Below are 54,323 nucleotides of genomic sequence, written 5' to 3'. Positions count from 1 at the left end.
GGCAACCTCCCGGCCGGCTGGGCCGTGGGGCGCATCGGCGAGCGCTTCACGATGGTGATCGCGGGCGTCATCGCCATCCTCGCCGCCGTCGGCATGGTGTTCGCGCCGTCGCTCGGGGTCCTCGCGGCGTCCGTGTTCCTCCTGGGCCTGTGCGCCGCGGCGTTCGGGCTCGCCCGGCACGCGTTCATGACCACGCGGGTGCCGCTGGCGTTCCGCGCCCGCTCGCTCTCCCTGCTCGGCGGCAGCTTCCGTCTGGGTATCTTCATCGGCCCGTTCGTCTCCGCGGGTCTGCTGCAGCTCTTCGGCACCGAGGCCGCGGCGATCTGGTTCTTCCTCGCCTGCCTCGTGGTCATGGTCGTGCTCGTGCTCTTCGGACCGGACCCCGAGAAGACCGTCGCCCCGCTGCGGACGACCGATCGATTCGTGGAGGACAGCGGAGAGGCGGTGACCGGGTCGATCCCCACCGTCGAGCGGGCCGGGATCTTCCAGACCATGTGGCAGCAGCGCGGAGTGCTCGGTCGGCTCGGACTCGCTGCGGCCTCGCTCTCGGCGGTGCGGTCGGCACGGCAGGTCGTCCTCCCGCTGTGGGGGCTCTCCCTGGGCCTCGACGCGTCGACCATCGCTCTCGTCGTCGGGGTGTCCGGCGCCATCGACTTCGCCCTGTTCTACGCCAGTGGCCAGGTGATGGATCGCTTCGGCCGGCTCTGGGCGGCGATGCCCGCGATGGTGCTGATGGGCGCCGGGTTCCTCGCCCTGTCGGTCACGCACGACCTCGACTCCGCGGTGCTCTGGTTCGGCATGTTCGCCGCGGTCCTCGGCGTCGGCAACGGACTGTCGAGCGGCATCCTCCTCACCCTCGGCGCGGACGTCGCCCCGAAGCACGACCCCGCCGCGTTCCTCGGGTCGTGGCGCACGCTGACCGATGCCGGCGGCGCGGTCGCTCCGCTCCTCGTCTCGGGCATCACCGCGGTCGCCTCCCTGTCGTTCGCGGCGGGAGCCATGGGCCTGATCGGACTCGTCGGCGCCGCCGGTTTCCTCCGCTGGATCCCCCGGTTCGTCCCCCGGACGCCCCCGCGCACGCCGGACCCCGCCGACGACTGAGCGCCCGATCCCTCAGCGCAGCGCTGTGCGGCTCGTCGCCGTCGCCTGCAGCGGCACCCCGTCCGGCACGAACGGGGAGAGCAGGGGCGGGTGCCAGACGGCCGCGACGGTGACGCGCGCGCTCACGCCGTCGGGGGTGCCCGCATCGACCACGGTCGCCTCCCACCCCGCGTCACGGATGAGCGGCACCACCTGCTCGGCCACCCCGGCATCGGTGAGCGTCGCCCGGGGCGTCTCCCCCTCCACCTCCAGCGTGAACCCGTCCGCTCCGGCGAGCGCCGCCGCATCCGCGAGCCCGTCCAGCCGCTTCTGGGTGATGTAGAGGTCGGTGGCGCAGACGCACACGAACAGCACGGCGAGCGCGAGGATCAGGTAGCCGAGCACGAGCAGCAGCACGCTCCCGTCGTCGTCGCCCTCACCGTGCTGCTTCGGCGCCGGCACGCGCCCCCTCATCCCCCGCCCCATCGCCGAGACACCTTCTGCACCGATACGGCTTCGACGGGGACGGAGGTCGCCTGGTCGAGTCCGAGCACGCCTGGCACGAGCGGCAGCGGTACCCGCGTCGAGACCGTGACGACCACCGTCGCTCCCGCCGCTGGACAGCCTGAGGTCCGGGAACGGCACGACACCGCAACGTCGACCGCTCCGCGATCGATGCCGTACTCCGCGACGACCCCGTCCAGCACCTCCTCCCCCCGGTCGGCCGCCGCTGCGATGTCGGGCGCCGAGGCGATGGCACGGGCGGCCTGCCGCGCCGCGGCCTCCACGCCCAGCGACTGCTCCTGCACCGAGCCCACGGCGATCACGAGGTACAGCAGCGGCACGAGCATGATCACGCCGACGGCGATGAACTCCAGCGAGCTCGACCCCGTGTCATCGCGCATCGAACGACTCCCCCGGTGCGTGGGCCTCCACCTGCAAGGCCGCAGGGACACCGACGAGCCCGAACACCGGGAGCATCGTCCGGATGCGGACCTCGACGGTCTCCTGTCCGCCCCGCCGTGCCGAGGCCACCGTGATGTCGTCTGCATAGGAGGGGCCGACCGCACGACGGATGACCTCGCGCGCCCGCTCTTCCCCCTCCGCGGCCGTCGTGTCGGCGAGAGCCGCGTAGTACGCCCCCTCCACGGCGGCGTCATGGACGACGTTGCGCACGTAGATCGCGAACGCCAGTTGCAGCACCGCGAGGGTGAGCGCGGTGAGCAGGGTGCCGACGAGGAGGAACTCCACCGGGTTCGACCCGCGGTCGTCGGTCACCCCCGCAGGCGCACGCATGTCAGAGCCCCGACACCCGCTGGATGGCCTGCTCGAAGAGGGAGGTGAGCGCGGGTCCGGCGACCGCCCAGATGAGCACGACAAGGCCCGCGGTCATCAGGGTCACGAGCACCCAGCCGGGCACGTCTCCCCGTTCGTCGTCGTGGAGGGCACGGAGCATCGAGCGCGCACGAGAGATCATGCCGCCAGTGTGCATCGGAGACCCGTCGCGGCGCGGACGTTATCCACAGGGGCGGCCTTCATGGTCGTCTACCGGTGCTGATCGCGATCGTCGTCGGCGTGGTGATCCTCGTCGCCGTCATCATCGTCGTCGGTGCGCGAAGGGCGAAGCGGCGCGGTTCTGTACTCCCGTCGCGTGAATCGCACAACCCCGGGTCCGGACACCACGACGAGGGATAGCCTGTCACGCATGCGCCCCGGACCTGACGATGAGATGCGGGCGCGGGTCGAGATCGACGGGCTCACCTATCTCCTGCCTCGCGGCACGGATGTCGTCGCCCTCCGCGAGCGGATCGAAGCCGCCGCGCGCGTCGAACCCACTTTCGTCTCGTTCGCCACGTCGGACGGCCTCGCCAGCGTCCTCGTCCACCCGACTTCGCGGGTGTTCCTCTTCCAGGTCAGGGCGTCCGACGACGGAACCCTCGCCTCAGACCTCGGCGGATTGCCGGACTGGGACGTCTGAGCACCTCGGAGAGCCGCCGCAGCGTCAGGAGGTGAACTCGTCGATGAGGAGTTCGCCGCGCGCGTTCAAGCGCTCCATCATGTGGCTGACCCGGGCCGGGTCTATCGCCGGGACCGGGTCGGCGTCGAACTCGAGCACCAGCGGGATGGCCGGGTGCATCCACGCGGAGAGCCGGCCGGGGCTCTTCCTTCCCGAGGGCCACGTCATCATGAAGCTCTCCTGGCGACGGAGCTTGGTGGAGATCACGATCTTCAGATGCGCCAGCAGGGTGTCCTCGACGTCGATCGGCGGACGAGAGCTGTTGTACTCGAGGCTTCCCATAGAGCAAACGTAAGCCCTCGCGCCCTTTCCCGCCGACCACTCACCCGATGCCGAGGCGCAAGATGAACAGGCCCGGGTAGATCGCGAACACGACGGACAGCGGCAGGATCAGGAAGACCAGCGGCAGCAGCATGAAGATCTCCTTCCGTCCGGCCTGCTCGATGAGCGTGCGCTTGGCCTCCTCCCGCGTGTCGTCAGCCTGAGCGCGCAGGACGGCGGCGAGCGGCGCGCCATGTTCGAGCGCCGCGACGATCTGGTCCACCGCCCGCGTCAACCCGGGAAGCTCCAGGCGAGCCGCCATCGCCGTCAGCGCATCCGCCAGCGGCGACCCCGTCCCGACTTCCACTACCACGTGACGCAGCTCGACCGTGAGCTCGCCCGACCCCACACCGGCCACGCGCTTCACGGCATCGAGGAACCCCTCGCCCGCCGAGAGACAGAGGGCCAGGAACTCCAGCGTCGTCGGCAGCTCCTCGGTCAGACGCACCTTCCGCCCACGCACCCGCGCCGACAGTCGCAGGTCGTACCCGACACCGGCCGCCGCTCCCGCGAGGAGCGGGATCGACCCGACCGGAAGCGACCACCGACCGATCACGACGAGAACGATGACGGCGAGCGCTCCGGCAGCGATTCCGCCCACGATCACCGCGAGCTGACGACCGCGGAAGGCGACGGGATCGAGTGTCGACCCCGCTTGCGCGAGCCGCCGTCGGAGAGCTTCCGTCCCGCCGAGCAGACGGTCGAGCGCCCGCGCCCCGCGCGCACCGAGGCGGAACCCTCCTGCGGGCAGGGTGCCTGGTCTGGGGAAGGCGTCCCGCGGCAACACCTCGTCATCGACGGCGTCCCGCACGTACGGCGCGATCCGCGACGCGAGCGACGCCGCCCGCCACCGCGGGAGGCCCGCCAGAAGCGAGAGGACACCCGCGGCGAATCCCCCGCCGAGCAGCACGGCCACGGCGAGCGCGGAGAGCCCGCTCACCCGAACCACCGACGGGGCTCGGGCAGCCGACCGATCCGGATCATGAGGCGGAATGCGACGACCGACACGACCGCGCCGACGACGATCACGGCGATCCCTTCCGGCGTGCCATAGGCCTTGGCCCCCTCCGGGCGCAGGATCAGGAGGGTGAGGATGACCCACGGCGCCACGGCTCCGAGGACGGCCGCCCCGCGGATCCACGACTGCCGCGCCTCGACCTCGCCGCGGAGCGCCGCGTCGGCACGCACGGACGACGAGAGCGCCCGCAGCACGCCGATGAGCTCGGTGCCACCGACCTGCCGCGCCATTCGCAGGGTCTCGATGATCCGGTCGCCGAGAGGATCGGCGAGGACGGCTTTCAGCCGGTCGAGACTGGCGTCGAACCGTCCGCTGCTCCGCAGGTCTCGGGCGAACACGCCGAACGCGGGGCGGAGCGGCGGTGGAGCCGACTCCGCGAGGGTGGCCACCGCATCGGGGAGCGACAGACCGACGCGGATCGCGGCGATCAGCAGGTCGCAGACGTCGGGCCAGAGCTGGCGTCGCAGACGCCGCAGCCGCAGGCGGCGGCCACGCAGGTAGGCGATCGGCGCCGTGCCTCCGGCCAGCCCGGCGAGGATCGCGAGCGCGGCGCTTCCCGTGACGAGCCAGGCGAGGGAGGCGGCGCCGAGCGCGGCACCGGCGATGCCGATCACGAGGGAGCGGGTCTGCACCGCCGGGAATCCCGCCTCGCCCGCGAGACGAGCCAGACGACCGCGATGCGGGGAGGACGCGGAGCGTTCCCCTGCCGGCCACAGCCACGGTGACAGGATCAGGAGCACGCCGGCCGCGAGCGTCGCACCGAGCAGGAAGGTCATGCGAGAACCTCCGAGCCGGCCGGGGCCGACCGGCCGCGGGGGCGCCCGGCTCCGAAGACCGGCCTGCTGAGCACCCGCCCCTCGATCACCTCACCCGTCGGGGCGATGATCTCCTCGACGTATCGGCGCCCCGCCGCATCGCGCGTGCAGTGGACGACGAGGTCGACGGACGACGCGATCGCCGGGGCGACGAAGCCGCGGTCGATGTTCCGGCCGGCGAGCAGGGGCAGCAGGCACAGCTTGTCGAGTGCCTCCGCGGCGGAGTTGGCGTGGACCGTGCAGGCCCCGGGCACTCCGGTGTTGAGCGCGAGCACGATGTCGAGCGCTTCCGCATCGCGCACCTCCCCCACCACGAGCCGGTCCGGTCGCATCCGCAGGGCCTCCTTCACCAACCGCCGCAGCGTGATCTCGCCGGTCCCCTCGAGGCTCGGCTGACGCCCCTGCAGCGCGACCACATCGGGGCCCTCCACCGCGAGCTCGAACGTCTCCTCCACCGTGATGATGCGCTGGTCCGCCGCGCAGGCGGCGAGCAGCGCCCCGAGCATCGTCGTCTTGCCCGCGTGAGTCGCCCCCGACACGATCACGGATGCGCCCGTCCGCATCGCCTTCCCGAGGGCCCGCGCGGCCTCGGGGGTGAGCGCCCCCTGCATCACGAGCGCATCGAGCGAGCGGTGCCCGGGAAGGAACTTGCGGATGTTCACCGCCCACGACCCACGCACGACAAACCCTCGCATGTTGCAGTGAATGCAACTGTCCGTGCTTGCAATCGATACCTATTCGGCTCCTTCGGTGTCGAAGTGTTCCGACCATAACAGCGTGATCTCGCGGATGCGGAGATCTGGGTTGACACAGTGATGCACTGTCCCATACTTTGTTGCATCTAATGCAAGATTTTGAGGCTTCTCCAGCGGCGCTTCGGCTGATCACGTCAGCATCGAACGTCGCACTGGCGAACCCGGAAGCGCAGGTTTTCAGTGCGATGATCGATGGTTGGCGGAACCAGCAGCTGTCGCGCGGGCTCCGTGAGCAGACGATCCGGAACCGGACGGCGACGGTGACACGGTTCCGTGATTTCGTGGACAAACCGCCTTGGAGGTGGACTGTCGCGGATGTGGATGAGTTCACTGCTCAGTCTGGCGGTCGCACTCGGACGTTGTCGACGATGCGCGCCAACCATGGGTCTATCCGTGGGTTCTGTGACTACCTCACGAACCCGTTGTACGACTGGATGGAGATCTGCGATCGCGAGTTTGGGGAGGTCCCTTCGCAGGTGTGCCTGCCGTGGAACACGGTGGCGCACCGGTTCGAGTTCGAAGGCGATGGGAAGCGTCGCCCGTTCACGTACGACGAGATCGAGCGCCTGTTCGATACGGCCGACGCCCGCGTCGAGCTGCTCGTGAGTTCCGGGCGAAAGGGTGCGCTCGGCGCGTTGCGGGATGCCCAGTTGCTGAAGACGGTCTACGCGTTCGGTCTGCGCCGCACTGAGGCGGTGATGCTCGATACCGTCGATTTGCACCACAACGCGAAGATGCGCCAGTGGGGCCGCTACGGCGCGGTCCACGTGCGATGGGCGAAGGCGGCGGGCGGTGGCGCGCCACGACGTCGCACGGTGCTGCTGGTGCCGGAATTCGACTGGTGGGTCCCCGGCATGCAGCAATGGCTCGAGCAGGCCCGGGCCCGTTTCGCGCCCGGAGACGACCTCGACGCGCTCTGGGTGACCGAGCGCCGCACGCGTCTGTCTGCTGGGTATCTCGATCGGAGGTTCGCAGAGTTGCGTGATGAAGCCGGCCTGTCGAAGGACCTGACGTTGCACAGCCTCCGGCACTCCTATGTCACGCACCTTCTGGAGTTCGGGTACGCCGATCGATTCGTCCAAGAGCAGGTCGGGCATATGCATGCCTCGACGACCTCGATCTACGCCTCCGTCAGCTCGGACTACAAGAACCGTGTGCTCGCCGAAGCGCTGAAGGCCCTCATCCAAGGAGAAGCTGATGACCGTTGAGCTCGACACCGGCTGGAATCTGCGCAGCGTGATGGCGTCGCGCGGGATCTTCCAGACCTCCAAACTGAAACCCCTACTCGAAGAGCGCGGCATCGACCTGTCCCGGGAGCAGGTGTATCGGCTGGTGACTCAGCCGCCCCAGCGGGTGCGTCTCGACGTGTTGGCGGCGTTGTGCGATGCGCTGGAGTGCTCGCTCGACGATCTCGTGACGATCACTCGCCGGGAGGCCTCGACCCCGGTGGCGGTGGGTGAGGAGGCGACACGGGGGGCGATCGGTGATCTCCGTCCTGTTCGCGCGGCGATCCGTCGGCCGCGTACGAAGTAGCCGCGGTGGCCAAGCCTCCGCAGCTGCCGCGAGTCGCTGAAGTCGTCGCTCTCGTCCGCCCTCTCGTTCCCGAGATCTCTCCCGAGCGACTCACTGAGATCGTGCATACGGTCGCGCCAGTACCCCTCACGCAGCGGCTTCTTGAGCTCGCGCTGATCAAGCAGCCCGGAGTCCTGGAGGGGCAGCATGCGAACGTGCCAGCGACCGTTCAGAATCTGGCCCATGCGCTGGTCAAAGAAGGGGCGAGCCGGGTGGTGTTGCCGACGTGTGAGTCCTGCGGACGCGCGGTGAGAATGCCCCACAAGACGCCGGGCGGTGGTCGGCACTGCTCCCGATGCGAGCGGAAGGCCCGGTCCGTCTCCTGCGCGTCCTGTGGCCGGGTCCGGCCCGTGCAGCGCACCATCGACGGACAGCGTTTCTGCCGTGACTGTTGGCGAGCCGACCCTCGATCGTTCGGCGACTGCTCGCGGTGCGGTCAGCACGCGACCATCATCGTCCGTCGCCCGGAACTCGTCTGCCTGGCCTGCTACACCGCACCGATCAAGACCTGTGGTCTTTGCGGAGAACCTGGCCGCGTCGCCTCGCACCTCGACGGACGACGAGTATGCGCGCGCTGCTACTACGCGATGCGCAGACCCCAACCTTGTCCCGAGTGCGCGCGCAGAGTGTTCCTCACCGGGTTCATGAATGGCCAGAAGGTCTGCGCCGACTGCGCGGGCACTCCGATCACGATGGCCTGCCCTGGATGCGGCTCGATCGAGGAAATCCGCAAACATCACCTCTGCGTCGAGTGCCGCCGGCCCGTCGCGATCCAACAGCTGCTCGCCGACGATGCGGGAGAGATCCGTGAGGATCTCCACCCGCTTGCTGACTATCTGCTCACGCACCATGGCAAAGCGGCGTCGCTCGAACGCTGGCTGCACAAGAGCAAGTGCGCGATGGTGCTCCGCGAGCTCGCGGACGGGACCCTGCCGCTCACCGCCGAGGCGATCATCACCCGAGCCCGGTCGGGACAGTCGGTCGCGTTCCTCCTCTCACTGCTGGTCCGTTCCGGCGTGCTGCCGGAGCTCGACGTCGAGGGCACGCGCTTCGACCACTGGCTCAACGACTGGCTCGGTGGCATCGACCATCCCGAGGACCGGCTGATCCTGCGCCGCTACTGCACCTGGGAGCTCCTCCGATCCACTCGGACACTGCGCAGCGCGTCCAGCCCTGCTTCCGGCTTCCAGAGGCAGAGGGCTGCACTGAAGTACTGCGCCGCGTTCCTCGGGGAGATCCGGGCGCAGCAGGAGACACTGGCGACGTTCCCGCAGCGCCTACTCGACGCGTATCTGACCGATTCGCCTAGCCAACGCGACGCGCTGGCACCGTTCACTCGCTGGCTGCGAAAACACCGGCTGAGCACCCTTCGGGTCGAGTTTCGAGCCCATCGCCTCGAGGGGCGAGACTACGCCTCTGATCACCGATGGCAGATGGCCCGCAGGTTCCTGTCCGATGCCGACATGGACCCGAAGACCCGGGCCGCGGGTCTCCTCGTGCTGCTCTACGGGATCCAGCTGACCCGCATCGTCACGATCACCCGGGCACAGGTCGACACGAGCTCGCGGCCCGTGACGCTCACCGTCGGGGCCGAGCCGATCGAGGTCCCCGCGATCCTCGGCGACGCCATCGTCGAGCTCGTCGATGCCACAAAGGGCCATCCTGAAGGGTGGTTGTTCCCCGGCCGGAACCCGGGCCGTCACCTCACCCCGGGGCCGCTCAGCCGTCGCCTTCGCGCCGAAGGCCTGCTTGCCGGGAGCGCCCGCACGACAGCGCTCATCGAGCTCACCCGGCAACTGCATCCCCGGATCGTCTCGGATCTCCTCGGCATCACGACGGCATCCGCTGCCTCATGGTCGCGTCTCGCCGGTGGCGAGTGGTCCGATTACCCGGCTCTCCGCTCCACCCACCCCTGATCAAGCATCACCCGTCAGAGCCGGGCCGGAAATCGCTTCGCGCAGTTGCTCGACGGTCGGAGAGCCTCCCAGCCCGGCAGGGGTACGGAACACCCGGCAGGCGAGCCCGACCGGCGTGTGCTCGTCGGCGAAGGGATCGACGCCGTCGACGAGGACGGTCGGTGACCCGTGGAATCCGAGGCGCTCGGCGTCCTCGGCGGTCTCGACCAACTGTCGTGTGACGCGGATATCTGATCGACCGTCGAGCAGCTCAGCAAGCCGGCGGTCGAGTACTTCCCAGTTCGGGCAGCCGTCGAAGTACTGCAGGGTGATCTCCATGGTTGGCCCTCTCAGTTCTCGGTGCCGCGGAGCATCAGGAGCGCTCCGGCAATCGTAGCGGTGACGATCACGATGTCGGCGAGGTTCCCGATGAACCAGTTGCCGTAGGCGAGGAAGTCGACGACGTGCCCCCGGGCGAATCCTGGTTGGCGGAAAAGCCGGTCGCCGGCGTGCGAAGCAGCGGCCCCGCCGAGCGCACCGATCACGATCGCCCACCCGGGGCGTCGGACCCGGAACGCGAACACGATCGCGGTGGCCGTGGCCGCGACGGCGATGAGAGCGAACACCCAGGTGAAGCTCTCCCCGAAGGAGAACGCCGCGCCGGGGTTGTACGCGAGCTGCAGGCCCAACAGGTCGCCGATCAGCGGGATGCGCTCGTGCTCCGACAGGGTGGCCTCGGCCCACACTTTCGTTCCCTGATCGATCACGACGACGACCACGGCGATCAGAAGCGCCCAGGCAGTGAGCCGCCAGCGTCCTCTCTGCGGACGCTCTCCCGACGCCGATGCCGACTCAACGTCGGTATTCGTGTCCGGGGTCATGCGAGGGCCTCGAAGAGACGGACGATAACGCCGGATTCAATGAGGATGAACAGGCCCAGGCCGATGAACACGACGGGGACGAGCCAGTGCTCGACACGTTCGAGCGTTTCGGTGACGGCCTTGTGGGTGCCGATCAGTCGCCCGGCAGCGCACCAGACGGCGACGAGGATCAGGAACACGACGATCATGACCGCGACGTCGCCGGACGAGCTGGTGCGGAAGATCGGCGTGTAGAGGGAGATGTTGTCGGCCCCGTTGGCGATCGTGATCCCGGCGACCCCCCATAGTCCGACCGCGGTGATCTTGGAGTCGTCATCATCGTCGTCGCCGTTACGGCGCAGGCCGCGAATGAGCGTCCAGATGCCGATGCCGAGCGGGATCAGACCCAGGAAGCCGACCCATTCGTCCGGGACGATCGTGAGACCGAGCGCGGCGATCACGCTGATCACGACGAGTGTGATGAACCCGAGGTACTGGCCTGCGACGATCTGCCACGGTCGCGGCTTTCCCCGGCTGGAGGCGAGGAACAGCACGGTGAGCACGACGATGTCGTCGATGTTGGTCGCCGCGAACAGGCCGATCGCCGACCCGATGGTTGCGAGCATCAGCTTTCCATTCGTGGTGTGCGGGTGCGTGCGGCGCGCAGGCCGTTGAGGATCACGATGACCTCCGCGACCTCGTGGACCAGGACGACAGCCGCGAGCCCCAGGACCCCGAAGAGCGCGAGCGGGAGCAGTGCGGTGATGATCAGCAGGGACAGGATGATGTTCTGGTTGATGATCCGCCGGCCCCGCCGCGCGTGATCGAACGCCCGCGGGATGAGCCGCAGATCATGACCCGTGAAGGCCACGTCCGCAGACTCGATCGCCGCATCGGAGCCGGTCGCTCCCATCGCGATGCCGATGTCCGCGGACGCCAGGGCCGGGGCGTCGTTGATGCCGTCACCGATCATCGCGACCGATCCCGCCTTCGACAACTCGCCGATCGCGGTCGCCTTGTCCTCAGGGCGCAGCTCCGCGCGCACATCAGCGATCCCGGCCTGCGCAGCCAGCGCACGAGCGGTGCGGGCGTTGTCCCCGGTGAGCATCGTCATGCCGACGCCCTGATCCGCAAGCGTGCGGACCACCTCGGGGACTTCCGGACGCAGCTCGTCGCGGACGCCGATCGCCGCGACCGGTGCCTCGTCGCGGTGCACGATCACGACAGTCATGCCCTGCTCCTCAAGCCCTGCAACCCGGTCGCCGAGCTCGCCGGCGTCGAGCCAGCGGGGGCTGCCGACCGTGATACGAGCGCCATCGACGGTGCCGTCGATGCCGTGCCCGGCCTGCTCGGTCACATCCGCGGCCACGGGAACACCCGGGGCTGCAGCGGTGATCGCCGCCGCAAGGGGATGCGTGCTGTGCTGCTCCAGAGCCGCCGCCCAAGCCAGCGCCTGCTCCTCGGCAATGCCGTTCGCAGTGAGGACCGCGGTGACCGCGGGCTCGTTACGGGTCAGGGTGCCGGTCTTGTCGACCGCGACGTGCCGGACCGTGCCGAAGCGCTCGAAGACCGCGCCGGACTTGATGATCACGCCGAACTTGCTCGCCGCGCCGATCGCGGCAACGACCGTCAACGGCACCGAGATCGCCAGCGCGCACGGAGAGGCCGCTACCAGCACGACGAGCGCACGAGTGATCCATACCTCCGGGTCGCCCAGCAGTGACCCAATGATCGCGACGAGCGCTGCGAGAATCAGCACACCGGGTACGAGCGGGCGGGCGATCCGGTCCGCGAGACGCGCACGCTCGCCCTTCTCCGTCTGCGCTTTCTCGACCAACTCCACGATCGTCGTAAGCGAGTTATCGGTACCGGCCGCGGTCGCCTCGACCTCCAGCACGCCGGAGCTGTTAATCGCGCCGGCCGACACCGCGTCCCCGGGCTCGACCTCGACGGGGATCGACTCCCCGGTGATCGCCGAGGTGTCCAGGCTTGAGCGGCCAGAGCGGACGATCCCGTCGGTTGCGATCCGTTCGCCCGGGCGGACCACCATGACCTGGCCGACCGTCAACTCCCTCGCCGGCACCTGCGCAGAGACGCCGCTCTGCAGCACGGTCGCCGTCTCCGGCACGAGCTTCAGCAGCGCCCGCAGGCCGCCACGGGCACGGTCCATCGCCTTGTCCTCAAGCGCCTCAGCAATCGAGTACAAGAACGCCAGAGCAGCGGCCTCCTCCACATAGCCGAGGATGACCGCGCCGATCGCGCTGATCGTCATCAGCAGCCCGATCCCGAGCTTGCCCTTGAACAGCTTCCGAATCGCGCCAGGAGTGAACGTCGACGCGCCCAGCAGCAGGCCGATCCAGAACAGTACGAGCGCCGGGATCTCGAGCCCGGACCATTCAAGGATCAGACCAGCCAGGAACGCGACACCGGAGAAGACCGGCACCATGATCCCACGGTCCCTCCACCAGGGCCGCTCCACCTCTTCGGTCTCATCCTCCGCCGCAGTGGCAGGCTCGTGCTCGCAGCTACACGCCGCGCTCACGCGTCCGCCCCTGTACCGCAGCAGCCCGGCACCGTGCACGACGAGTCCACACACGGCGCGTGCTCATCGACCGCCAGCGTCACATCCACGAGCGCGACGAGCGCAGCCGCAAGATGCGGGTCAGCGATCTCGTAGCGCGTCTGGCGACCCTCAGGCTCGGCGACCACGATCCCGCAGTCACGCAGGCACGTCAGGTGGTTCGAGACGTTCGAGCGGGTCAGCTCCAGCTCGCGCGAGAGCACGGCCGGATAGCTCGGGGCGTTCAGCAGAGTCATCAAGATCCGGGAGCGCGTCGGGTCCGCCATGGCCCGGCCGAGCCGGTTCATGACGTCGAGGCGCGAAGCAATAGTCAGCATGTACTGAACTATACAGCAAGCGCTGATCAATCATTGGTGATCAGTGCCCCACCATTCATTGGGAGAAGAGTCGGAAGCCGCTGAATACGCAACTCAGCAACAATCGGCGCTACCAGTATCGGCGATCGCCACATGCAGCCGCGATCCGTCCGGCAGCGACGCGTCGACGAACGGCTGCCCGATGTCCACCCGCCGCCCCGTCGCCTGCAGCATCCTCTCCACCAGATCCCGAACCGTCGCCTCGTCCCACCGCAGCGCCGTCCGCTCCGCCACCCCACCCCGCGCCGTATGCACGACCCCGTCGCCGTTGACCCACACCTCCTCGATGCCCGGGTCGTCGAGCAGCGGCTGCAGAGCACCGAAGCCGCTCACCGCCGCCAGCACGTCCCGCACGCACGCCGCCTCGTCCTCAACCAGCACGCCGCCCCGCGCGAGCGCCCGATCATCGTGACGCCGCACCTCCGCCCGGGTGACCTCCCGGGCCCGTTCCGGGTCGGTCGCCGGATCCACCCCCTCGGTCCGCAGCCGACGCCGAACGAGGTCGGCGATGATCGACGCGGGCTGCTCCATCCCTGCATCCTCGCAACGATCCGCTCCCGGCCCGCGGAGTTATCCACACCCCGTGCGCGGCCTCCAAGGCGGAGACCGTCCGGTACCAGGTACCGTGCAGGCATGAAGCGGTTCACTGTCTCGTGCGGGCTCCTCGGCGTTCTCGTCCTGTCCGGCTGCACCGGGGGTGCCGATCTCCTGCAGTGCCAGAGCGTGGCCGCCGTCGACACGGAGCTCGAGGCCTTCTTCGCCCAGGACACGGTCGGCGGCACGCCGAGCCCGGAGCAGACCGAGCGCCTGAAGGAGCTCGCGGACGAGTACGCCGATCTCGACGTCGACGGCGAGGTGCAGAAGGCTGCGACCGCAGTGAGCGACGATCTGCGCGCGCTCCACGACTACCGCGTCGGCGTCCAGAACGGCGACGACGCGGACCCCGACCACGAACAGGAACTCCGCCGGACCGCGATCGATACGTTCGTCGAGGGGCAGGCCGTCTGCATCCAAGGCTCCTCCTGACGCCTCCGTATCGACCCGCCCGCCCCAGTGTCAACCGGTACGTCCCCCGTCGTCGCGCTCCCTAGGCTGAGGAGCAGACCTGCGAGGAGACGACGTGCACCGCGCCACACCAGCCGCCCCCGAACCGACCCTGAGCGTGGTCATTCCGGTCAAGGACGACGCGACGGAGCTGCGGCGGTGTCTCCGCGCCCTCGCCCGGCAGACGCTCCCGCCCGGGGAGATCATCGTCGTGGACAACGCCTCGACCGATGATTCGGCCGCCGTGGCTGCCCAGCACGGTGCACGGGTCGTGCGGTGCGACACCCCGGGCATCCCCGCGGCGAGCGCGACCGGGTACGACGCGGCGACGGGCGACGTGATCCTGCGACTCGACGCGGACGGCGTCCCGGGGCCCCGATGGATCGAGACGATGGCGACTGCGTGCACACGCGATCCGCGGGTCGGCGCCTGGACAGGCGGCGCGCATTTCGTCGACGGCCCCCGGTTCCTGCGCCGGCCCCTCGCGGCGGCATACCTGCTGTCCTACGTCGTCGTGTGCGGCTCGGCCCTCGGCCACGCACCGCTGTTCGGGTCGAACCTCGCGCTCCGCCGCTCGGCCTGGCTCGCCGTCCGCGACCGCGTGCACGGCGACGCCGCGCTCCACGACGACCTCGATCTCGCCTTCCACGTCGGCGAGCGCCATCGCATCCGCTGGCTCCTGCACACCGACATGGGCATCTCCATGCGCCCGTTCGGCAGCGGCCGCTCTTTCGCCCGCCGGGCCTGGGTCGGTGCCAGAACCGTCCTCGTGCACTGGCCGGAGGACTTCCCTCCCGTGCGCTGGGTGCGGCTCGTGCTGCGCCGGGTACTGCACCGCCTCGGCGTCCCCGCGCCCGGAGCCCGCCGATGACCGCCCCGCTCCTCGGAACACCATCCGCCACCGAGCTGCACGTCATGACCCTCAACATCCGCCGCGATCTCGGTGCCCTCGCCTGGCCGCGCGCCGACCGCTGGGAGATCCGACGCCCCCGGCTCACCGCGCTCCTGCGCACCGAGCGGCCGGACGTCTTCGGTGTGCAGGAGGCCCTCCCCGCGCAGGCTGCCGCCGTCTCCGCCGCGCTCGGCCCGTCGTTCCGCCGCGTCGGCCACGGCCGCCTCCCCGGACCCCGCGGCGAGGGCTGTCCGCTCTTCTACAACGCCGACCGGCTGGAGCTGCGCACCTGGCGACAGATCGCGCTCTCCCGCACCCCCGATCGCCCCGGTTCCCGCTCCTGGCTGAGCGTCGCGCCGCGGGTGGCGGTGGAGGCATCCTTCCGCGACCGCCGCACGGACGCCCCCGTCACCGTGCTCAACACCCACCTCGACGCCTTCTCGCCGTGGGCGCGGGTCCGTCAGGCCCAGGCGGTGCACGACCTCGCCGCCGCCTCTGCGACACCCGTCATCCTCCTCGGGGATTTCAACGCCCCCGCAGGCACCGCACCGTGGCGCGCCCTCGAAGCCGACGACCTCCTTCGCGATTCGTGGACGGCCGCGCTCTCCCGGCGCACACCCGCCTGGAGCACGTTCGCCGGCTACCGGGCGCCCCGCCGAGGGCGCCGCATCGACGGCATCCTCGTCTCCCCCGCGCTTTCCGTGCGCCGGGTGGGCATCGACGCCCGCCAGTATGGAGGGGGCTGGCCGTCCGATCACCTCCCCGTGCACGCCCTGATCGATCTCGCCCCGCCCGCCGCTGCCGCACCCGAGGAGCCCGCATGAAGGAGGACTTCCTCCGCCCGCCGCAGTCCGTGGCGGAGTACGGCGCCGACGCCGTCCGGGTGATCGGCATCCTCAGCGTCCTCGTCGCGGCGATCTGGTCCACCCCGACCGACGCCGGCATCCTCGCGCTCGCCCTTCCCGCCCTCATGCTCCCCCGCGTCCTCGGGATGCGTGGCGGCATCGACCTCGCGATCGGCCTGATCGTGCTCATCGCGGCGGCGAGCAACGTGTTCGACCTGTACCGCACGCTCACCGGGTGGGACCTCGTCGTGCACTTCGTCTGCACCGGCGCCCTCGCCGCCACCGGTTACCTCGTGCTCTCGCGCCTCGGCATCGTCACCGCGCAGGAGTCACCCGCGTTCCGCCCCCGCATCCCGATCGTCCTCTGCACCGTGATCGGGCTCGCGGCCAGCGCCGTGTGGGAGATGATCGAGTGGGCCGGGCGCACCTTCGTCACTGACGAGATCTTCGTCACCTACGAGGACACGATCGGCGACATGGCGATGGGCGGCCTCGGTGCGCTCGCGGCGGGAGTCCTCGTCGCCGTCGTCCGACTGGAGCGTCATCGCCCTGCGTGACGGCGCGGAACTGCGGGACGATCCCCAGGGTCGAACAGCGCGCGGGTCAGTAGACTGAAGCCACCGCGCGGGAGTGGTGGAATTGGCAGACACGCAGGATTTAGGTTCCTGTGCCCCAGGGCGTGTGGGTTCAAGTCCCACCTTCCGCACGACGGGTGCTTCGGCGCCCGCATCGCTCCACCGCCGACACCTCACGACCGACGGGAATCCCGCCAGTGCTCGAAAGCATGCTGCACGCCCCCACCGCGCTCATCCCGTGGCTCGATCCGCAGACGATCATCGGGGCGGCGGGTCCGTGGGCGCTCCTCGTGGTCTGCTTCATCATCTTCGCCGAGACCGGTCTGCTGGTCGGCTTCCTCCTGCCCGGTGACACGCTGCTCATCATCGCGGGCCTGCTGACCCACACGAGCAACGTCTTCGGCGTGAACATCTGGGTCGTCTCCCTGCTCATCGCCCTCTCGGCGTTCATCGGGGGCGAGGTCGGCTACGTCATCGGGCACAAGGGCGGCCCCGCGGTGTTCGAACGCAAGGAATCGGGCCTGTTCAGCAAGAAGAACGTCGAGCGCACCAACGCGTTCTTCGAGCGCTTCGGCGGCCTCACCGTGATCCTCGCGCGCTTCGTGCCGATCGTGCGCACGTTCGCTCCGGTCGCGGCCGGCGTGGGCCACATGCCGTGGCGGCGCTACTCGCTCTACAACTTCATCGGAGCGATGATCTGGGGCTTCGGGCTCACGATGGTCGGCTACCTCATCGCCTACATCCCGTGGATCCGGCACCTCGTCGTCGAGTACATCGACATCATCCTGCTCATCGCGGTCGGCGGTACGGCGATCGTCACCTTGTGGCACTACCTCACCGAGCGCCACAAGGCGAAGAAAGCCGCCGCCGCGGGCGAAGACGTCGTGACCGACCACGAGGAGGCGGAGGAGCTCGTCCTCGACGCCGACGTGTTCGACCGGGCCCCCGACCTCGACGGCGACGGAAAGCACTGACCCCGTCGCGGGTCAGCCCGCGTTCTTCGAGCGCTTCTCCTTGGAGCGGGCCACGCTCGCGCGCAGCGCCTCCATCAGGTCGATGACCTCGCCGCCGTCGGCCGCCTTCTCGGCGTCGCCACCGAACGTCTCAGCCACATCGAACGTCTCCCCGGCCTCGATCTTCGCGTCGATGAGGGTGCGCAGCTCCTTCTGGTACTCGTCGATGAATTCCTCGGGGTCGAAGTCGGCCGAGTAGCTGTCCACGAGCGAAGACGACAGCTCCAGCTCCTTCTTCGAGATCCGCACGTCCTCGTCGAGGGACGGGAACTCCGCCTCCCGGACCTCGTCCGACCACAGGAGCGTCTGGAGCACGAGCACCTTGCCCCGCACGCGCAGGGCGGCGAGGCGCGTCTTCTGGCGCAGCGTGAACCGCACGATCGCGGTGCGGTCGGTCTGCTCCAGAGTCTTGCGCAGCAGCACGTACGCCTTGGGCGACTTCGAGTCGGGCTCCAGGTAGTACGGCTTGTCGAGGGTGAGCGGATCGACCTGTTCCGAGGGCACGAACTCCACCACGTCGATCTCGCGGGTCTTCTCCGCCGGCAGCGCGGCGAGGTCGTCCTTGGTGAGCACGACCGTCTGCCCGTCGTCGACGTACGCGCGGTCGATGTCGGAGTAGGCGACCGTCTCGCCGCACACCTCGCACGTCCGCTGGTAGCGGATGCGGCCACCGTCCTTGTCGTGCACCTGATGCAGCGGCACGTCGTGGTCCTCGGTCGCGGAGTACACCTTGACCGGCACGTTCACCAGCCCGAACGTCAGGGCGCCCTTCCAGATCGTCCTCATCACACCAGTAGACACCAGCCCCACCCGTCACGACCACCCCTTGACTACGCTGGCTCCATGGTGGGAGAGGCACAGGTCGTACAGGTCGACGGCCGACGACTGCGCGTGACCAACCTCGACAAGGTCGTCTATCCGGAGACGGGCACGACCAAGGGCGAGGTCATCGCCTACTACACCGCCATCGCGCCCCTGCTCCTGCCGCTCCTCGACGGCCGCCCGGTCACCCGCAAGCGCTGGGTCGAGGGCGTCGGCACCGCCGCGGCTCCCGAAGACTCCTTCTTCACGAAGCAGCTCGAGCCCGGGGCTCCGGACTGGATCCCGCGGCAGGACATCCAGCACTCCGACGGCCCCAAGGCGTATCCGCTGGTGGAGGACGTGCCCACATTGGTCTGGCTCGCACAGGTCGCGGCGATCGAGCTGCACGTGCCGCAATGGCGGTTCACCCCGGAGGGCCTACCCGGTCGCCCGGACCGTCTCGTGCTCGACCTGGACCCCGGACCCGGCGCCGACCTCGCGCAGTGCGCCGAGGTCGCCCGGATCGCCAGGACCCTCCTCACCGGCATGGGCCTCGACCCCCTGCCCGTGACGAGCGGCAGCAAGGGCATCCATCTCTACGCGTCCCTGCCCGGCGAGCAGACCAGCGCCGAGGTCTCCGCCGTGGTCAAAGAACTGGCCCGCATCATCGAGAACGACCACCCGGACCTCGCGACGAGCGTCATGTCCAAGGCCGTGCGCGGGGGCAAGGTGTTCCTCGACTGGAGCCAGAACAACGGCAAGAAGACGACGATCTCCCCGTACTCTCTGCGCGGGCGCGCGCGCCCCGGCGTCGCGGCGCCGCGCACGTGGGAGGAGCTCGACGACCCTGGACTCGCCCACCTCGAACTGGACGACGTGCTCGCACGCGCGGCTGCGGGATTCGACCCCCTCTCGTCGCTCCGCCCCGACGCTCCGGCACTGCCCTCGAACGCGCCCGCCTCGACCCCGGCTCCCGCGATCCGGGCGGCGGCCCCCGCCCCCACCCGCCGCGGACGGCCCCTCGCCGCGCCCGCGCCGTCACCCGCCGGGGCCACCCTCCCCTCCCTGGCCCCGATGCTCGCCGAGAACGGCACCCCCGCGATCGCTCGAAACCTCAGCACCCCGTCCTGGGTGGAGGTGAAGTGGGACGGCATCCGTGCGATCGGCACCTGGCGCGACGGGCACATGTCGCTGCACGCCCGTCGCGGCACCGACATCACCGCCCGCTACCCCGAGCTGACGGCCGACGGCGCCCCGTTCCTCCCGGTCGACGAGGCGATCGTCGACGGGGAGATCGTCGCCTTCGACAGCGCCGCCCGGCCGAGCTTCTCCCTGCTGCAGAACCGCATGCACCTCACCCGGCCCCGGGAGATCGAGCGCGAGGTGGTGCGCACACCCGTCGTGTACATGCTGTTCGACCTGCTCCGTCTCGACGGGCACGACCTCACCGGGATGCCGCTCCGCGAGCGCCGCACGCTCCTGGGCGACATCGTGGCGGGGATCGACGCGCCCATCCAGGTCCCACCCGTCTTCGACGACGTGGACGCGGCGCTGGCCGCGAGCGAGGAGTTCGGTCTGGAGGGCGTCGTCGTGAAGGATCCGGCGTCGCGGTACCGCGCCGGCCAGCGCTCGCCCTCCTGGCTCAAGCTCAAGAACACCCGCATGCAGGAGGCGGTGATCGTCGGCATCCGCCCGGGGAAGGGCGAGCGGGAGGGCACTCTCGGCTCTCTCCTCCTCGCGGTCCCGGAGGGCGGCGACCTCCGCTACATCGGCCGCGTCGGCACCGGATTCACCGACCGGATCCTCCGCGACCTCCTCGCCCGCCTGGAACCGCTGCGCGTGCCGCGCGCACCGCTCGACGGCGTCCCCCGACCCGATGCCTCCGACGCCCTGTGGGTGCGACCCGAGCTCGTGGGCGAGGTGGAGTTCGCGAACTGGACGCCGGACGGCATCCTCCGGCACGCGCGTTGGCGGGGCCTGCGTCCCGACAAGACCGTCGACGAGATCACCGTCGAGGCGTGAGGGGCACGCCGCTCAGGCGTGGTGCGGTTCGCAGTCGCTCTGCTCGGCCGGCTCGATCTGGAACGTGGAGTGCGCGACGTCGAAGTGATCCGCGAGGCACGCCTGCATCTCCGACAACAGGGCCGCCGAGCGGCCGTCCGCCAGCAGGTCCGGTCGCACGCTGACGTGCGCGGTGAAGACGGGCGCACCGCGGGTGAGCTGCCACACGTGCACGTCGTGGACCCCGACGACGCCGTCGTAGCCGAGCAGGTGGGTGCGGATCTCGCCGACGGCCATGCCCTTCGGCGCCGACTCGGCGAGCACGGAGAACACCTCCTTGAGCAGCACGAACGCCCGCGGGATGATCATCGCCGCGATGAACAGCGAGGCGAGCGCGTCGGCCGGCATCCAGCCCGTCACGAGGATCACGCCCGCCGCGATGATGACCATGAGCGAGCCGAGCAGGTCGCCCATCACCTCGAGGTAGGCGCCCCGCACGTTCAGATTCGTGCGCTGGGCCCGGCTGAGCAGCCACATCGACACCGCGTTCGCGACGAGGCCGACGACCGCGACGACGAGCATGAGCCCGCCGGCGACCTCGACCTCGGCCGGGTTCAGCAGCCGCTGCACCCCCTGCACGGCGACGACGGTGGCGAGGGCGATGAGGATGACCGCGTTGATGAGCGCGCCGAACACCTCGGCCCGCTGGTAGCCGAACGTCCGGCGGTCGTCCGCAGGACGCGCCGCCACGGTCGCGGCGATGAGGGCGATCACGAGCGCCGAGGCGTCCGTGAACATGTGCGCGGCGTCCGCGAGCAGCGCGAGCGAGCCCGTGAGGAGGGCTCCGACGACCTGCACGATCATCACGGTCGCCGTGAGGGTCAGCGAGATCGCGAGCAGGCGACGGCTGCTCGCCGAACGGAGACCGCCGGGCGCGGGCGCGTGATCGTGCATGCCCCCAGGCTAGCCCGGCATCGGGTGCGGAGAGGCCGTTTCCGCCTAGTCGGGAACAGTAACGATTCTCACCGTCAGCAGGGGTTCTTCTGCGGGATTCTCAGAGCGCGGCGAGCAGCGGCACGAGCGCCGTGAAGGCGCGGGCGCGATGCGACTGCGACTGCTTCTCCTCCGCCGTGAACTCTCCCACGGTGCGCTCCGCGCCGTCGGGCTGGCCGTCCGGGATGAAGATCGGGTCGTAGCCGAAACCGCCGCCCCCGGAGGCGTCGTGGGCGAGGCGTCCGGGCCAGATCCCTTCGACGACGTGCTCGCGACCGTCCGGGAGGACGAGGGCGATGGTCGAGGTGAAGTGCGCCGAGCGATGCGGGTCGGCGACGTCGCGCAGCTGGTCGAGCAGCAGCTCCAGGTTCGCCGTGGCGTCCTTCTTCTGTCCTGCCCAGTACGCCGAGAACACCCCCGGCGACCCGCCGAGCACGTCCACGCAGATGCCGGAGTCGTCGGCGAGCGCCGCGAGGCCGGTGTGCGCGGCGGCCGCTCGCGCCTTGAGGAGGGCGTTCTCCGCGAACGTCACCCCGTCCTCGACCGGCTCGGGACCGTCGTAGCCGACGACCTCCAGGTCGGGCCGCGTCTGCTGCACGATCTGCTGGAACTCCGCCACCTTGTGCGGGTTGTGGGTCGCGAGGACGACGCGCATGCTCAGGCTCCCGCCAGAGCGGCGAGCTGCCGGTCCTTCAGCTCCGCGCAGCCGGCGACCCCGAGGTCGAGGAGCGCGTCGAGCTCGCGCTTGTCGAACGGCGCCCCCTCGGCGGTTCCCTGCACCTCGACGAACAGGCCGCGGCCGGTCACGACGACGTTCATGTCGGTCTCGGCACGCACGTCCTCGACGTAGGCGAGGTCGAGCATCGGCTCCCCGTCGACGATGCCGACCGACACCGCGGAGACCGAGTCGAGCAGCGGCGTCGAGTTCTTGCCGATGAACTTCTTGTCCCGGCCCCATTCGATCGCGTCCGCCAGGGCGACGTAGGCGCCGGTGATCGCCGCCGTGCGAGTGCCGCCGTCGGCCTGGAGCACGTCGCAGTCGATGACGATGGTGTTCTCGCCCAGCGCCTTGGTGTCGACGACGGCGCGGAGAGCGCGACCGATGAGGCGGGAGATCTCGTGCGTGCGGCCGCCGATGCGCCCCTTCACGCTCTCCCGGTCGTTGCGGCTGTTCGTCGCGCGCGGGAGCATCGCGTACTCGGCCGTGACCCAGCCCTTGCCCTTGCCGGTGAGCCACCGAGGCACACCGTTCGTGAACGAGGCGGTGCACAGCACCTTCGTCCCGCCGAAGCTGATGAGAGCCGAGCCCTCGGCCTGCGCGCTCCAGCCGCGCTCGATGGTGATCTCGCGGAGCTGCGAGGTGGAACGGCCGTCGGCGCGGACGATGTCGGTCATGTGCTTCTCTCGGTCGGGGATGGAGGGACGGGCTCAGCGCGCGTCGAGGGCGGAATCGGGAAGCGTGATGACGCCGGTCTGGACGAGCTGCACGTCGCGCACCTCACGGCCCATGAGCCGGTTCGCGAGCGCCGTGAAGTCGTCGGCGGAGTCGCCCGTGGCCTCGTAGACGTACGTCGCGGCGGCGTCGGGCGGTGCCAGCAGATCGCCGCGCACGAGCTGGCGGTACACGTCACCCGCGGTCTCGTCGTCGCTGGAGACCAGGGTCACGCCCTCCCCCATGACGTAGCTGATGGCGCCACGGAGGAACGGGTAGTGCGTGCAGCCGAGGACGAGCGTGTCCACGTCGGCCTCCCGCAGCGGCGCGAGGTACTCCTCGGCCACGGCGAGCACCTCGGGGGTCCCGGTCACCCCGGCCTCGACGAACTCGACGAAACGGGGGCAGGCCGCCGTGAACACCTGCAGGCGCTCGTTCACCTCGAGCATGTCCTGGTAGGCCCGCGAGCCGATGGTGCCGACGGTGCCGATCACGCCGACACGACCGTTCCGCGTCGTCGAGACCGCACGCCGGACGGCCGGACCGATCACCTCGACCACCGGGACGTCGTAGCGCTCGCGCGCATCGCGCAGCATGGCCGCGGAGGCGGTGTTGCAGGCGATCACGAGCATCTTCACGCCCTGGTCGACCAGCGTGTCCAGCACCTCGAGCGCGTAGCGGCGCACGTCGGCGATGGGCTTGGGGCCATACGGCGAGTGGGCGGTGTCGCCGATGTAGACGAACGATTCGCGGGGCAGCTGGGCCCGGATGGCCCTGGCCACCGTGAGCCCGCCGACACCGGAGTCGAAGATCCCGATGGGCGCGTCGTTCATGACTCCCCAGCCTACCCGCGTGCGCGGCGCCGCGTGCATCCTGGCCTCACTAAGCTGAGCGCATGACCACGTCGACGGCGCTGCTCACCGACCGTTACGAGCTCACGATGCTCGCCGCCTCGCTCCGGGACGGCACCGCGTCCCGACCGAGCGTCTTCGAGCTCTTCTCCCGGCGTCTCTCCGGCGGACGCCGTTTCGGCGTCGTGGCCGGCACCGGGCGGCTGCTCGGGTTGCTCCGCAACTTCCGCTTCGGGGACGACGAGCTGCGCTTCCTCCGCGACGAGCACGTCGTCGACGCCGAGACCCTCGCCTCCCTGGAGCGCTACCGCTTCACCGGCACGGTCCGCGGCTACCGCGAGGGTGAGCTCTACTTCCCCGGATCCCCCATCCTCACGGTCGAGGGCTCCTTCGCGGACGCCGTCGTCCTGGAGACCCTGGCGCTGAGCGTGCTCAACCACGACTCTGCCGTCGCCACGGCCGCCGCGCGCATGAGCATCGCCGCCGGGGAGCGACCGCTCGCCGAGATGGGCTCGCGCCGCGCGGCGGAGCGCTCCGCCGTGGCCGCGGCGCGGGCGGCCTACATCGCCGGCTTCGGCGCCACGAGCAACCTCGAGGCCGGTCGCTCCTGGGGCATCCCGACCATGGGCACCGCCGCCCACTCGTGGACCCTGCTGCACGACAGCGAGGAGGACGCCTTCCGCGCGCAGGTCGAGAGCATGGGCGTGGACACCACCCTCCTCGTGGACACCTATGACATCCGCACCGGCGTCGAGACCGCGATCCGGGTGGCCGGGACCGGGCTGGGGGGCGTCCGTATCGACTCCGGCGACCTCCCGATCGTCGCCGCGGAGGTGCGCGCACAGCTCGACGAGCTCGGCGCCACCGAGACCCGCATCACGGTCACGAGCGATCTCGACGAGTACGCGATCGCCGCTCTCGCCGCGTCGCCCGTGGACGCGTACGGCGTGGGCACGTCCGTCGTGACGGGTTCCGGCTATCCCACCGCGAGCATGGTCTACAAGCTCGTGGCCCGGCAGGATGCCGACGGCTCGTGGATCGGGGTCGCCAAGGCGTCCGCCGACAAGGCCTCGTTCGGCGGCCGCAAGGCGGCGTTCCGCACGCTCAGCGACGGAGTCGCCGCGGCGGAGACGGTCGTCGTCTCCGACGGGTTCGAAGCGCTGGACACTCCTGCCGAGCACCCGGACGGGCGCCCGCTCCAGGTGACCCTCGTCGACGGCGGGGAGATCGACAGCGCCTTCGAGGGTGCTGCGGGGACCGCCGCCGCCCGCGCGCACCACCTGCGCGTCCGCGAAGAGCTGCCGGTGCGCGCGCTCGCGCTCAGCAAGTCCGACCCCGCGATCCCGACGGTCTACGTCGAGGCCGACTGACCGGGGTCAGCGGACCATCGACTCGTAGATCTCCTTGCACGTCGGGCAGATCGGGAACTTCTCGGGGTCGCGGCCCGGCGTCCACTTCTTGCCGCAGAGGGCGCGGACGGGCTTGCCCGTGATCGCCGACTCGAGGATCTTGTCCTTCTTCACGTAGTGCGAAAAGCGCTCGTGGTCGCCCGGTTCGATGTTCTCCTCGCGGAGGAGTTCTTCCAGTTCGCGATCAAGCGTTGCCACGCCGCCCTGATCGGGGCTGTCCAGCGGAGTACTCATCCCGCGATTCTAGCCGCGTCTCCCCCTCGGCGGGGCGGTCTCACGCGGTCTCGACGAACTCCATCAGACGTTCGCCACTGCGCTCGAAGATGCGACCACCGAGCACGGCTCCCCCGAGGAACACCGCGATGCCGGTGAGGATGCCGACCCAGAAGGCGGCGGGCGCGTAGCCGGAATCGGCGACGATGCTCGCCGCGAACAGCCACATCGTCGGCACACTCAGCACGATCGCGCCGAGGAACGCCGCCGCGGGGCCGTACACGCCGCGGGACGTCGGCCGCTGCGGCTGCTGGAACGGGCTGTCCCCCGGGCGGGAGACCGCATAGGGCGCGACCACGGACACCACGCTGGAGATCCCGAGGGCGCTGAACAGCAGGCTCGCTCCGAGACCGACGAGCGGTAGGAGCAGGCTCCACCGACCGGCGAGGAGCAGCGAGAGCGGCACCGCGATCGCCAGCACGGGGACGGCGACGAGCAGCACCGGCACGAGGCGCCCGAGACGGTCGGGAAGACCGCGGACGCCGCTCGCGACGTGGGTCCACAGGGCCGTGGAATCGTAGGCGACGTCGTTGTGGGGCAGCCAGCCGAAGAACAGGGCCATGACGGGCACGGGCACGAGGGCGGCGATCTCGACCGGCACACCCGCGACGATGAGGGGGAACACGGTGAGCACGCCCGCCACCGGCACCACGATGATGTTCATGATGTACCGGCGGTCGCGCAGCCAGTACACGAGGCTCCGCGCCGCGATGGCGCCGAAGGCGTTCGAGGGCAGGAGACCGAACCAGCCGAGTCCGCTCCGTTCCCGTGCCGCCACCGGACGCTCGGTCGTGGTGAGCAGTCGACGCACGAACCAGGTCCAGGCGAGCCACAGCAGCGCCAGGGTGACGACGGCCACCAGGCCGCTGACCCAGGCCGCGGCCGTCTCCCCTTCTGCCGCCGCGAACATCGCCGCCGGCGAGGCGGCGAGCGGGGTGAAGCCGATCACGGAGGTCAGGGTCGCCAGCGATGCCGGCACCTCGCCGTCCCAGCGGAGGGAGCCGAGGAACACGGCGACGGGGAACGCGATGACGATCAGGGCGAGGGCGAACAACGCGGTCAGCTCCCGGGAGCGGCGCTCCGGAAGCAGGAGCGCGTTGAGCGCCATCCCGACCCGCGAGAGGAGGATGGTCGACAGCAGCCCCATCAGCGCCAGGAGGATGGCCGGGAACCACGGCGCACCGGCCCCGATCGCGACGACGGTCACGCTGATGTAGACCGCGAGGAGCGCGAGGCTCGGGACGCTGACGAGCGACGCGACCGCGAGCACCCAGGGCATCTTCCGCTCGTCGACGCCGAACACCGCGAAGCGCCGCGGATCGAGCTGGTCGACGGCCCCCACGAGCAGCGGCCCCACGAGGAAGCCGAGAAGGACGGCCGCCCCGCCGAGCACGGTCACCGCCTTGGATACCGGGACCGGGGCGCCGCCGAGGCTGAACACCGCCACGCACACCACCACGGTGACCGCGATCACCGCGCCGAAGGAGAGCAGGGTGCGCACCCGGTGTTCCCCGCGCAGGGCGCCCAGGAGGAGCGCGAACCTCAGTCGGAGAACGTGTGCAGCCACTCGAGCCCCTCCACCTCGCCGCTGGAGCCCGCGAGCTCCACGAATCGGGACTCGAGCGTCTGGCCTGCGCGCACCTCGTCGATCGTGCCCTCGGCGAGCACCTCGCCGTTCACGATGATCGCCACCCGGGAGCACACGCGCTCCACGAGGTCCATGCCGTGGCTCGACAGGATCACCGTGCCACCGTGCGACACGTACGCCCGCAGGATGTCGAGGATCACGGCGGACGACACGGGGTCGACGGACTCGAACGGCTCGTCGAGGACGAGCACGCCGGGCGAGTGGATCATCGCGCCCGCGAGCATGATCTTCTTCGTCATGCCGGCCGAGTAGTCGGACACCACCCGGTTCAGGGCGTCGCCGAGGTCGAAGGCCCTGGCGAGGTCGCCGGTGCGCTTCTCGATGACGTCGGCGGCGAGCCCACGGAGCAGTCCGTAGTAGTAGAGCAGTTGACGCCCGGTGAGGCGGTCGAACGTGCGCAGCCGGTCGGGCAGCACGCCCATCACGCGCTTCGCGGCGAGCGGGTCGGTCGCCTGGTCGATGCCGCAGATGAGGACGCTGCCCTCGTCGGCGCGCAGGAGGCCGGCGACGATCGACAGGGTCGTCGTCTTGCCGGCGCCGTTCGGCCCCACGATGCCGTAGAAGGAGGCCGCGGGCACGGTGAGGTCGATGCCGTCGACCGCGCGGTTCTCGCCGAACTGCTTCACGAGGCCGCGGATGCGGATGGCCTCGGTGCCGGGCTCCGCCGCCGCGTCGTCAGCGGTCTCTGCCGGTGGCTCCTCGGCGATCACCGGGTCGACCACCTCGACGATCTCGACCTCCGCGACGCGGCCGTCTTCCGGTGCAGGCTCCGTCGTCACCGGCAGAGCGGTGTCGGACACCTCGACGGCGGGCTCCGTGGCACGGTCCTCGATGACCGCGGGGTCCTCGACGAGCGTCGCAGGTTCGGCGGTTCCGTCGTCCGACGCCGCCGCCTCGGTGGAGGCGGTTTCGGTGTCGATGGCCTCTGCGGACGCGGTCGGCGACGACACGGCGCTGGAGTCCTCCGGCTGCGTCTCCGCAGCGGCCTCGGCTTCCGCGACCTGTGCTTCCGCGGCCTGTGCTTCCGCCGCCTGTGCTTCCGCGGCCTGTGCTTCCGCCGCCTCTGCTTCCGCGGCTTTCGCGGCAGCCGCCTTGGCCGCGGCCGCCTTCGCCGCAGCGGTCTTGGCGGCGGTGGTCTTGGCCGTCGTCTTGGCCGCCGATGCCTTCGCGGCGGCCGTCTTCGCCGCCGCGGCCTTGGCCGCAGCCGTCTTGGCGGCCGTCGTCCTGGCGGTAGCCGTACTCGGCTTCGTGGTCCTCGCGGACGGACGCTTCGAGCCGGTGGTGCGCGCCGCGGTGTTCTTCATCGCGGCCGTTCGGGCTGCGGAGGCCGTGCGCGCAGCGGCGGGATCCACGCTCGCTGCGGGCGTGGGCTCCACCACGACCTCGGACGAGGGGGCCGCCTTCTCGGCCGCAGCCTTGGTCGGCGCGGGCCGCGTGGCGGCCGTCTTCTTCGCCGCGGAAGCCTTCGCCGCGGGTGCCTTCGACGCCGCGGAGGACTTCGCCGCGGACGACTTCGTCGTGGAGGACTTCGTCGTGGTGGTCTTCGCCGAAGCGGGCTTCGCACCCGCGGTCTTGCCCGCGGTCGACGTCGCACCGGTGGTCTTCGTCGCAGGCGACTTCGCGCTCGTGGTCTTCGCCGCCGGGGACTTCGCAGCCGGGGACTTCGCCGCCGCGGCCTTCGCAGCGGTGGACGTCGAGGCCGCGGTCTTCGAGGTCGTCGTCTTCGCGCTCGTGGTCTTCGCCGCCGTGGACTTCGCCGTGGAGGTCTTCGCTGCGGTCTTCTTCTTCGTCGGCGACGCGTCCGCGGCGGACGTGCCCGCGGTCGAGGTCGCGGCCGCCTTCTTCGCGGCGGCAGAGGACGAGGCAGGCCTCTTGGCGGCCGGCTTCCGAACGGGCGCGGAGGCCTCGGCCGGAGTCTCGGCTCCCTCTGCCTGGGGGGTGGGGTCATCAGGGGAGGAAGTCACCGTCCTACGGTATCAACGGGCGGCTGAGAGCCAAGGCCCCACGCCCGATTCGGCCGCCCGAACCCCTTCTCCGCGGGTTTCGCAAGGGGGTTGTCGTCCCTGTGCGTTGCGTGTGTACTCGGTCACGAAATGGCAACGGGACCCCCCTGGCCCCGGGCTTTCCAGGGGGAATCGCTACCATGATTCCCGGCACGACGAAGTGTCTGGTCGGTGAACCGGCCGTGAACACAACTTCCTTTAGGAGTATTCGTGACTCTTCAGACCGTCATCCTCGCCGCGGGCATGGGCTCCCGCCTCGGCCGCGCGCTGCCCAAGCCGCTCACCGAGCTCAGCGACGGCCGCACGATCATGCGCCAGCAGCACGACAACATCCGCGCCGCCTTCGGCTCCGACGCCCGCATCACCACGGTGGTGGGCTACCGCGCGGAGACGATCATCGAGGCCTTCCCCTCCGTGAACTACGTCCACAACGACCGCTACGACGAGACGAACACCTCGAAGAGCCTCCTGCGCGCCCTGGGCGCCACCGGCAGGAGCGGTGTGCTGTGGATGAACGGCGATGTCGTCTTCGACCCGATGATCCTCGGCCGCGCGGCCGCGTACATCGAGCGCGACCAGTCGTTCGTCACCGTCAACACCGCCAAGGTCAGTGACGAAGAGGTGAAGTACACCGTCACGGCGGAGGGCTTCATCAAGGAGCTGTCGAAGTCCGTCAAGGGCGGCCTCGGCGAGGCGGTCGGCATCAACTACATCTCCTCCGGCTTCAAGAAGGCGTTCATGCGCCAGCTGCAGCGGGTCGAGGACCAGGACTACTTCGAGCGGGGTCTCGAACTGGCGATCGCCGAGGACGGCCTGCTGCTCGAGCCGATGGACGTCTCCGACCTGTACGCGGTCGAGGTCGACTTCGCGGAAGACCTGGAGCGCGCGAACCTCTTCGTGTGACGCTCCCGTCCGAGAGCCCCGGCCCGCCACGGACCGGGGCTCTCGGTGTTTTCGCGGTCGCGCTTCATAGGATCGGCACATGGCCCCCAAGGTGCACAAGATCCACTCCCTGCCGGACGACGCCCCGTGGGACAAGGGCGTGCCCCCGGTCGGCTCCCCCGAGCACCCGATGATGGTCCGCGGGCTCGATCGGGTGCTCTCGATCCAGCGCCCGCTGGTCCTCGCCCACATCCGCAGCATCCGCCTGCGCAACCCGCACGCGACCCCCGACGAGATCATCCGGATCCTGGAGCGCCGCTATCTCGCAGCCGTCACGACGGGCGGGGCCGCGGTGGGGGCGACCGCCGTGGTCCCCGGTATCGGCACGGGCATCACGCTCGCCCTCTCCGGCGTCGAAACGGTGGGATTCGTGGAATCCACCGCCCTCTTCGCGCAGTCGGTCGCCGAGGTGCACGGCATCGCCGTCGGCAACCCCGACCGCGCACGCGCTCTCGTCATGACCCTCATGCTCGGCAAGGAGGGCGTCGATCTCGTCGGACAGCTCGCGCGCCAGGTCACCGGTCGCGGCAGCAGCCGATCGGCGTACTGGGGCGAGCTGGTGACGAAGTCGCTCCCCCGCGCCGCCGTGGGGCCGCTCGTGGACCAGCTCAAAGGGATGTTCGTGAAGCAGTTCGCGACCAGGGGCGGGGCGTCGTTCCTCGGCAAGGCGATGCCGTTCGGGATCGGTGCGGCGATCGGCGGCGCGGGCAACCACATCCTCGGACGCCGGGTCCTCACCACCTCGCACCGGGCATTCGGGGCCGCGCCCCTCACCCTCCCCGCGGAGCTGGAGCCCGTGCCCGGTGCCGAGAAGGTGGAGCTGCGGATGCTGCGCGGAGCGCGCTATGCCGGCAACGCGGTTGCGGGAGCCGCGGGCACCGTGGCACGCGGCGCGGGATGGGTCGGACACCGGGTCGGCGAGATCGCCGGTCGCCGACGCGAGCACCCCACGGAGGAACTCGACGCCGGTCCCGCCGATGGCGATCACGGGTTGCCGCCACGACCGGGTTCCGACACGACCGCGGGGTGAGCGGGCGCGCACCTCGCCAAAGGATCCGCCGCCCCGTTGTGCCGATCATCCAACGGACGGCGCGGAGCCGACGCTAGGGTGGAATCCGTGACGGACAAGCCCGACCCCTTTACCACCGCCGGAAAGATCGCGGACCTGCGCGCTCGCTACACCGAGGCCGTCGTCGACGCCGAGGCCAAGGCGAAGGAGAAGCAGCACGCCAAGGGCAAGATGACCGCCCGCGAGCGCATCGAACTCCTCGTCGATCCCGGCAGCTTCGTCGAGTTCGACGAGTACGTGCGGCACCGCACCACCGCGTTCGGCATGGATCGCTCGCGTCCGTACGGCGACTCCGTGGTGACCGGCGTCGGCACCATCCACGGCCGCACGGTCGCCGTGTACTCGCAGGACTTCTCGACTTTCGGCGGCTCGCTGGGCGAGGTCGCCGGGGAGAAGATCGTCAAGATCATGGAGTTCGCGCTGGCGGGGGGCATGCCCTGCATCGGCATCCTCGACTCCGGCGGCGCCCGCATCCAGGAGGGCGTCGTCGCCCTCGGCAAGTACGGCGAGATCTTCCGCCTCAACACCCGCGCCTCGGGCGTGATCCCGCAGATCTCGATCATCATGGGCCCGGCGGCCGGCGGCGCGGTCTACTCCCCCGCCCTCACCGACTTCGTCATCATGGTCGACAAGACCAGCCAGATGTTCGTCACCGGACCCGACGTGATCAAGACCGTCACGGGCGAGGACGTCGGCATGGAGGAGCTCGGCGGCGCCTACACGCACAACACGCGCTCCGGCGTCGCGCACTACCTCGCCGAGGACGAGGACGACGCGATCGACTACGCGCGCACGCTCCTCGGCTTCCTGCCGGACAACAACATGGCGGAGCTGCCCTCGTACGAGAGCGCGTTCGAGTTCGAGACCACCGACGCCGACCGGACCCTCAACGCCCTCATCCCGGACTCCCCGAACCAGCCGTACGACATCCACACCGTGATCGAGCACGTCGTCGACGACGGTGACTTCCTCGAGGTGCAGCCGCTGTTCGCCCCGAACATCGTCATCGGCTTCGGACGCATCGAGGGCCGCTCGGTCGGCATCATCGCCAACCAGCCGTCCCAGATGGCCGGAACGCTCAACATCGAGGCCGGCGAGAAGGCGAGCCGGTTCGTGCGCTTCTGCGACGCGTTCTCGGTCCCCATCGTGACCCTCGTCGACGTTCCCGGCTACCTCCCGGGCACCGACCAGGAGTGGACCGGCGTCATCCGCCGCGGCGCCAAGCTCCTCTACGCGTACGCGGAGGCCACCGTGCCGCTCGTGACCGTCATCCTCCGCAAGGCCTACGGCGGCGCGTACATCGTCATGGGATCGAAGCAGCTCGGCGCCGACGTGAACCTCGCCTGGCCGACCGCCGAGATCGCCGTGATGGGCGGACAGGGTGCCGTCAACATCCTCTACCGCGGGGAGATCCGCAAGGCGGAGGAAGCGGGCGAAGACGTGGCGGCGGTTCGCACGCGCCTCGCGAACGAGTACACGTACAACGTGGCCTCGCCCTTCCTCGCGGCCGAGCGCGGCGAGCTCGACGGGATCATCGAGCCGGCGAACACGCGGGTGGCCATCGCGAAGGCTCTCCGGGCGTTGCGGGGCAAGCGTGCCGAGCTGCCCCCGAAGAAGCACGGGAACATCCCGCTGTGAGCGGCCAGGAACCCGCCATCGACGGGGCGGCGCCTGCGCCCGTGATGCTGGAGGTCACCCGCGGCACCGCGACCGAGGAGGAGCTCGCTGCCCTCATCGCGGTGCTGGGGGACGCCTATGCGAACGAGCAGGCGGAGGCGACGGTGGAGGAGCCGCGGGTCTCCGCGTGGACCCGCACGCAGCGTCCGCTGCGCCGGCCACTGCGCCGGGACATCCCCTGGGGACGTTTCGCCGGCTGAGTTCCGCCCCGGATCTTGTCCCCCAAAATACCTACAGACAACCGTTGCTCGGGACCGCAGACTAGAGGAGACGCTTCGCGTTCGGCTGGTCTCTCTGTCCCAGGGTAGACAGACGCTGATCGGCCACCAGCGGACGGTTTTCGGGTAACTGTCCGCACGGCGAGGGGCAGGCGGATTCGCCGCCCCTCGCCCACTCTCATCTCCGCGCGTCGGACGTCGTCCCGCGCCGCTCCCTCGTGATCTCGTGCCACAGGTCCACGGAATCGTCGTCCGATGCCCGCAGACCCGCGCGACCGACGACGGTGACGGCGACGAGCGGGTCTCGAGCGGAGCGGATGATGATGCGCCCCGTCCCGGCGCTGCGGAGCACCGACGCGAGCTCGTCGCGGATCTCCATGCGGCGGCCCTCGTCGACGCCGTCGAGTCCGCCCTCGTCGAACACGGTCACCGAGGCGCCGCGACGGCGGGCGGCATCGATCGCGTTGCGGACGTCGTCGTTCAGCAGGTCCGCCCCGCGCAGCTCGTCGCGGAGGCGCCCCTCGGCGAGCCGCGCCTCCAGCCGCTCGTCCTCGTCGAGCTGGCCGCGTGACGCCACCACCCGGCTGAGGACGGGGCCGGCGACCGCGAGGGCGAACTGGGTGCGGAGGCGGCGCTCGCGCTGGCGCACCCGTTGCGTCGCGTGCCAGGCCGACACCGCCTGCTGGATCTCCGACAGGCGCTCCGTGTCGCTCACGGCGCGGTCCCAGAACATCACCAGGAGCTGGGCGACCGCGACCCACATGATCGACCCCACGACGCCGAGGTTCAACGCCACTCCGAACCCGAGGGCGGCGGAGGCGGCGACGACGAGCACGACCAGCGTCGCCCAGCCCGCCCACGCGCGGCGACGGACCACGCAGACGATGCCGAGCAGCCCCAGGGCTCCGATGTACCAGGTGGCGAAGGGCGCCGTCCGATCGTCGGGATCCAGCGAGAGGGTGACCAGCACCGGGATGACCGCGCTCGCTCCGAGGGCGAGGAGCGCCGACCACAACGGCATGCGCACCGTGACCGGACTCCCGAGGATCGCGATGTTCACCACCACGAGGTACACGGCGATGGCGAGGACCATGAGCAGCGGAGCCGTCGGCTGCTCGATCCACCAGATCCCCCGGGCGACGAAGTACAGCGCGAAGCCGACGGCGAGCGAGGTGGCGACGCTGCGGACGGTCCGGTTCATGAGCGCTCCCACCCCAGGGTCACGACGGTGCCTTCCGCATCCGAGGAGATGTGCGCGGTCCCGGCCACACCGGCCATGCGGGCGAGGATCGAGGCGCGGATGCCGAGCCGGTCGGGACCGATGGCGTCGACATCGAAGCCGCCGCCGGTGTCCGAGATCGTCACGGCGATGCCCTCGTCACCGTGACCGACGACGAGGATGTGCAGACCACGACCGTGGGCGTGCGCGACGGCGTTCCCGATCGCCTGGCGGGCGGCGAGCACGAGGGCCCGCGCGGCCCGCCCCGGGATGAGGCCGCTGCCGCCACGCTCCTCCACGATCGCGTCCGCGCCCAGCTCGGAGAGTGCTCGTCGCAGTTCCACGACGATCTGCGCGGCCCCCACCGGCTCGTCGCTGCCCTCCTCCGCGACCGCGGCCTCGGTGTTCGCGAGCCGCGTGAGGGCCTCTCTGGCCATCGCCACGGCGAGCTCCCGCGCCCGCTCGCCCTCCGCGCGCTCGGCGGCGATGAGCGCGGCGAGGACGCTGTCGTGCATGAGGGCCGACATCGCGACCCTCTCCTCCTCCGCAGCCGCGGCCGCGGCCGCCGTCGCATACGAGGCCACGGCCGTGCCCCGCGCTTCGTCCACGCCCGCGGCGACCGAACGGAACATCCAGCCGAGCGACACGATCACGACCCCGAGGATCAGCGTGAAGGAGACGTCGAACGCCGTCGTCACCCAGAACTCCCGGGAGAACTCCCCCTGCACCAGACGCACGTACCCGTAGACGAAGGGCACGCCGACGGCCCACGCGAACTGCAACCGCACGGGGAAGGCCAGCATCGCCGCCACCACGCCCACGTTCACGAGGAAGAAGATCCACGGCTGGTCGCCCGCCACCTTGTCCGTGGGGTCGACGACGATGGGCCACGCCGCGAGCGCGAGCACGTACACGACGGCGAACACCCCCGCGGCCAGGCGCACGCCGCGTCCGACCAGACAGGCGACGAGCATCGCGGTCAGCGGTACGAAGACGGCGACGAGCATCGAGATGTGGGGCGCGTCCGCGCGGGACATCGTCTGCACGGCCGCGATCAGCGCCTGCGCTCCGAGCACGGCCGACCCCAGGGCGACGACGATCGCGAGGATGCGCTCCATCCGCTTGCCGGTGAACCGCTCGAAGCCGTTCTCCGCGCTGCCGGGAGAAGGGATCTTGCTCCAGGCGTCGCGGACGCTCAGCGGCTCAGCGGGCACTCGGCGCCCCGTCGGCCGTCACGATGCCGTCCTCCATCGCGCGCCGCAGCAGATCGACCTTGGTGGGCGCCGGCCGACCGACCTCGACGTACTTCACCCGGATCCGGGTGATGTTCTCCTTCGCCGTGGAGTACGCGACGCCGAGACGCTCGGCCACGGCCTTCAGCGGCAGGCCCGTCGCGTACAGACGGAGCACCTCCCGCTCGCGGCTGGACAGCTGGGCATCGGCGAACGCGCGGTCGCCGTCGACCGCACTCGCCCATTCGACGTTGTTCAGCGCCTCGCCCTGCGCCACGGTGCGGATCGCGTCCAGCACGTCGTCGAGGGCCGACGACTTGCTGACGACACCGGCCGCCCCCGCCGCCAGGGCCTCCCGCACCGCTGCGGGCCGGTCGGCGACGCTGTGGATCACGACACTGGCGCCGTCGGCGACGAGGGACACGACGTTCTCCGTCACCGTCGTCCCATCCCCCAGCGTCAGGTCGAGCACGACGACGTCGGCGGGCGGGGCGCCCGTGGAGGACCGCCACACGAGGTAGGAGCCGACCGTGCTCCCGGTGAACACGACGGTCTGCCCGTCCCTGGCGCACGCGGCCTCGAGGCCGAGGCGGACGGACTCGTGGTCGTCGATGAGGGCGACGGTGCTCATGCCCACAGCCTAGTGAGTCGCGGACCGGGGGCCGGGAATGCGCTCACCGGGTGAGCAGGGCGACGACCTCGAAGTGATGCGAATGCGGGAAGAGGTCGAACCCGCGGAGCGCGTCGATCTGCCACCCCAGGCCCCGGAACGTACCGAGGTCGCGCGCGAGGGCGACGGGGTCGCAGGCGACGTAGGCGATCGCGGACGGAGCCAGCGCATGCACGCCCTCCACGACCGCGCGTCCGGCGCCGGACCGGGGCGGGTCGAGCACCACCGCCCCCGTCGCGCCCCCGCGCCGCGGCTGCTGCAGGAAGCGGTCGACCCGGGCCGTGACGGCGGTCACGTCGAGCGGGGCGAGGTTCGCGGCGGCGTGCTGCGTCGCGCGGCGGCTGGATTCGACGGTCACGACGTCGGTGCCGCCGAGATCCGCGAGAGTCCGCGCGAACAGGCCCACTCCGCCGTACAGGTCGTAGTGCGTCGCGTCCGGCTCCACGTGTCCGTCGAGCAGCCCGTAAACGGCGCCGTCGAGGACGGAGGCGGCGCGGGGGTGCACCTGCCAGAACCCGCCGGCGTCGACGTCGAACGTGCGGTCGCCGACGCGCTCCTGCACCACCTCGGGCTTGGGCCGGGGGCGGCGGTCCCTGGGCGCCCGGCGCTCGGCCTCAGGGTGCCGGAGGATGCGCACGCGGCCGTCCGCGGGCTCCACGAGCTCGATGCGCCCGGGCTTCTCGCCCTGCAGGGCCAGGGCGGCCTCGGCGATCGCGGGGCGGGCGAGCGCGTAGGTCGACACCGGCACGACGCGGTGGCTGCGGGCGGCGAAGGGACCGATCCGCCCTGCATCGTCGACGTGCAGGGTCACCCGCGTGCGCCACCCCCTCCCGTCGCCGGACTCCACGGCCTCGATCTCCGGGGCCTCGAGTCCGGGACCGGCGAAGCGGTCGAACGCCTCCGCCAGCACCTGTCGCTTGAGTGCGCGCTGGTGGTCGAGCTCGATGTGCCCGAGGTCGGCGCCGCCGGGTCGCTGGGCGGGGTCGTGCGCGATGTCCGCCTCCGGCCAGATGTGCGGCCGGCGATGCGGGGAGGCGTCGAGGACCTCGAGCGTCTCGGCGCGCCAGAAGCTCCGGGTGTCCGGCTCCCCGGCGGCGGGGGACGGATCCAGCAGGCGGGCACGGACGCGCTCGCCCGGGATCGCGTCCGAGACGAAGATCACACGGCCCTCGTGACGGGCGATGAAGGTGCCTCCGTGGGCGATGCCGGTGATGTCGAGATCGAGCACGTCGGCTGCGGAGGAAGTCATCCTTCGAGGATACGGTGGTCTCCATGCGCGTCTGCCTCGCCTCCACCTCCCCCGCCCGGCTCATGCTGCTGCGTCAGGCCGGCATCGAACCCCTCACGCTGTCGCCAGAGGTGGACGAGGACGCCCTCGCCGCCGCGGCGGAGGAGCGCATGGGTCCCGTCGCACCCGCCGACCTGGTGCTGCTGCTCGCCCGCGCCAAGGCCGCGGCCGTCGCCGAGCGGCTGGCCGCCGAGGGCACGTTCGACGGCATCGTCATCGGCGGGGACTCGATGTTCGCGCTCGGAGAGCGGGTGTACGGCAAGCCCTACACGCCGGAGGAGGCCACGCGCCGGTGGCAGGAGATGCGCGGCGCCACGGGCGTGCTGCACTCCGGGCACTCCGTGTTCCGCGTCTCCCCCGGCGCGGCTCTCGTCGAGGCAACCGCGGTCGCGGAGGCCGCCGTGACGTTCGCCGAGGACATCAGCGACGAGGAGATCGCCGCGTATGTGGCGTCGGGGGAGCCGCTGCACGTCGCCGGAGCCTTCACCGTGGACAGCCTCGGCGGCGCCTTCATCACCCGGGTCGAGGGCGATCCCTCCACCGTGGTGGGCATGTCGCTGTCCACCGTGCGCCGCCTCACCGCCGACCTCGGGGTCCGGTGGACGGATCTGTGGTCGTAGACTCCCCTCCACGTTTTTCCCTCTTTCTTGTCGAGAGTCGTCAAAAGTATCGGGATGCTACTCGCTAGGCTGGCAACCATGCCTGAAATCGCGAAGGTGCTCGTCGCCAACCGCGGCGAGATCGCCGTCCGCATCGTCCGTGCCGCTCGTGACTCCGGGATCGCCTCGGTCGCCGTCTACGCCGACCAGGACAGGGACGCGCTGAATGTGCGCCTGGCCGACGAAGCGTATGCCCTCGGTGGCGCGACCAGCGCCGAGACGTACCTCCAGATCGAGAAGATCCTCTCCGTCGCCCGCCGTGCCGGTGCCGACGCCGTGCACCCCGGCTACGGCTTCCTCGCGGAGAACGCCGAATTCGCGCGCGCGGTCATCGACGCCGGGATGATCTGGATCGGCCCCTCCCCGGAGGCGATCGAGGCGCTCGGCGACAAGGTCACCGCCCGCCACGTGGCCGAGAAGGTCGGCGCGCCCCTCGCACCCGGCACCCCCGGCCCGGTCTCCGGTGCCGACGAGGTCGTCGCCTTCGCGCAGGAGTACGGTCTGCCGATCGCGATCAAGGCGGCCTACGGCGGCGGCGGACGCGGCCTCAAGGTCGCCCGCGAGCTCGACGAGGTCGAGGAGCTGTTCGAATCCGCCACCCGCGAGGCCGTCGCCGCCTTCGGCCGCGGCGAGTGCTTCGTGGAGAAGTACCTCGACAAGCCCCGCCACGTCGAGACCCAGTGCCTCGCCGACGCCGAGGGCAACGTCGTCATCATCTCGACCCGCGACTGCTCGCTGCAGCGCCGGCACCAGAAGCTCGTGGAGGAGGCACCGGCCCCGTTCCTCACGCCCGAGCAGAACGAGAAGCTCTACTCGGCGTCCAAGGCCATCCTCAAGGAGGTCGGCTACGTCGGCGCGGGCACGTGCGAGTTCCTCATCGGCGCCGACGGCACGGTCTCCTTCCTCGAGGTGAACACCCGGCTCCAGGTCGAGCACCCGGTGTCCGAGGAGGTCACCGGCATCGATCTCGTCCGCGAGCAGTTCCGCATCGCCGCCGGCGGCACGATCGACTACGACGACCCCCAGCCGCAGGGCCACTCCATCGAGTTCCGCATCAACGGCGAGGACCCGGGTCGCGGGTTCCTCCCGCAGCCGGGCCCCATCCACGTCTTCAAGACCTTCGGCGGCCCCGGCATCCGCCTCGACTCCGGCGTCACCGCCGGGGACGCGGTGTCCGGCGCGTTCGACTCGCTGCTCGCGAAGATCATCGTCACCGGCAAGGACCGCGCCGAGGCCCTGCAGCGCGCGCGTCGGGCCCTCGACGAGTTCGAGGTCGCCGGTCTGCCCACCGTCATCCCCTTCCACCGCAAGGTCGTCCGCGACCCCGCCTTCACGGCCGAGGACGGGACGTTCGGGGTGTACACGCGCTGGATCGAGACCGAGTTCGACAACGACATCCCCGCGTGGGACGGCGAGCTCGAGGCTCCGGCTCCGGCGAATGCGCGGCACACCGTGGTCGTCGAGGTCGGCGGCAAGCGCCTGGAGGTCAGCCTGCCCGATCGCGTCGCGGTCGCCCCCGGCACCACCGGCCGCCCGGCGGCCGTCCCGCCGTCGCGGCGCAACCACGCCACGGTCGCCAACGCCGGGGCGTCCGGCGACGCGGTGAAGTCGCCGATGCAGGCCACGGTCGTCAAGGTTGCGGTCGAGGAGGGGCAGCAGGTCGTCAAGGGCGACCTCGTCGTCGTCCTCGAGGCGATGAAGATGGAGCAGCCGCTGCAGGCGCACAAGGACGGCGTGGTGGGCAACATCGACGCCGCCGCGGGCACCACGGTCTCCGCCGGCCACCAGCTCCTCACGATCTCCTGACCCGCGAGACCCCGCTTTCACGCCGAGACCCCGGGCTGCAGATGTCTGCAGCCCGGGGTCTCGGCGATTGCGCGGGGTCTCGGGGTCAGGAGATGTTCACGAGGTGCATCGCGCGGCTCGCGTCGGTGATGCTGCTCGACAGCGAGGGGTACGCGGCGAAGACCCGCGAGACCTGGTCCACGGTGAGGCGACGCTCGACCGCGATCGCGATGGGGTAGATCAGCTCCGAGGCCTTCGGGGCCACGATCACGCCGCCGATCACCGTGCCGGAGCCCTTGCGGGCGATGAGCTTGACGAAGCCGTCCTTGATGCCCATCATCTTCGCGCGCGGGTTGGCGGCCAGCGGGAGCTTGTAGACCATGCCGTCGGCGAGGCCGTCCTCCACGTCCTTGACGCCGTAGCCGACGGTCGCGATCTCCGGCGCCGTGAAGATGTTGGAGGTGATCTTGATGAGCTCGAGCGGGATGACGATGTCCCCCAGCGCGTGGAACACCGCCGTCCGCCCCTGCATCGAGGCCACCGAGGCCAGCGGGAAGAAGTTCGTGCAGTCCCCGACCGCGTACACGTTCGGCACCGAGGTGCGCGCGACGCGGTTCACCCGGACGTGACCGGAGTCGTCGAGCTCGACGCCGGCCTCCTCCAGGCCGATGCCCGCGGTGTTCGGGATGGAGCCGACAGCCATGAGGCAGTGGCTGCCCTCGACCGTGCGACCGTCCGACAGGGTCACGGTGACGCCGTCGCCTGTGACCTCGACCTTCTCGGCCCGCGACTTGGACAGCACCTGCATACCGCCGCGCTTGAACACCTTCTCCAGCACCCGCGCCGCATCCTGGTCCTCGCCGGGGAGGACCTGCTCGCGGCTGGAGACGAGCGTGACCTTCGCCCCGAGGTTCATGTAGGCGGAGGCGAACTCCGCGCCGGTCACGCCGGAGCCGACGACGATGAGGTGCTCGGGCAGCGCCTTCATGTCGTAGAGCTGGGTCCACGTGAGGATGCGCTTGCCGTCGGGCTTGGCGGAGTCGAGTTCGCGCGGCGAGGCGCCGACTGCGACGACGATGGTGTCGGCCTCGACGCGGTCGAAGTCCGTGCCCCGCTCACCCGTGGAGACGACGATCGCGTTCGGACCCTCCAGCCGGCCGTGACCGGAGAGGATCCGCACGCCCGCGTCGAGGAGGGTGGTGCGCATGTCCTCGGACTGCTGACCGGCCAGCGCCACGAGACGCTTGTTCACGGCGGCGAGGTTGATGGCGATCTCCGGCTTGAGCGGCTTGCCGTTCTCGCCCTTGGCGTAGAAGTTCACGCCCAGGTCGCTGGCCTCGGAGATGGCGACCGCGGCGTCCGCCGTCGCGATGAGGCTCTTCGACGGCACGACGTCGGTGAGCACGGCCGAACCGCCGACACCGACGCGCTCGACGAGGGTGACCTCCGCTCCGAGCTGGGCGGCCGCCAGGGCCGCCTCGTAACCGCCGGGTCCGCCGCCGAGGACGGCGACGCGCTGAGTGCGCTCGAAAGTGGTGGAAGACATGCTCTCCATTCTTCCGCAATCCTGGCACCGGAGCCTGCCACTTCCTAGAGTGGATCCATGCCTGAAACCCACAGCAACCCCCTCGACGACCCCGCTGCGAACCCGTTCGAGGTCGCAGCCGAAGCCGCCGCCGACATCGCGCGGCTGACCGGCGTCGAGAAGCACGACATCGCCCTCACGCTCGGCAGCGGCTGGGGCAAGGCGGCCGACCTCATCGGCGAGACCGTCGCGACCATCCCCGCGACCGAGGTCACCGGATTCTCGAAGCCCGCCCTGGAGGGCCACGTCGGCACCCTGCGCAGCATCCGGACCCCGGGCGGGAAGAACGTCCTCGTCATCGGCGCCCGCACGCACTACTACGAGAACCACGGCGTGCGCCGGGTCGTGCACAGCGTCCGCACCGCCGCAGCCACCGGCGCGAAGATCATGGTCCTCACCAACGGCGCCGGCGGCATCCGCGAGACGTGGAAACCCGGTCAGCCCGTGCTCATCAGCGACCACATCAACCTCACCGCCGACTCCCCGCTCGAGGGCGCGACGTTCATCGACCTCACCGACCTGTACGCGAAGCGCCTGCGCGACATCGCCCGCACGGTCGACCCGACGCTCGACGAGGGCGTCTACACGCAGTTCCGCGGCCCGCACTACGAGACCCCGGCCGAGGTGCAGATGGCGAAGCACATCGGCGGGCACATCGTCGGCATGTCCACCGCGCTCGAGGCGATCGCCGCGCGCGAGGCCGGCATGGAGATCCTCGGGTTCTCGCTCATCACGAACCTCGCCGCCGGCATCCAGCAGACGCCGCTCAGCCACGCCGAGGTCATCGAGGCCGGCCGCGAGGCGGAGCCGGTGATCTCCGCCCTGCTGGCCCGGGTGGTCGAGGCCCTGTGAGCGAGGAGCGGCTCGCCCAGGCCCGCGCCTGGCTGCGCCAGGACCCCGACCCGCAGACCCGCGACGAGCTCGCCGGCATCGTCACCCGGGCCGCCTCCGGGGACGAGGCCGCCGTGGCGGAGCTCGACGACCGCTTCGGCAGCCGTCTCGCGTTCGGGACGGCGGGACTGCGCGGCGCCCTCGGGGCCGGAAGCAACCGGATGAACCGGGTGCTCGTCTCCCAGGCCGCGGCGGGCTTCGCGGCGTACCTGCGCGAGCGGGCCGCCGGGGCGACGCCGACGGTCGTGATCGGCTACGACGGACGCCGGAACTCCCGGGTGTTCGCCCAAGACTCCGCGGAGCTGTTCGCCGGGGCCGGCCTGCGCGCGATCCTGCTCCCCCGCCTGCTGCCGACGCCCGTGCTGGCCTTCGCCGTGCGTCACCTCGGGGCCGATGCGGGCGTGATGGTGACCGCGAGCCACAACCCGCCGGACGACAACGGCTACAAGGTGTACCTCGGCGGCGCGGATGCCGGCTCGCAGATCGTCGCTCCCGCCGACGCCGAGATCGCCGCCCACATCCAGCGGGTCGCGGACAGCGGCGATGTGCGGGCTCTGCCGCGGTCCACCGCCTACGAGACCGCGGGCGAGGATCTCGTCCAGGCCTACGTCGCCGCCACCGCCGCCGTCGCCCCGGCGCCCGCGGGGGCCCGCCGCCTGCGCTGGGTCTACACCGCGATGCACGGCGTCGGCTGGGAGACGGTCGCCCGCATCCTCGATGCCGCCGGCTACCCGCGACCGATCGTGGTCGACGAGCAGCTGCATCCGGACGCGACGTTCCGCACGGTCTCCTTCCCGAACCCGGAGGAGCCGGGGGCCATGGATCTCGCGTTCGCCACGGCCCGGAGGGCGAAGGCGGACTTCATCCTCGCCAACGACCCGGACGCCGACCGCCTCGCCGTGGCCATCCCGGACAAGACCGCCGCGGACGGCTGGCGCCGCCTCACGGGCAACGAGGTCGGCCTGCTGCTCGGCGCCCGCGCCGCGCGCGCCGCGGCCGGCACTCCCGGGGCCTCGCTCGCGTGCTCGCTCGTCTCCTCCCCCGGGCTCGGCGCCATCGCCGCGCAGCACGGGCTGGAGTTCCACGAGACGCTCACCGGCTTCAAGTGGATCTCCCGGGCGCCGGGCATCGTCTTCGGCTTCGAGGAGGCCCTGGGCTACCTCGTCAACCCCGAGACCGTGCGCGACAAGGACGGCATCTCCGCCGCGGTCGCCGTGCTCGGCCTGGCCGCCGAAGCCCAGGAGCGCGGGCTCACCCTCGCCGATCTCGTCCGCGAGGTCGGCGACACGTACGGGCACTTCGCGAGCGCGCAGGTGTCGGTGCGGGTGGCGGATCTGTCGCTCATCGGCACGGTGATGCTGTCGCTGCGCTCGCTTCCGCCCACGCAGATCGCGGGGCGTTCGATCGCGTCGGCCGAGGACCTGCTGCAGAGCGCCCCGGGGCAGCCCTCCGGAGACGTGCTGCGGTACCGGCTCTCGGACGGCTCACGGGTGATCGTCCGGCCGAGCGGCACGGAGCCGAAGCTCAAGGTGTACATCGACGCCACGGGTGATTCCGCCGAGGCGGCCGCAACGGCCGTCGCCGAGCTGGAGGCGGGCGTCCGGGTCCTCCTGGACGAGCGCTCCTGACCATGCCCGTCCGCCACGTCGTCGTCAGCGCCCACAACGGCGTGCACGCACGACCGGTCGCGGAGCTCGTGCGCCTCGCGCAGGCGCACGAGCTCCCGGTCACGCTGCGCACCGCGGACGGCGCTGCGGTGGATCTGCGCAGCGTCCTTGCGGTGATGGACCTCGCCCTCGCCCCCGGAGACGCCGTGACGCTGGAGACGCCGGCCGGCCCGGCATCGGAGAGCGTCCTCGACCAGCTCGCCCTGGTGCTGGCCCCCGACGCCTGAGCCTCAGCCGTCGATCACGGCGACGAGCTCGTCGAGGAAGCCCTCGAAGGTCGCGCTGCGCCGGACGATCCGCTGCACGCTCTCGCGCTCGCTGAACACCTCCACGAGCTGCTCGAACACGGTCTGGAAGGCGGCGCGGTCGCTCTCGCTGAAAGCGGCCAGCGCGACGACCTGTACGCGTCCCTCGCCCCAGGCCGCCGACCCCTCCGCCACGCCGAGCGCGATCGCCGTGCGGGCCGCGGTCATCTGCAGCGCATGCGGCACGGCCAGCGCGTCGGTGAACGCCGTGGAGGACATGCGCTCCCGGACGATCGTGTTCTCCACGTAGTCGTCGCCGATCAGGCCGGCTCGCACGAGCGGCGCGCCGAGCCGCCGGATGATGGCCTCCTCCCCGTCGTCCGGAAGAGGATGCACGAAGGCGTCGGGGTGGAAGTAGCGCGCGAGCTCCTCTCGGAGCCGTGCCAGCCGCCGCCCTCGGCGCAGGCGCCCGGCGGCCTGCTGGATGCGGTCGACGTCCGCGTCCGTGAGGAACGGCTGGATGCGCACGAACCGGTCACCCGAGGCCTCGGGCTCGATCGTGCTCAGCACGAGGTCGGTGTCGAACGACGCCCAGTCCGGGTCGACGTTCGTGACGACGCTGGTGACCTCGATCGCGGAGCCCAGCGAACGGTCCACGCTCGAGCGCAGGAGTTCGTGGAGCTCGTAGTAGCCGGGGCAGACGATGGTCGCGGTGAGGATGGACTCCGCTTTGCGGCTCCGTTCCAGCCGTCCCCCGACGTGCATGGCGATGTAGGCGATCTCGTCGTCGTGGATGGGCGTGCCGAGGCGGTCGTGCAGGCCGCTCGCGATCGACACCGCGACCTCGAAGATCATCGGGTAGGTCGTCTTCAGCGAGCGGGTCAGCGGGTTGCGGGTGAGGGCGCTCTCCTCGGCGCGGCGCAGGAGGTTCTGCACGTGCAGCGCGAGACGGAGCACGAAGGTCTCGTCGACGAGGTCGACACGGTAGTCCTCCGCGGCCCGCGCGATCTCCGCCCGGACCGCCGTCTCCACGTCCGGGGCGACGCCGCTGCGGGCGAGCTCCTGCGCCGCCTCGCCGCCGGGGGCGACGATCCGGGTGAGGACCAGGGAGGCGAGGTGACCGCTGTCGCCCTCGCCCAGGACCACGGTGAAGTGCTCGGCCGCGAGGCGGGCGATCACCGCGCCCACCCGCGGGATCTCCGGTCGGGCTCCCACCGGCGGCGCGTCGAGGGCGCGCCCGGCGGCCACCCGCTCGGCGGCGATCGCGATGTGCAGCAGGACGTCGGCGATCGCGAGCTCGTTGACGTAGTAGCCCAGCTCGCCGAGCTCTCCCACCAGGGCGGACTTGAAGGGTCCCACCGCCCGCGCGTCCACTGCCGTGCCGGAGAGGGCCCGCCGGAAGATCTCGGGGTGGAACGAGGCGTCGTCCATCTCGTCGTGCGCGAGGCGGCTGAGCAGCCGGCGCTGGGCGGCCTCGTCTCCGCGGAGCCGCACCCGCTCGCGGGCCCGTTCGAGCGTGAGGTCGGTGCCGTCGAGGAGCCCGCGGACGCGCACGAGATCCGCCTCCAGCGTCGCCTCGCTCACATGCAGGGCGTCCGCGGTGTCGAAGACGTCGATCCCCTCCTCCGCGTCCAGCAGCAGCCGGACCAGGGCGTGCAGCCGTTCGCGGGGCGCGGAGTCGCCGCCCTGCCGCACCCGGAGCGCACCGCGGGCGCCGGGGCCCGCCCGATAGCCCGCCGGGCCGGACTCGACGACCGCGGCGCCGGGCGTGCGGGCGTTCAGGGCCGCGACGTAGGAACGGATGCTGCGGGGCGTCACGCCGAGGAGGTCGGCCAGCGTGCCCGCGGTCGCCCAGCCCTCCTCGCGCAGCAGGGCGGCGAGGAGCTGGTCCTGGCGCTGGCGCGACATGATCCCTCCGAGTTCCCGTGCTGACGGCACTGTCCGACTGCTCTCCATGATGACAGCCTCCGGCGACAGGGGCGCGGCGAGCAGGGTTCCGCAGGGGCGGAAGAGAACGTGTTGGTGCCACCCCGGACCGGTTTCCCAGACTGTTCTCAGGAAGGTGACATCGATGAGGATTCTCGTGGTCTGCGGCGCCGGCGCGTCGAGCACGTTCGTCGCCCAGCGCCTGCGCACCGCCGCCGCCGCGGCGGGACTGGACTGGGACGCGGACGCCGGCGTCGAGAGCACCGTCTCCCTCGGAGGGCACGACCTCGTCCTCGTGGGTCCGCACCTCCGCGAGCGCCTCGGCGCCATCCGCGACCTGACCCGCGCGCCCGTCGCGGTCCTGCCGGATGACGTGTTCGCCGATCGCGACGGCGGCCGCACGCTTCTCCTCGCCCAGTCGACCCTCGCCGCTGCCGGCGGGGCCCCGAAAGGAACACCATGACCGCCACCCGCACCGTCCGCATCGGCTCCTCGCATGGACTGCACGCCCGGCCCGCCAAGATCTTCGCGCAGGCCGCGAAGGACTCCGGCCTCGCGGTCACGATCGCCAAGGACTCCGGCAAGCCCGTCAACGCCGCGAGCATCCTCGGGGTGATCGCCCTGGCCATCGAGCACGGCGACTACGTGACGCTCACGGCCGACGGCGACGGCGCAGAGGGGGTCCTGGACACGCTCACCGAGCTGCTGACCACCGACCACGACCAGGACGCCGCCGGATGAGCGCGCTGCGAGGGGTGGGCATCGGTCTCGGCGTCGCGCAGGGACCGGTCGTCCGCATGACCGAGGCGCTGCCCGCGCCCGAGAACACGCCGAGCACCGCGGGGGCGGATGCCGAGCGTGCGCGGGTCCGCGAGGCCGTCGCCGTCGTTGCGCAGGAGCTGACCCAGCGCGGCGAGGCCGCCGGTGGCGCGGCGCAGGAGGTGCTCGAGGCGCAGGCGATGATCGCCGAGGACCCCACCCTGCAGGACGAGGTCGACAGCAGGATCGATGCCGGCGCCACCGCGGAGTGGGCCGTGCACGACGCGTTCGCGGGCTTCCGGGCCACGCTCGAAGCCGTCGGCGGGTACCTCGGCGAGCGCGCCGCGGATCTCGACGACATCGCGCAGCGGGTGCTCGCCCGGCTGCGCGGCGTGGAGGCCCCCGGCGTGCCCGACCCTGGGCACCCGTTCGTCCTCGTGGCGCGTGACCTCGCGCCCGCCGACACCGCGCTGCTGAACCTCGACCAGGTGCTCGCCCTCGTCACCACCGACGGCGGCCCGACCTCCCACACGGCGATCCTCGCCAGGGAGAAGGGCATCGTGGCCGTGGTCGGCGTCGGCGACGGGCACGCACTGACGACCGGGGAGACCGTGATCGTCGACGCGGCCGCGGGTGTCATCACCCGCGAGCCGACCGATGACGAGCGCGCCCGCGCCGCCGAGCGCGCCGCCGCCCGCCGTGCCGCCGACGACGCCCCGCTCACCCCCGGCGCGCTCGCCGACGGCACGCCGGTCGCGCTGCTCGCGAACCTGGGGAAGCCTGCCGACGCCGCAGACGCGGTCGCGCGGGGGGCCGAGGGCGTCGGCCTGTTCCGGACGGAGTTCCTATTCCTCTCCGCGTCGCAGGCGCCGACGGTCGCCCAGCAGCGGGACGCCTACCGCGAGCTCCTGGAGGCCTTCCCCGGCAAGAAGGTCGTCGTGCGGATGCTCGACGCGGGGGCCGACAAGCCGCTGGCCTTCCTCAACGACGCACACGAGGAGAATCCGGCCCTGGGATTGCGCGGCCTGCGCGCACTCCGCGCGAGCGAGGACATCCTCCGCGAGCAGCTGACCGCGCTGGCCGAGGCCGACGCCGCGACCGACGCCGACCTGTGGGTCATGGCACCCATGGTGGCCACCGTCGAGGAGACCGTGTACTTCACCGGCCTCGCCCGCGAGTACGGGCTGAAGACGGCCGGCGTCATGGTCGAGGTGCCCTCCAGCGCCCTGCTCGCCGACCGGGTGCTCGCGCACGCCGACTTCGCGTCGATCGGCACCAACGACCTCACCCAGTACACGATGGCCGCGGACCGGCTGCTCGGTTCCGTCGCGTCGTTCCAGGACCCCTGGCACCCCGCGGTGCTGCGCCTGGTGCGCGAGGTCGGCGCGGCCGGCGCCCGTCTCGGCAAGCCGGTCGGCATCTGCGGCGAGGCCGCGGCCGACCCGCTGCTCGCCGTCGTCCTCGTGGGGCTCGGTGCGACGAGCCTCTCCATGGCGCCGTCGGCCCTCGCGGACGTCCGCCAGGCGCTCGCCGCCCGGACTCGCGACGATGCCCTCCGCCTCGCAGAAGCCGCGCTCGGCGCGGACGACGCCCCCTCCGCCCGCACCGCTGCGGCGGCCCTCGCCGCGGCACTCCCCCCTCATCAGAAAGAGACCACATCATGACGACGACGTCACCCGCCGCCACCGCCCCCGGTGGCCTCCGCGTGGGCGTGCAGCGTTTCGGCACGTTCCTCTCCGGCATGATCATGCCGAACATCGCGGCCTTCATCGCCTGGGGCTTCATCACGATGCTCTTCATCCCGAAGGGCTTCTTCGGGGCCGAGAGCCCGTTCGGCTGGCACTGGGCCGGCGTCGCCGAGATCATCGGCGGCGGCGGCGACTCCGCCGTCCTCGGCTGGCAGGGCGCGATGACCGCGGTCGCCGAAGGCGCGGACGGCAACATCCTGGCCTACGTGGGCCTGGTCGGCCCGATGGTCACCTACCTGCTGCCCCTCCTGATCGCGAACACGGCCGGACGCATGGTCTACGGCGAGCGCGGCGGCGTGGTCGCCACGATCGCGACCGTCGGCGTGATCGTCGGGACGAACATCCCGATGTTCCTCGGCGCCATGATCATGGGCCCGATCGCCGCGTGGATCATGAAGCAGGTCGACAAGCTGTGGGACGGCAAGATCCGCCCCGGCTTCGAGATGCTCGTCAACAACTTCTCCGCCGGCATCCTCGGCATGATCCTCGCCATCGTCGGGTTCTTCGCCTTCGGCCCGGTCATGCTCGGCATCAGCGCCGCGCTGGGCGCCGCCGTCGACTGGCTCGTCTCGCTCAACCTGCTGCCGCTCGTGTCGATCATCGTCGAGCCGGCCAAGGTGCTGTTCCTCAACAACGCCATCAACCACGGCGTGTTCACCCCGCTGGGGATCGAGCAGGCCGCGGAGACGGGCAAGTCGATCCTCTTCCTCATCGAGGCGAACCCCGGCCCCGGCCTCGGTCTGCTGCTCGCCTTCACCTTCTTCGGGGTCGGCGCGGCGAAGGCCTCCGCTCCCGGTGCCGCCATCATCCAGTTCTTCGGCGGCATCCACGAGATCTACTTCCCGTACGCGCTCAGCAAGCCGACCACGATCCTCGCGCTCATCGCGGGTGGAGCGGCCGGTGTGACGACCAACATGGTCCTCGGCGGCGGGCTCGCCTTCCCGGCGGCCCCGGGCAGCATCATCGCCGTGACCGCCGCGGCCATCGGGCCCGGCGTCGCCAACCTCCTCGTCGTCTACCTGTCGGTCATCATCGCGGCGACCGTGACGTTCCTCATCACCGGCGTCATCCTGCGGGCCTCGCGGAAGCGCGATATCGCCGCCGAGGGCGACGCGTTCGGCGCGGCCATCGCGCAGACCGAGGCGAACAAGGGCAAGTCGTCCGCGGCGATGGACGCCCTGCGCACCTCGACCGCGACGACGGCGCCGGAGGCCACGCCGGCTCCCGCGACCACCGCGGTCGCGGCGGCCCCGATCGAGACCATCGTGTTCGCGTGCGACGCCGGCATGGGCTCCTCTGCCATGGGTGCCAGCGTGCTCCGCAACAAGCTGAAGAAGGCCGGTATCGAGGGCGTCACCGTCACCAACGCCGCCATCGCCAACCTCGACGGCGCCGCCGACGTGGTCATCACGCAGCAGCAGCTCACCGACCGGGCCACGGCGAAGTCGCCGGACTCCCTGCACGTGTCGGTGGACAACTTCATGAACTCGCCGAAGTACGACGAGGTCGTCGAGATGGTCAAGGAACAGCGAAAGGACGAAGAATGAGCGTTCTCACTGCCGAGCAGGTCCGCATCCACCCGGGAGGCGCGTCGCGCGACGACGCCCTCCAGGAGGCGACGGACATCCTCGTCGCCGCCGGTGCGGTGACCCCGGCGTACGTCGACGCGATGCGCCAGCGCGAGGAGACGGTGTCGACGTACATGGGAAACGGCCTGGCCATCCCGCACGGCACGAATGAGGCGAAGGACGCCATCCTCGCCTCGGCCCTCTCCGTCGTCCGCTACGACGGCGGCGTCGACTGGGACGGCGAGCAGGCGCGATTCGTGATCGGCATCGCCGGTGTCGGCGACGAGCACCTCGACATCCTGTCGCGCATCGCGATCCTCTTCTCCGAGGAGGACGACGTCGCCCGGCTGGAAGCGGCGGCGACGCCGGACGAGCTGTTCGCTCTCCTCTCGGAGGTGAACGAGGGATGAAGGCGGTCCACTTCGGGGCGGGCAACATCGGGCGTGGTTTCGTCGGCCTGCTCCTGCACGAGGGCGGTTACGAGGTCGTGTTCAGCGACGTCGCGGACGCGCTCGTGGAGGCGATCGACCGGGCGGACTCGTACACCGTGCACGAAGCCGGCCCCGGAGGGACCGACCACGTCGTCTCCGGGTTCCGTGCGGTGAACAGCCGCACGGACCCGGCCGTGGTGGCGGAGGAGGTGGCGACGGCCGACGTCGTCACGACCGCCGTGGGCCCCACCGTGCTGCGGTTCGTCGCCCCGTCGATCGTCGCCGGACTCGCGCTGCGCTCCCCGGAGGCCGCGCCGCTGCAGGTGATGGCCTGCGAGAACGCCATCGGCGCCACCGATCAGCTGCGGCAGGAGATCGTCGCCGCGGCGGGGCCGGACGCCGATACGCTGCTCGGCCGCGCCGTGTTCGCGAACACCGCCGTCGACCGGATCGTGCCCGCCCAGCCGGAGGGCGGCGGCATCGACGTCACGGTGGAGCCGTACTTCGAGTGGGCGATCGAGGCCCTGCCGTTCGGCGACACCCCGCCGCGCATCCCCGGCGCCCACTTCGTCGACGACCTCGCTCCGTACATCGAGCGCAAGCTCTTCACGGTGAACACCGGTCATGCCGCCACCGCGTACTTCGGTGCACGGGCGGGCATCGAGCGGATCTCAGACGCCCTCGCGGACGAGGCGATCGCCGCGCAGGTCTCCGCCGCCCTGGAGGAGACCTCGGCGGTGCTGGTCGTCGAACACGGTCTCGATCCTGCGGAGCTTGCGCAGTACCGCGCGACCATCCTCGAGCGGTTCCGCAATCCCGCGCTGGTGGACACGGTGCAGCGCGTCGGCCGGCAGCCGCTGCGGAAGATCTCCCGGCACGAGCGCTTCATCGGTCCCGCGGCGATGGCCGCCGAGCACGGGCTGTCGACGGACGCGCTCGTGGCTGCCGTCGCCGCCGCGCTGGAGTTCGACGACCCTGCCGACGAGCAGGCGGTCGAGCTGCAGACGCTCCTCCGCTCCGAAGACCCGGCAGGCTTCACCGTCCGCACCACGGGCCTCGATGCGGAGCACCCGCTCTTCCCCGACGTCCGCGACGCCGTGGCACTCCGCCAGGCGGCACTCGCCGGCTGAGAGGACGCGGCGTCCGGGCGGGAGTAGCGTTGCTGCTGTGCAGCAGAAGCCCCGACGCCGCGTCCTGAGACGAGTCCTGTGGAGTGTGGTGATCGTCCTCCTCCTCGCCGTCGGCGGGATCCTCGTGTGGAGCCAGGTCGGCGTCATGCCCGCGGAGCCCGAACCGCTCGCCGCCGTCCGGGAGAATCCGGCGATCACGGTGACCGATGCCGAGGAAGGCATCGTCCTGGAGCCGGCGGACGGCGCCTCGGACCGCGGACTCGTCTTCATCCCGGGGGCGAAGGTCGACCCGTGGGCCTACGCCTCGATCCTCCAGGGGATCGCGGAGGAGGGCACCACGGTCGTGATCACGCGGCCCTGGCTCCACCTCGCCTTCTTCGATCCCCGCGGCCTCGGCTCGTTCACGAGCGCCGCGCCCGACGTGGACACCTGGGCCGTGGGTGGCCACTCCCTCGGCGGGGTGCGCGCCTGTCAGCTCGCGACGGACGCCGATGCCCTCGTCCTCTTCGCCTCCTACTGCGCGACCGACCTCGCCGGAACCGACCTCCCGGTGCTCAGCGTCTCCGGCACCGAGGACGGCCTCTCCACGCCCGAGAAGATCGCGGACGCCCGCTCCGAGCTCCCCGCGGACGCCGAGTTCGTCGAGATCGACGGCGCCTCCCACGCCTCCTTCGGCGACTACGGGCCCCAGTCCGGTGACGGCACCCCGACCATCGACGACGACGAGATGCACGCCGAGATCACCGAGGTCGTCGGCGGCTTCCTGGAGCAGGTCGCTCCCTAGGCCGCCCGCGGATCCCCGAGGATGGGGTCGAGCAGCGGATGCAGGTGCCGGGTGGTCAGCACTCCGGCCGCCGAGCGCGCACCCGCCGAGAGCGCCGATGCCAGGTCCGCCCCCGCCAGCCGCGCGTCGAGGACTCCGGCCAGGAACGCGTCGCCCGCGCCATTGGTGTCGATGACGGTGGTCGGCAGCGCGGGCACCCGCAGCTCGGCGCCGTCCGCTCCGACCGCGACCGCTCCCTCCGCGCCGAGCGTGCACACGGCGAACGCCGCTCCCTCCGCGACGACGGCGCGGAGGAACTCCACCGGCGCGGTCAGCCGATCCGCGTTGCAGAAGACCGCCGCGGCCGCCTCCAGGAACGGCCGGTGGTACCCGTCGACGCCGTCATAGTCGTGCACATCGACCCAGAGGGGCGTGCCACTGGCCACCGCGAGCGGGAGCAGCCGCCGCGGCTCGGCGGCCAGATCGAGCACGATGGCGTCGGCCGCGGCCATCCCGGCGGCGTGCGCGGCGTCGTCCGTGCCTGTCGTCTCCGTCGGAGTGGAGAGGTACAGCGACACCCGGTCGCCCTGCGCCGTCATGAGGTTGAGGTGTCGCTCCGTGGTTCCGTCCGTCCACTGCGCGACCACCCCGGCCGCCTCCAGTGCCGCACGCACCCGGAGCCCCTCCTCGTCCTCCCCGGCGACGGCATGCAGCACGACGGATCGGCCGAGCGCCGTCAGGCTCAGCGCCTTGCCCGCACTCGTGCCGCCGACCGTCTCCCAGCTCGCCTGCGCGAACTGCATGTGCGGCACGGGCTCGGGGAGCCGGTCGAGGAGGACCATGCGGTTCCAGGAGGCGGGACCGGCGAGGAAGACGGAAGCGGGCATGCCCTCATCCTCGCGCCTCGTGCGGGGTCACCCGATGCGCGACACCAGGGCATCCAGGCCCATTCCGTAGTCGATGCGCACGACGGGGAGGGCCAGCTTGTCCGTCCCGATCACCACGTACCCGGGATCGATGGTCCGCGCCAGCTCGTAGCCGGCCTGGCGGACGCCCTCCTTCGCCGTGTCGTCATAGTGGCCGAACGGGTAGGCCACCACCTCGCGGACGCCGAGTACGTCCCCCGACGTGATGAGATCGGCGGCGATCTCATCGGGGGTCCAGTTGACCATGCGTCCCTTGCCGTCGTCTCCGGCCTGATGCATGTCGTGGGTGTGCGAGCGCCGCTGGACCCACGGCGAGGGCGCGGGGTCCTGACGGTAGGCCGTGACCATGAACGAGGTGCTGAGGAGCCGATGCGCGTCCACCACCGGCACCGCGAGATCGAACCACGTCTGATCGGCATCGTCGTCGGTGATGATCACGCTCCGCGCCGGGAGGGAGAGCCGCCCGTCGATGAACGCGCTGAGCTCGTCCCAGGTCGGCAGATAGAAGCCGGTGCTCGCGATGTGCGCCATGTGCGCCTCGAAGTCTCCGATGTACGCGTAGTTGCCGCGCAGCCACCCCTTCTCGCCCTCGGGCTTCGCCGTGAATTGGTGATACATCAGGATCGGGACGCGCACGCCCTCGGCGGCGTTCTCCTCCGGCGTCTTCCAGGCCGCGAAGAGTTCCATCTGCTGATCGACGCATACGACGGGGTCTGCGCCGTTCACCCTGTCGTCAACGGTGAGGGCAGCGGCAGCCTCCGCACTGGTGTACCAGCCCGCGAACACCCGCCCGTCGAGCTGCGGGATCGGCAGCCCCTGGTACAGCCCCTCCTGGAGCTGGAGGGCCGGCTCGGTCGGAGCGCCTTCCCCGTGGA

59 protein-coding genes and 1 tRNA gene (2 of these 60 cut by a window edge) are annotated in these 54,323 nt (G+C 71.0%); 30 read left to right on the top strand and 30 right to left on the bottom strand.

Going from position 1 to position 54,323, the window contains the following annotated elements:
* On the top strand, positions 1 to 1,101 hold the 3' portion of the coding sequence (locus AUV07_RS12765; RefSeq protein ID WP_062636909.1) for an MFS transporter. 141 nt of this gene lie to the left of the window's left edge; 1,101 of the gene's 1,242 nt are visible here — the last part of the coding sequence; the start codon falls outside the window, past its left edge; the stop codon is at positions 1,099 to 1,101.
* Between the two features lie 12 nt (positions 1,102 to 1,113).
* Here AUV07_RS12765 and AUV07_RS12760 read toward each other — a convergent pair whose 3' ends face one another.
* The 4 genes from AUV07_RS12760 to AUV07_RS12745 are packed head-to-tail and all read right to left on the bottom strand — an operon-like array spanning position 1,114 to position 2,557.
* A complete protein-coding gene (locus tag AUV07_RS12760) occupies positions 1,114 to 1,542 on the bottom strand; it encodes a pilus assembly protein TadG-related protein (RefSeq protein WP_231868267.1) in 429 nt (142 codons plus the stop codon).
* Positions 1,543 to 1,550: 8 nt separating this feature from the next.
* Positions 1,551 to 1,985, bottom strand: coding sequence for a TadE family protein (locus tag AUV07_RS12755; RefSeq protein ID WP_062636633.1), 435 nt, complete (start codon positions 1,983 to 1,985; stop codon positions 1,551 to 1,553).
* Positions 1,975 to 2,376, bottom strand: a complete 402-nt coding sequence (locus tag AUV07_RS12750; protein WP_062636631.1) for a TadE/TadG family type IV pilus assembly protein — start codon at positions 2,374 to 2,376, stop codon at positions 1,975 to 1,977. The genes AUV07_RS12755 and AUV07_RS12750 overlap by 11 nt, the downstream gene beginning before the upstream one ends.
* Position 2,377: 1 nt before the next feature.
* The gene (locus tag AUV07_RS12745) at positions 2,378 to 2,557 is read right to left on the bottom strand and encodes a hypothetical protein (protein WP_025105301.1); all 180 of its coding nucleotides are present in this window, start codon (positions 2,555 to 2,557) and stop codon (positions 2,378 to 2,380) included.
* A 228-nt stretch (positions 2,558 to 2,785) separates the two neighbouring features.
* Here AUV07_RS12745 and AUV07_RS12740 point away from each other — a divergent pair, with 228 nt between their 5' ends.
* On the top strand, positions 2,786 to 3,058 hold the full coding sequence (locus AUV07_RS12740; RefSeq protein ID WP_157524061.1) for a hypothetical protein: 273 nt from the start codon (positions 2,786 to 2,788) through the stop codon (positions 3,056 to 3,058).
* Between the two features lie 24 nt (positions 3,059 to 3,082).
* Here AUV07_RS12740 and AUV07_RS12735 read toward each other — a convergent pair whose 3' ends face one another.
* Genes AUV07_RS12735 through AUV07_RS12720 form a run of 4 tightly spaced genes read right to left on the bottom strand, consistent with a single transcriptional unit; the run spans position 3,083 to position 5,931 of the window.
* Positions 3,083 to 3,379, bottom strand: coding sequence for a DUF7882 family protein (locus AUV07_RS12735; protein ID WP_062636627.1), 297 nt, complete (start codon positions 3,377 to 3,379; stop codon positions 3,083 to 3,085).
* 40 nt (positions 3,380 to 3,419) lie between these two features.
* Positions 3,420 to 4,358: a type II secretion system F family protein gene (locus AUV07_RS12730; RefSeq protein ID WP_062636625.1), complete on the bottom strand. Its 939-nt coding sequence runs from the start codon at positions 4,356 to 4,358 to the stop codon at positions 3,420 to 3,422.
* Positions 4,355 to 5,212, bottom strand: coding sequence for a type II secretion system F family protein (locus tag AUV07_RS12725; RefSeq protein ID WP_062636623.1), 858 nt, complete (start codon positions 5,210 to 5,212; stop codon positions 4,355 to 4,357). Before AUV07_RS12725 ends, AUV07_RS12730 begins: the two co-directional genes overlap by 4 nt.
* Entirely contained in the window at positions 5,209 to 5,931 is a 723-nt protein-coding gene (locus AUV07_RS12720) for an ATPase, T2SS/T4P/T4SS family (RefSeq protein ID WP_442922884.1), read from the bottom strand. The genes AUV07_RS12725 and AUV07_RS12720 overlap by 4 nt, the downstream gene beginning before the upstream one ends.
* A gap of 164 nt (positions 5,932 to 6,095) precedes the next feature.
* Between AUV07_RS12720 and AUV07_RS12715 the strand changes: the two genes are divergently transcribed.
* From AUV07_RS12715 to AUV07_RS12705, 3 genes are all read left to right on the top strand, one after another.
* On the top strand, positions 6,096 to 7,214 hold the full coding sequence (locus AUV07_RS12715; RefSeq protein WP_231868266.1) for a tyrosine-type recombinase/integrase: 1,119 nt from the start codon (positions 6,096 to 6,098) through the stop codon (positions 7,212 to 7,214).
* On the top strand, positions 7,204 to 7,539 hold the full coding sequence (locus tag AUV07_RS12710) for a helix-turn-helix domain-containing protein (RefSeq protein WP_058631822.1): 336 nt from the start codon (positions 7,204 to 7,206) through the stop codon (positions 7,537 to 7,539). Before AUV07_RS12715 ends, AUV07_RS12710 begins: the two co-directional genes overlap by 11 nt.
* A 101-nt stretch (positions 7,540 to 7,640) precedes the next feature.
* Positions 7,641 to 9,494 carry a hypothetical protein gene (locus tag AUV07_RS12705; RefSeq protein ID WP_231868265.1) on the top strand — a complete coding sequence of 618 codons (1,854 nt, stop codon included), beginning with the start codon at positions 7,641 to 7,643 and terminating at the stop codon, positions 9,492 to 9,494.
* Here the strand turns inward: AUV07_RS12705 and AUV07_RS12700 are convergent, their stop codons facing one another.
* The 6 genes from AUV07_RS12700 to AUV07_RS12675 form a co-directional block, all read right to left on the bottom strand.
* Positions 9,495 to 9,812 (bottom strand): hypothetical protein, encoded by a 318-nt coding sequence (locus AUV07_RS12700; RefSeq protein ID WP_058631820.1) that lies wholly within the window; start codon positions 9,810 to 9,812, stop codon positions 9,495 to 9,497.
* Positions 9,813 to 9,823: 11 nt separating this feature from the next.
* The gene (locus tag AUV07_RS12695; RefSeq protein WP_036297873.1) at positions 9,824 to 10,354 is read right to left on the bottom strand and encodes a signal peptidase II; all 531 of its coding nucleotides are present in this window, start codon (positions 10,352 to 10,354) and stop codon (positions 9,824 to 9,826) included.
* Positions 10,351 to 10,959: a cadmium resistance transporter gene (locus AUV07_RS12690; RefSeq protein ID WP_062636618.1), complete on the bottom strand. Its 609-nt coding sequence runs from the start codon at positions 10,957 to 10,959 to the stop codon at positions 10,351 to 10,353. The genes AUV07_RS12695 and AUV07_RS12690 overlap by 4 nt, the downstream gene beginning before the upstream one ends.
* Positions 10,959 to 12,875: a heavy metal translocating P-type ATPase gene (locus AUV07_RS12685; protein ID WP_036297919.1), complete on the bottom strand. Its 1,917-nt coding sequence runs from the start codon at positions 12,873 to 12,875 to the stop codon at positions 10,959 to 10,961. Before AUV07_RS12685 ends, AUV07_RS12690 begins: the two co-directional genes overlap by 1 nt.
* Positions 12,872 to 13,231, bottom strand: coding sequence for a Cd(II)/Pb(II)-sensing metalloregulatory transcriptional regulator CmtR (cmtR, locus tag AUV07_RS12680; protein ID WP_036297877.1), 360 nt, complete (start codon positions 13,229 to 13,231; stop codon positions 12,872 to 12,874). The genes AUV07_RS12685 and cmtR overlap by 4 nt, the downstream gene beginning before the upstream one ends.
* A 93-nt stretch (positions 13,232 to 13,324) precedes the next feature.
* Complete coding sequence (locus AUV07_RS12675) at positions 13,325 to 13,801, bottom strand: Flp pilus assembly complex ATPase component TadA (RefSeq protein ID WP_062636615.1); 477 nt, start codon at positions 13,799 to 13,801, stop codon at positions 13,325 to 13,327.
* Positions 13,802 to 13,903: 102 nt separating this feature from the next.
* Between AUV07_RS12675 and AUV07_RS12670 the strand changes: the two genes are divergently transcribed.
* The 6 genes from AUV07_RS12670 (at position 13,904) to AUV07_RS12645 (ending at position 17,600) form a co-directional block, all read left to right on the top strand.
* Positions 13,904 to 14,296, top strand: coding sequence for a hypothetical protein (locus tag AUV07_RS12670; RefSeq protein ID WP_062636613.1), 393 nt, complete (start codon positions 13,904 to 13,906; stop codon positions 14,294 to 14,296).
* A 94-nt stretch (positions 14,297 to 14,390) separates the two neighbouring features.
* A complete protein-coding gene (locus AUV07_RS12665) occupies positions 14,391 to 15,185 on the top strand; it encodes a glycosyltransferase family 2 protein (protein ID WP_062636612.1) in 795 nt (264 codons plus the stop codon).
* Complete coding sequence (locus AUV07_RS12660) at positions 15,182 to 16,030, top strand: endonuclease/exonuclease/phosphatase family protein (protein WP_062636609.1); 849 nt, start codon at positions 15,182 to 15,184, stop codon at positions 16,028 to 16,030. Before AUV07_RS12665 ends, AUV07_RS12660 begins: the two co-directional genes overlap by 4 nt.
* On the top strand, positions 16,027 to 16,608 hold the full coding sequence (locus AUV07_RS12655; RefSeq protein ID WP_062636607.1) for a hypothetical protein: 582 nt from the start codon (positions 16,027 to 16,029) through the stop codon (positions 16,606 to 16,608). The genes AUV07_RS12660 and AUV07_RS12655 overlap by 4 nt, the downstream gene beginning before the upstream one ends.
* 67 nt (positions 16,609 to 16,675) lie before the next feature.
* Positions 16,676 to 16,757, top strand: a tRNA-Leu gene (locus tag AUV07_RS12650).
* Positions 16,758 to 16,835: 78 nt separating this feature from the next.
* Positions 16,836 to 17,600: a DedA family protein gene (locus AUV07_RS12645; RefSeq protein WP_062636605.1), complete on the top strand. Its 765-nt coding sequence runs from the start codon at positions 16,836 to 16,838 to the stop codon at positions 17,598 to 17,600.
* Between the two features lie 12 nt (positions 17,601 to 17,612).
* On the opposite strand, the gene ku is transcribed toward AUV07_RS12645, so the two are convergent.
* Positions 17,613 to 18,425 (bottom strand): non-homologous end joining protein Ku, encoded by an 813-nt coding sequence (gene ku / locus AUV07_RS12640; protein WP_062636603.1) that lies wholly within the window; start codon positions 18,423 to 18,425, stop codon positions 17,613 to 17,615.
* A 57-nt stretch (positions 18,426 to 18,482) separates the two neighbouring features.
* Here ku and ligD point away from each other — a divergent pair, with 57 nt between their 5' ends.
* Positions 18,483 to 20,462 carry a non-homologous end-joining DNA ligase gene (gene ligD / locus AUV07_RS12635; protein WP_062636601.1) on the top strand — a complete coding sequence of 660 codons (1,980 nt, stop codon included), beginning with the start codon at positions 18,483 to 18,485 and terminating at the stop codon, positions 20,460 to 20,462.
* A gap of 12 nt (positions 20,463 to 20,474) precedes the next feature.
* Here the strand turns inward: ligD and AUV07_RS12630 are convergent, their stop codons facing one another.
* The 4 genes from AUV07_RS12630 to murI form a co-directional block, all read right to left on the bottom strand.
* Positions 20,475 to 21,395: a cation diffusion facilitator family transporter gene (locus tag AUV07_RS12630; protein ID WP_062636599.1), complete on the bottom strand. Its 921-nt coding sequence runs from the start codon at positions 21,393 to 21,395 to the stop codon at positions 20,475 to 20,477.
* A gap of 100 nt (positions 21,396 to 21,495) precedes the next feature.
* Complete coding sequence (rdgB, locus tag AUV07_RS12625; protein WP_062636597.1) at positions 21,496 to 22,089, bottom strand: RdgB/HAM1 family non-canonical purine NTP pyrophosphatase; 594 nt, start codon at positions 22,087 to 22,089, stop codon at positions 21,496 to 21,498.
* Positions 22,090 to 22,091: 2 nt separating this feature from the next.
* Positions 22,092 to 22,829 carry a ribonuclease PH gene (gene rph, locus AUV07_RS12620; protein ID WP_025105317.1) on the bottom strand — a complete coding sequence of 246 codons (738 nt, stop codon included), beginning with the start codon at positions 22,827 to 22,829 and terminating at the stop codon, positions 22,092 to 22,094.
* 33 nt (positions 22,830 to 22,862) lie between these two features.
* Complete coding sequence (gene murI / locus AUV07_RS12615; RefSeq protein WP_062636595.1) at positions 22,863 to 23,699, bottom strand: glutamate racemase; 837 nt, start codon at positions 23,697 to 23,699, stop codon at positions 22,863 to 22,865.
* 62 nt (positions 23,700 to 23,761) lie between these two features.
* Here murI and AUV07_RS12610 point away from each other — a divergent pair, with 62 nt between their 5' ends.
* Positions 23,762 to 25,087, top strand: coding sequence for a nicotinate phosphoribosyltransferase (locus AUV07_RS12610; protein ID WP_062636593.1), 1,326 nt, complete (start codon positions 23,762 to 23,764; stop codon positions 25,085 to 25,087).
* A gap of 6 nt (positions 25,088 to 25,093) precedes the next feature.
* Here the strand turns inward: AUV07_RS12610 and AUV07_RS12605 are convergent, their stop codons facing one another.
* The 3 genes from AUV07_RS12605 to AUV07_RS18190 are packed head-to-tail and all read right to left on the bottom strand — an operon-like array spanning position 25,094 to position 28,351.
* Positions 25,094 to 25,360 carry a DUF3039 domain-containing protein gene (locus AUV07_RS12605; RefSeq protein WP_025105320.1) on the bottom strand — a complete coding sequence of 89 codons (267 nt, stop codon included), beginning with the start codon at positions 25,358 to 25,360 and terminating at the stop codon, positions 25,094 to 25,096.
* A gap of 40 nt (positions 25,361 to 25,400) precedes the next feature.
* On the bottom strand, positions 25,401 to 26,966 hold the full coding sequence (locus AUV07_RS12600) for a hypothetical protein (protein WP_062636591.1): 1,566 nt from the start codon (positions 26,964 to 26,966) through the stop codon (positions 25,401 to 25,403).
* On the bottom strand, positions 26,942 to 28,351 hold the full coding sequence (locus AUV07_RS18190; RefSeq protein WP_082802948.1) for an ABC transporter ATP-binding protein: 1,410 nt from the start codon (positions 28,349 to 28,351) through the stop codon (positions 26,942 to 26,944). The genes AUV07_RS12600 and AUV07_RS18190 overlap by 25 nt, the downstream gene beginning before the upstream one ends.
* On the opposite strand from AUV07_RS18190, the gene AUV07_RS12590 reads away from it, so the two are divergent.
* From AUV07_RS12590 to AUV07_RS12570, 5 genes are all read left to right on the top strand, one after another.
* A complete protein-coding gene (locus AUV07_RS12590; RefSeq protein WP_157524059.1) occupies positions 28,326 to 29,225 on the top strand; it encodes a hypothetical protein in 900 nt (299 codons plus the stop codon). The genes AUV07_RS18190 and AUV07_RS12590 overlap by 26 nt on opposite strands.
* A 35-nt stretch (positions 29,226 to 29,260) precedes the next feature.
* Entirely contained in the window at positions 29,261 to 29,953 is a 693-nt protein-coding gene (locus AUV07_RS12585; RefSeq protein WP_062636587.1) for a phosphocholine cytidylyltransferase family protein, read from the top strand.
* A gap of 79 nt (positions 29,954 to 30,032) precedes the next feature.
* Positions 30,033 to 31,022, top strand: a complete 990-nt coding sequence (locus AUV07_RS12580) for a hypothetical protein (protein ID WP_062636585.1) — start codon at positions 30,033 to 30,035, stop codon at positions 31,020 to 31,022.
* 87 nt (positions 31,023 to 31,109) lie between these two features.
* On the top strand, positions 31,110 to 32,699 hold the full coding sequence (locus AUV07_RS12575) for an acyl-CoA carboxylase subunit beta (RefSeq protein ID WP_374754530.1): 1,590 nt from the start codon (positions 31,110 to 31,112) through the stop codon (positions 32,697 to 32,699).
* A complete protein-coding gene (locus AUV07_RS12570; RefSeq protein ID WP_331709281.1) occupies positions 32,696 to 32,938 on the top strand; it encodes an acyl-CoA carboxylase subunit epsilon in 243 nt (80 codons plus the stop codon). The genes AUV07_RS12575 and AUV07_RS12570 overlap by 4 nt, the downstream gene beginning before the upstream one ends.
* A gap of 196 nt (positions 32,939 to 33,134) precedes the next feature.
* Here the strand turns inward: AUV07_RS12570 and AUV07_RS12565 are convergent, their stop codons facing one another.
* Genes AUV07_RS12565 through AUV07_RS12550 form a run of 4 tightly spaced genes read right to left on the bottom strand, consistent with a single transcriptional unit; the run spans position 33,135 to position 37,326 of the window.
* Positions 33,135 to 34,157 (bottom strand): hypothetical protein, encoded by a 1,023-nt coding sequence (locus AUV07_RS12565; protein ID WP_025105328.1) that lies wholly within the window; start codon positions 34,155 to 34,157, stop codon positions 33,135 to 33,137.
* On the bottom strand, positions 34,154 to 35,389 hold the full coding sequence (locus tag AUV07_RS12560) for an ATP-binding protein (RefSeq protein WP_062636580.1): 1,236 nt from the start codon (positions 35,387 to 35,389) through the stop codon (positions 34,154 to 34,156). The genes AUV07_RS12565 and AUV07_RS12560 overlap by 4 nt, the downstream gene beginning before the upstream one ends.
* Complete coding sequence (locus tag AUV07_RS12555; protein ID WP_060923517.1) at positions 35,379 to 36,038, bottom strand: response regulator transcription factor; 660 nt, start codon at positions 36,036 to 36,038, stop codon at positions 35,379 to 35,381. Before AUV07_RS12555 ends, AUV07_RS12560 begins: the two co-directional genes overlap by 11 nt.
* 43 nt (positions 36,039 to 36,081) lie before the next feature.
* On the bottom strand, positions 36,082 to 37,326 hold the full coding sequence (locus AUV07_RS12550) for a class I SAM-dependent RNA methyltransferase (protein WP_062636578.1): 1,245 nt from the start codon (positions 37,324 to 37,326) through the stop codon (positions 36,082 to 36,084).
* A gap of 23 nt (positions 37,327 to 37,349) precedes the next feature.
* Here AUV07_RS12550 and AUV07_RS12545 point away from each other — a divergent pair, with 23 nt between their 5' ends.
* Positions 37,350 to 37,985, top strand: coding sequence for a Maf family protein (locus tag AUV07_RS12545; RefSeq protein ID WP_062636904.1), 636 nt, complete (start codon positions 37,350 to 37,352; stop codon positions 37,983 to 37,985).
* 78 nt (positions 37,986 to 38,063) lie between these two features.
* Complete coding sequence (locus AUV07_RS12540) at positions 38,064 to 39,830, top strand: acetyl/propionyl/methylcrotonyl-CoA carboxylase subunit alpha (RefSeq protein ID WP_062636576.1); 1,767 nt, start codon at positions 38,064 to 38,066, stop codon at positions 39,828 to 39,830.
* An 85-nt stretch (positions 39,831 to 39,915) separates the two neighbouring features.
* Here the strand turns inward: AUV07_RS12540 and AUV07_RS12535 are convergent, their stop codons facing one another.
* On the bottom strand, positions 39,916 to 41,364 hold the full coding sequence (locus AUV07_RS12535) for an NAD(P)H-quinone dehydrogenase (RefSeq protein ID WP_025105680.1): 1,449 nt from the start codon (positions 41,362 to 41,364) through the stop codon (positions 39,916 to 39,918).
* A gap of 48 nt (positions 41,365 to 41,412) precedes the next feature.
* On the opposite strand from AUV07_RS12535, the gene AUV07_RS12530 reads away from it, so the two are divergent.
* Genes AUV07_RS12530 through AUV07_RS12520 form a run of 3 tightly spaced genes read left to right on the top strand, consistent with a single transcriptional unit; the run spans position 41,413 to position 44,179 of the window.
* The gene (locus tag AUV07_RS12530; RefSeq protein WP_025105679.1) at positions 41,413 to 42,246 is read left to right on the top strand and encodes a purine-nucleoside phosphorylase; all 834 of its coding nucleotides are present in this window, start codon (positions 41,413 to 41,415) and stop codon (positions 42,244 to 42,246) included.
* A complete protein-coding gene (locus AUV07_RS12525) occupies positions 42,243 to 43,913 on the top strand; it encodes a phospho-sugar mutase (protein ID WP_062636574.1) in 1,671 nt (556 codons plus the stop codon). Before AUV07_RS12530 ends, AUV07_RS12525 begins: the two co-directional genes overlap by 4 nt.
* A gap of 2 nt (positions 43,914 to 43,915) precedes the next feature.
* Entirely contained in the window at positions 43,916 to 44,179 is a 264-nt protein-coding gene (locus tag AUV07_RS12520) for an HPr family phosphocarrier protein (protein WP_062636571.1), read from the top strand.
* 3 nt (positions 44,180 to 44,182) lie between these two features.
* On the opposite strand, the gene AUV07_RS12515 is transcribed toward AUV07_RS12520, so the two are convergent.
* Positions 44,183 to 46,105 carry a BglG family transcription antiterminator gene (locus AUV07_RS12515; RefSeq protein WP_062636570.1) on the bottom strand — a complete coding sequence of 641 codons (1,923 nt, stop codon included), beginning with the start codon at positions 46,103 to 46,105 and terminating at the stop codon, positions 44,183 to 44,185.
* A gap of 163 nt (positions 46,106 to 46,268) precedes the next feature.
* On the opposite strand from AUV07_RS12515, the gene AUV07_RS12510 reads away from it, so the two are divergent.
* From AUV07_RS12510 to AUV07_RS12480, 7 genes are read left to right on the top strand one after another with little or no spacing between them, the layout of a single operon-like run.
* Positions 46,269 to 46,586, top strand: coding sequence for a PTS sugar transporter subunit IIB (locus AUV07_RS12510; protein ID WP_025105675.1), 318 nt, complete (start codon positions 46,269 to 46,271; stop codon positions 46,584 to 46,586).
* A complete protein-coding gene (locus AUV07_RS12505) occupies positions 46,583 to 46,864 on the top strand; it encodes an HPr family phosphocarrier protein (RefSeq protein ID WP_062636567.1) in 282 nt (93 codons plus the stop codon). Before AUV07_RS12510 ends, AUV07_RS12505 begins: the two co-directional genes overlap by 4 nt.
* Positions 46,861 to 48,546, top strand: coding sequence for a phosphoenolpyruvate--protein phosphotransferase (ptsP, locus tag AUV07_RS12500; protein WP_082802946.1), 1,686 nt, complete (start codon positions 46,861 to 46,863; stop codon positions 48,544 to 48,546). The genes AUV07_RS12505 and ptsP overlap by 4 nt, the downstream gene beginning before the upstream one ends.
* Positions 48,543 to 50,177 carry a PTS mannitol transporter subunit IICB gene (locus AUV07_RS12495; RefSeq protein ID WP_062636565.1) on the top strand — a complete coding sequence of 545 codons (1,635 nt, stop codon included), beginning with the start codon at positions 48,543 to 48,545 and terminating at the stop codon, positions 50,175 to 50,177. The genes ptsP and AUV07_RS12495 overlap by 4 nt, the downstream gene beginning before the upstream one ends.
* Positions 50,174 to 50,608 (top strand): PTS sugar transporter subunit IIA, encoded by a 435-nt coding sequence (locus AUV07_RS12490; RefSeq protein ID WP_025105671.1) that lies wholly within the window; start codon positions 50,174 to 50,176, stop codon positions 50,606 to 50,608. The genes AUV07_RS12495 and AUV07_RS12490 overlap by 4 nt, the downstream gene beginning before the upstream one ends.
* Positions 50,605 to 51,759, top strand: a complete 1,155-nt coding sequence (locus AUV07_RS12485) for a mannitol-1-phosphate 5-dehydrogenase (RefSeq protein WP_062636563.1) — start codon at positions 50,605 to 50,607, stop codon at positions 51,757 to 51,759. Before AUV07_RS12490 ends, AUV07_RS12485 begins: the two co-directional genes overlap by 4 nt.
* A 37-nt stretch (positions 51,760 to 51,796) precedes the next feature.
* On the top strand, positions 51,797 to 52,543 hold the full coding sequence (locus AUV07_RS12480) for an alpha/beta hydrolase (protein WP_062636561.1): 747 nt from the start codon (positions 51,797 to 51,799) through the stop codon (positions 52,541 to 52,543).
* Here AUV07_RS12480 and AUV07_RS12475 read toward each other — a convergent pair.
* Together AUV07_RS12475 and AUV07_RS12470 are read right to left on the bottom strand one after the other, a co-directional pair.
* Complete coding sequence (locus AUV07_RS12475) at positions 52,540 to 53,409, bottom strand: carbohydrate kinase family protein (protein WP_062636559.1); 870 nt, start codon at positions 53,407 to 53,409, stop codon at positions 52,540 to 52,542. The genes AUV07_RS12480 and AUV07_RS12475 overlap by 4 nt on opposite strands.
* A gap of 27 nt (positions 53,410 to 53,436) precedes the next feature.
* Positions 53,437 to 54,323: the 3' portion of a polysaccharide deacetylase family protein gene (locus tag AUV07_RS12470; protein WP_082802944.1), read on the bottom strand. 223 nt of this gene lie beyond the right edge of the window; 887 of the gene's 1,110 nt are visible here — the last part of the coding sequence; the start codon falls outside the window, past its right edge; its stop codon occupies positions 53,437 to 53,439.

Origin of the sequence: Microbacterium sp. CH1 (assembly GCF_001595495.1) — a bacterium.
GTDB lineage: Bacteria > Actinomycetota > Actinomycetes > Actinomycetales > Microbacteriaceae > Microbacterium.
The sequence above is the reverse complement of the archived record's forward strand: the minus strand, read 5'-3'. Positions and strand labels throughout refer to the sequence as shown.

Excerpts from the sequence above, each read along its gene's own strand:
- AUV07_RS12675 (WP_062636615.1), bottom strand. The coding sequence starts at position 13,801 with ATGGAGCAGCCCGCGTCGATCATCGCCGACCTCGTTCGGCGTCGGCTG.
- AUV07_RS12515 (WP_062636570.1), bottom strand. The coding sequence starts at position 46,105 with ATGTCGCGCCAGCGCCAGGACCAGCTCCTCGCCGCCCTGCTGCGCGAG.
- AUV07_RS12520 (WP_062636571.1), top strand. The coding sequence starts at position 43,916 with ATGCCCGTCCGCCACGTCGTCGTCAGCGCCCACAACGGCGTGCACGCA.
- ku (WP_062636603.1), bottom strand. The coding sequence starts at position 18,425 with ATGAGGACGATCTGGAAGGGCGCCCTGACGTTCGGGCTGGTGAACGTG.
- AUV07_RS12735 (WP_062636627.1), bottom strand. The coding sequence starts at position 3,379 with ATGGGAAGCCTCGAGTACAACAGCTCTCGTCCGCCGATCGACGTCGAG.
- ligD (WP_062636601.1), top strand. The coding sequence starts at position 18,483 with ATGGTGGGAGAGGCACAGGTCGTACAGGTCGACGGCCGACGACTGCGC.
- AUV07_RS12700 (WP_058631820.1), bottom strand. The coding sequence starts at position 9,812 with ATGGAGATCACCCTGCAGTACTTCGACGGCTGCCCGAACTGGGAAGTA.
- AUV07_RS12495 (WP_062636565.1), top strand. The coding sequence starts at position 48,543 with ATGACGACGACGTCACCCGCCGCCACCGCCCCCGGTGGCCTCCGCGTG.
- AUV07_RS12630 (WP_062636599.1), bottom strand. The coding sequence starts at position 21,395 with ATGCACGATCACGCGCCCGCGCCCGGCGGTCTCCGTTCGGCGAGCAGC.
- AUV07_RS12580 (WP_062636585.1), top strand. The coding sequence starts at position 30,033 with ATGGCCCCCAAGGTGCACAAGATCCACTCCCTGCCGGACGACGCCCCG.
- AUV07_RS12550 (WP_062636578.1), bottom strand. The coding sequence starts at position 37,326 with ATGACTTCCTCCGCAGCCGACGTGCTCGATCTCGACATCACCGGCATC.
- AUV07_RS18190 (WP_082802948.1), bottom strand. The coding sequence starts at position 28,351 with ATGAAGAACACCGCGGCGCGCACCACCGGCTCGAAGCGTCCGTCCGCG.
- AUV07_RS12490 (WP_025105671.1), top strand. The coding sequence starts at position 50,174 with ATGAGCGTTCTCACTGCCGAGCAGGTCCGCATCCACCCGGGAGGCGCG.
- ptsP (WP_082802946.1), top strand. The coding sequence starts at position 46,861 with ATGAGCGCGCTGCGAGGGGTGGGCATCGGTCTCGGCGTCGCGCAGGGA.
- AUV07_RS12745 (WP_025105301.1), bottom strand. The coding sequence starts at position 2,557 with ATGATCTCTCGTGCGCGCTCGATGCTCCGTGCCCTCCACGACGACGAA.
- AUV07_RS12540 (WP_062636576.1), top strand. The coding sequence starts at position 38,064 with ATGCCTGAAATCGCGAAGGTGCTCGTCGCCAACCGCGGCGAGATCGCC.
- AUV07_RS12555 (WP_060923517.1), bottom strand. The coding sequence starts at position 36,038 with ATGAGCACCGTCGCCCTCATCGACGACCACGAGTCCGTCCGCCTCGGC.
- rph (WP_025105317.1), bottom strand. The coding sequence starts at position 22,829 with ATGACCGACATCGTCCGCGCCGACGGCCGTTCCACCTCGCAGCTCCGC.
- AUV07_RS12655 (WP_062636607.1), top strand. The coding sequence starts at position 16,027 with ATGAAGGAGGACTTCCTCCGCCCGCCGCAGTCCGTGGCGGAGTACGGC.
- cmtR (WP_036297877.1), bottom strand. The coding sequence starts at position 13,231 with ATGCTGACTATTGCTTCGCGCCTCGACGTCATGAACCGGCTCGGCCGG.
- AUV07_RS12510 (WP_025105675.1), top strand. The coding sequence starts at position 46,269 with ATGAGGATTCTCGTGGTCTGCGGCGCCGGCGCGTCGAGCACGTTCGTC.
- AUV07_RS12610 (WP_062636593.1), top strand. The coding sequence starts at position 23,762 with ATGACCACGTCGACGGCGCTGCTCACCGACCGTTACGAGCTCACGATG.
- AUV07_RS12475 (WP_062636559.1), bottom strand. The coding sequence starts at position 53,409 with ATGCCCGCTTCCGTCTTCCTCGCCGGTCCCGCCTCCTGGAACCGCATG.
- AUV07_RS12695 (WP_036297873.1), bottom strand. The coding sequence starts at position 10,354 with ATGACCCCGGACACGAATACCGACGTTGAGTCGGCATCGGCGTCGGGA.
- AUV07_RS12505 (WP_062636567.1), top strand. The coding sequence starts at position 46,583 with ATGACCGCCACCCGCACCGTCCGCATCGGCTCCTCGCATGGACTGCAC.
- rdgB (WP_062636597.1), bottom strand. The coding sequence starts at position 22,089 with ATGCGCGTCGTCCTCGCGACCCACAACCCGCACAAGGTGGCGGAGTTC.
- AUV07_RS12660 (WP_062636609.1), top strand. The coding sequence starts at position 15,182 with ATGACCGCCCCGCTCCTCGGAACACCATCCGCCACCGAGCTGCACGTC.
- AUV07_RS12750 (WP_062636631.1), bottom strand. The coding sequence starts at position 2,376 with ATGCGTGCGCCTGCGGGGGTGACCGACGACCGCGGGTCGAACCCGGTG.
- AUV07_RS12755 (WP_062636633.1), bottom strand. The coding sequence starts at position 1,985 with ATGCGCGATGACACGGGGTCGAGCTCGCTGGAGTTCATCGCCGTCGGC.
- AUV07_RS12545 (WP_062636904.1), top strand. The coding sequence starts at position 37,350 with ATGCGCGTCTGCCTCGCCTCCACCTCCCCCGCCCGGCTCATGCTGCTG.
- AUV07_RS12485 (WP_062636563.1), top strand. The coding sequence starts at position 50,605 with ATGAAGGCGGTCCACTTCGGGGCGGGCAACATCGGGCGTGGTTTCGTC.
- AUV07_RS12740 (WP_157524061.1), top strand. The coding sequence starts at position 2,786 with ATGCGCCCCGGACCTGACGATGAGATGCGGGCGCGGGTCGAGATCGAC.
- AUV07_RS12690 (WP_062636618.1), bottom strand. The coding sequence starts at position 10,959 with ATGCTCGCAACCATCGGGTCGGCGATCGGCCTGTTCGCGGCGACCAAC.
- AUV07_RS12565 (WP_025105328.1), bottom strand. The coding sequence starts at position 34,157 with ATGAACCGGACCGTCCGCAGCGTCGCCACCTCGCTCGCCGTCGGCTTC.
- AUV07_RS12605 (WP_025105320.1), bottom strand. The coding sequence starts at position 25,360 with ATGAGTACTCCGCTGGACAGCCCCGATCAGGGCGGCGTGGCAACGCTT.
- AUV07_RS12715 (WP_231868266.1), top strand. The coding sequence starts at position 6,096 with ATGCAAGATTTTGAGGCTTCTCCAGCGGCGCTTCGGCTGATCACGTCA.
- AUV07_RS12710 (WP_058631822.1), top strand. The coding sequence starts at position 7,204 with ATGACCGTTGAGCTCGACACCGGCTGGAATCTGCGCAGCGTGATGGCG.
- AUV07_RS12725 (WP_062636623.1), bottom strand. The coding sequence starts at position 5,212 with ATGACCTTCCTGCTCGGTGCGACGCTCGCGGCCGGCGTGCTCCTGATC.
- AUV07_RS12530 (WP_025105679.1), top strand. The coding sequence starts at position 41,413 with ATGCCTGAAACCCACAGCAACCCCCTCGACGACCCCGCTGCGAACCCG.
- AUV07_RS12535 (WP_025105680.1), bottom strand. The coding sequence starts at position 41,364 with ATGGAGAGCATGTCTTCCACCACTTTCGAGCGCACTCAGCGCGTCGCC.
- AUV07_RS12645 (WP_062636605.1), top strand. The coding sequence starts at position 16,836 with ATGCTGCACGCCCCCACCGCGCTCATCCCGTGGCTCGATCCGCAGACG.
- AUV07_RS12670 (WP_062636613.1), top strand. The coding sequence starts at position 13,904 with ATGAAGCGGTTCACTGTCTCGTGCGGGCTCCTCGGCGTTCTCGTCCTG.
- murI (WP_062636595.1), bottom strand. The coding sequence starts at position 23,699 with ATGAACGACGCGCCCATCGGGATCTTCGACTCCGGTGTCGGCGGGCTC.